This is a genomic window from Microbacterium sp. GCS4, assembly GCF_001262495.1.
Taxonomy (GTDB): Bacteria; Actinomycetota; Actinomycetes; order Actinomycetales; family Microbacteriaceae; genus Microbacterium.
In genome coordinates, this window is record NZ_LGYE01000001.1 from 1126898 (window position 1) to 1183172 (window position 56275).

Sequence of the window (56275 nt, forward strand, 5' to 3'; positions counted from 1 at the left end):
TGACGAGGTCCACCGTGATGCCGGGGTTCGCCTCTTCGAACTTGTCGATCAGTGCGCGGAACTCGCCGTCGGGGAGCTCGGGCTCCCACCACTGCGCGAACTCGATCGTGACGTCGCCGCCCTCGGCGCCGCCGTCTCCGCTGTCGCCGGATGCGCATCCCGCTACGGCCAGGACCGTCAGTGCTGCTGTCGCTGCGCCGGCGAGCTTCAGAGTGCGTCGCCCACGTCCCACTGTGATCATCACTTCTCCTCTTCGAGATCGTGCCGCATCACGCGCTTCAATGCTTGTTCATGCGGTTTTGAGCAATGTTATGCCGAGGTTTGCGGTCACGCAAGACATTTCTCCGGCCGTTACCTGGTCGATATCGCGCGATTTTCACTACTCGATGGAGATAGTCTTCGACAATGGATGCTGTTTTCTGCTGGACTATGCGGGTTTTACCTCGGTGTGTGCTAGAGATGTCTGCATGGACGCATCCGGATCCTCCACCAAGCGGCGCCTCCCCGCCGGCCGGAAGGCCGACCTCGCGGCGTACGTCGAGCAGACAGGCCAGGTCACGGTCGGCGACCTCGCCGAGCATTTCGCAGTCTCGATCGACACGATCCGGCGGGACCTCGACCAGCTCGACCGCGAGGGAGTGCTCGTCCGCACGCACGGCGGCGCTGTCAGCGCCACGAGCGGAGCGCTCAAAGACAAGGCGCTCGACGTGCGGATGCGCGTGCAGACCGAGGAGAAGGAGCGGATAGCGCGCGTCGCCGCCGGACTCGTCGACGACGGCTCCGTCATCATGCTCAACGCGGGGACGACGACGCTGGCCGTGGCCCGAGCCCTGCGCAACCACCACGACCTCACCATCGCGACCAACAACCTGCGCATCCCGGGAGAGCTCTCCCCGACGGTGTTCCGCGACCTGTACGTGTTCGGCGGTGCCGTGCGTTCCATCACCCAGGCGACCACGGGTCCGGTCGCGTTCACCATGACCGCCGGCGGTCCGGAGGTCGACATCCGGTGCGATCTCGCTCTCATCGCGGTCGGCGCCGTCGACGAGGCCGGGTACTCCACATCGAACCTCGGCGACGCGGCGATGATGTCCGAGATGATCGAACGGGCCGAGCGCACGGCGATCCTCGCCGACTCCACCAAGCTCGGCCGGCGCTTCTTCGCGCAGATCGCGCTGCTGGAGCGGGCCGACTACCTCATCACCGACGCTCCGCCCGAACCGCGCATCGCTGCGGCGCTCGCTCAGGCGGAGGTCGAGGTCCTCACGCCCTGATCCGGCCAGGCGGCGCGACCCGTCGCGAGGCTTGCCCTGCGGGGTCGCTGCCGCCCGCACGACGGAGGCCGTCGGGATCGATCCCGACGGCCTCCGCCTGCGTCATCCTGCTACCGGATCAGAACCATCCGGAGATCAGGTCCCAGAGCCAGTCGAGGAGATCCCCGATGAGGCCTCCGAGGCCGCCCGCCCGGTTGACGGTGACGGTCGCCGTCGCGGCATCGCCGTCGGCCTGCGCCACCGCGACCGTGTACTTCCCCGGCTTGGCGTTCTTCGGGACCGTCACCGAGGTGGAGAAGGTACCGTCGGCCTTGACCTGGACCGTTCCGACCTGCGCCGGCGCGCCCTTCTTCGGCTCGAGGGTGATCGTGAGGGTCTCCCCCGGCTCGAAGTCCGCGCCCGTGACGCGGAGCTTCTTACCGGCGGTCACCTTCTTGTCGACCGTGATGGTGCCCGCGAACTCCTCGGGCTCCTCCTCCGTGATCGTGAAGGGCACCTGCACCGTGGTCCCGGTCGAGGGCACCGTCACCGTGAGGGGCTGGTCGCCCGACACCCCGGACGGGACCGTGAACATCAGCGACGCGCGACCGGCCTCGTCGGTGGTGTCGACGATGGTCGGGTCGACAGCGCCCGCCGCGAGCTGCGTGCCGCCCAGCGAGAGCGTCACCTCGCCCGGTGCCGCCTCCCCGGCGCTGAACGCCAGCGAGGACAGCGCGACCGTGACCTGGTCGCCGGCCGAGTACCCGTCGGCGTCCGGCGCGCTGACCGTGACGCCCACCGCGCGCTGAGCGAGGTCGGGGGTCGCGGTCTTGTTCGCGTCGAACCAGTCCACCATCGACTGCAGGTCGATCTTGCCGGTGTCGCGCTTACCCGTGCCCTCACGGAAGGTGAAGAAGTTGTCTCCACCCGCGGCGAGGAACGAGTTCGCCGCGACCGTGTAGTTCGCGGATACGTCGATCGGCGTGCCGTTCAGCGTGATCGAGGTGATGCGCGATCCCTGCGCCGCCGCCGGGTCGTACGTGTACACGAGGCCCTCCGACAGACCGAGCTTGAGGAACGGACGCGCCGCCCCTGCGGGCTGCCACTGCTCCTCCAGCACGCCCTTCAGCTGCGCTCCCGTCAGGGTCAGCGTCACCAGCGTGTTGGCGAACGGCTGGACCGTCGCCGCCTCGCGATAGGTGACGTTGCCGGCGGGGTCGTTCGCGTTCGACGAGGCGTACGTGAGGTTGGCGCGGATGCCGCCCGGGTTCATGATCGCGATGTCCGCGCCCGTGGACCACTTCTGCACGTCCGCGACGAAGTTGCCGATCGTGGACTCGCCGCCCCGGTTCTCCGAGCCGTTGCTCTGGCGAGCACGGTTGAAGTCGGCGGTGATGTCGCCCACCTTGACGGCACCGAGCACGTCGGCCTCGGCCTTCGCCTTGGCGACGATGTCGGCGACCTCCGGCACGGCCGGGTACAGGGCCTGGCCGTTCGCGGTGAGGGGCTTGATCTCGTTGGTGATCGAGATCAGGTCCTTCGTCTTCGGGTCGACCTGGATGTTCATCAGGCCCAGGTTCTCGCCGTACTGGCCGGCCGAGATGACCGGACGTCCGTCGATCACGTGGTTGTAGGCCAGGTGCGTGTGCGCCGAGACGATCGCGTTCACGTCGTCGTCGACACCGTAGACGACCTCGCCCAAGGGCGAGTCGGGCGTGATGCTCGACAGCTCGACGCTCGCCGCGCCCTCGTGCACGAGGAGGATGATGACATCCGCCTCGCCGTTGGACGGATCGCCGTCCTTGAGGTCTGCGGCCACGGCGTTGACCGAGTCCGCGATGCTCCGCACCTCGAGATCGGCGATGCCCTCCGGCGACACCAGAGAGTCGAGGTCCTCCGTGACGGCGCCGATGAAGCCGACCTTGACGCCGTCGAGCTCCTTGACCCAGGCGGGAGCGAGAGCGGGCTCACCCGTCTCGGTGAGGAACACGTTCGACGAGATGTACTCCCAGTCCGCGCGGTCCTGCACACGGTCGCGCAGATCCTCCCAGCCCTGGTCGAACTCGTGGTTTCCGGCGGCGCTCACGTCGAGACCGGCCGCGTTCAACGCGTCGATCGTGGGGTTGTCGTCGTTGATGAACGAGGTGAACGTCGAGGCGCCGATCAGGTCGCCGACGCCGGCGAAGATCGTGTTCGGGTTCTCGGAGCGGAACTGCTGGACGGCTCCCGCCACGACCGCGGCACCTGCTGCGGCCCCGTCGGCCTCGATGCGGCCGTGGAAGTCGTTCATCGTGACGACGTCGATGCTCACCGGCGGGATCTCCGAGGAGACGCCGACGACGATCGGGTCGTGGTCGCTGGAGCGGAACGGCGTGCCCGCCTCCGTAGCGCCGAACGCGTAGCCGCGGTCGCTCCACTCGGGCGAGTTGATGCTCCAGACACCCGCACCCGTGATCGAGGCGGCGAGGGACGGCGACGCGAGCACGTGGTCGAGCGAGCCGAGCTCGCCGTCGAACGTGTACGTGTGCTGACCCGGCGCCTTCTCGGGGGCGACGTCACTCCAGCCCGCGCTCGTGAAGACGTCGATCGGGTCTTCCTTCGCGTAGGCGTTGAAGTCGCCGATCAGCAGGATGTCACTGCTGCCGGTCTCCTCCTCGATCGTCGCGGTGAGGCCCTTGAGCGAGTTCGCCTGGGCGACGCGATCGGCGTTGAAGAAGCCCTGGCCGTCGGCGGGCTCGGCGCCGCCGCCCTCGGGAGCCGACTTCGACTTGAAGTGGTTCGCGACGACCGTGACGGTGCGGCCGTCGATGTCGAACGCCTGCGCGATCGGCTCGCGGGCGTTGCCCCACACGCTCTCGTCGGTGATGGTCAGGCTGTCGCCGACCGTCGACACGTCATCCTTCTTGTAGATGATCGCGCTCGTGATGAAGTCGGTCGTCGCCGCGTCATCCAGCGCCTCCGGCGTGCGGACGTAGTCCCACACGTCGTCGCCTGCCGCCTCGTTGAGGCCGTCGACCAGGTCGGCGAGCGCGGAGTCGAGCGTGCCGCCGAGCTTGATCGAGTTCTCGATCTCCATGAGTGAGACGATCTCGGCGTCGAGTCCGTTGATCGCCGCGACGATCTTCGACTTCTGGATCGCGAACTGAGCGGCGTTCGCCGCGCCGCGGGCGTTGGAATTCTGGCTCTTCAGCGTCGTGAAGTAGTTGAAGACGTTGAACGACGCGACCTGGACGTCGCCGCCCACCTCGGGGGCGGTCTCGACGCGCGGGTTGGTCGCCTCGAAGCCCACCTTCGCGGCGTCCGGCGAGGTGCTGTCGATCGGCACGACCGGCTGCAGGCGCCAGTCGTCGAAGCCGTAGGAGAGCACGTAGCCGTTGTCGCGGAAGTCGACCGTGTCGCCGTTCCGGACCACGAGATCCTTCGTGAAGTACGGCTGGTCGTTCGGGTGCCCGTTGTTCGTGACCTGGATGGACCAGCCGTCGTCGAGCAGCAGGCGGTTCGCCCGGTTCGCGGCGGCGATCGCCGTCGCCTCGGCACCGGGACGCGCGGTCTCGGTGCTCTTGACGTTGAGGTCGTCTCCGGCGTTCAGCCACAGCGTGCCGAAGTTGTAGAGCTGGTGGCTGGACGCGACACGGTAGGTGCCGGAGGGGGCGACGAACATGCTCTCGTACTGCTCCCGGTCGGCTCCGACCACGGTGTCGGGCAGCGGGGTGACCGCCGGCACGCCGACGCCCGCCTGCACGACGGAGACGCCCGCGAGCGAGGCGGGGTTGATCTGCGTCTGACCGAAGTACTCGCTGACCGAGCCGGTCACCGAGACGAGGTCTCCGATCGCGAGGGTCGGGGCAAGCGCGTTGAGGAACACGAACACGCCATCGGAGGCGCCCGGGGTCGCGTCGGTCTCACCGCCGGAGCCCTGTGTCTGGATCACGATGCCCTTGTAGCCGCCGGTGCGGTAGTCCGCCGTGACGACGCCCTCGACGGTGACGGTCTGACCGTTGAGAGGTGAGACGTCGGTCGTGCCCTGGACCTCGGCGATCGAGACCTTCTGCGGGTCGGTGCCCGGCTCCTCCGGCTCCTCCGGCGTCGATCCCCCCGAGTTCTGCGGGGTGATGGTGGCCGAGAGGGTGAAGTCGACGCTGTTGTCGTCGGTGTCGACGCCGTTCGTACGGTTGAGCGACTTGACATCCGTGTTCCCGGACGGCGCGGTGGCCGCCTTGGTCTCGAACGTGTTGGAGGTGCCGTAGCCGAGCACGTCGATCACCCCGTCGACGCCGGTGACGGAGCCGGGCGTGAGGGTCACGGCCGCGGTGCCGTTCACGAGGGCGAGGGTGCCGGTGGTGCCGCTCGGGTTCAGGTTTCCGGTCGCGTCCGGCGTCGGCAGCGCGGCGCCGTTCGCACCGTTGCTGCCGCCCTGGACCAGGTAGTACCCGCCGGCGGGGATGCTGCCGCTCAGCGGCGCGACGCCGTTGGAGTTCCCCGTGCCGGTCGCCGAGCGGTACTGCAGCGACAGGCCGTCGAGGGCGATCGCGGCATCCGTCGGGTTGTACAGCTCGACGAACTTGTTCGTGAACGCGGCCCCTGCGCTGCCACCGGACAGGTACGCCTCGTTGATGACGACCCCCGTCCCGGTGACGTCGGCGGACGCGGGTGCGGCGATCAGGGCGCCGGCTCCCAGAGCGGCGACGCACGTGCCGGCGAGGACGCCGAGACGCCTCCGGCTTCTGCGGTCGGCCCCGGGAACCTCGCGGCTCGCGGCATCGAAAGCGGGCATATCTCTGTCTCCTCGGTTTCCTCTGGCGACGGCTCTCATGGAGCCACTACAGCGCGCATTCACAGCCGGCGCACATGATGCGAGCCTAAGGAGCGCCTCGGACATCATCAACGGAGTTTTCTCATTGGTCACCCAGCGCTAACCGAACGGCCCGAGTGCACCCCTGACGAAGGTGGAAGACCGGAGCGGTCCACGCTCAGATGCGCGGAAGCCCATGCGCGGATGCGCGACGAGGCTCAGTCGGATGCCGCGGCCGCGGCGTCCTCGAACTCCTCGACCTCGCGCTCCCAGGCGTCCTTCGCGAGTCGATACCAGAGGTAGAAGGCGAAGCCGGCGAAGATCGCCCACTCGACCGCGTAGAAGACGTTGAGCCAGTTGACGGGCGACTGCTCCTCCGGGGCCGGGGAGGAGATGTCGACGAGGCCTGCCGAGGCCGAAGTGGAAGCCAGGTACGGGCGGTACACGTCCAGGTCGGCGGTGTCGTGCCAGCGGCTCAGCAGAGCGGCGGGCGACATCCTGTCCATGCGCTGCGGGTCGTCCCTCGGCGGGACGCTCGGGCCCTCGTCCGAGATGACGCGACCCGTGACGTCGACCGTCGATCCGTCGGCCTGCGCCTCGAGTTCCGCGACGGCGGCATCCGCGACCGCTCGATCGGCCGTCCACCCGATCGCGACGGCGATGGACGTACGATCGGCCACCCGAAGCTGTCCGGTGACCCAGAAGCCCTCGACATCGTCGTTGAAGCGGCTGGAGACGACGAGGAAGTCCTCGGGGACCCACGACCCCGAGGTCTCGACACGCTGTCCGACGAGCGGCTCCGGGAGGTACTCCCCCGGTTCGACGACCTCGGCCAGGGGACGCACCTGCTCGGTCACACCCGCGGGAGGCGGATCGGTGTCGATGGCACGCTCGAGCTGCCACTGGCCGAGCCAGGCGAACACACCGGCGACGACCAGGCACAGCACGAGCATCCCGATCCAGCGACCGCGGAGCATGACCTCGCGCAGGGTCGGCGGGAACAGAGCGGGGGACGACACGGTGATGCGGGACTCAGGCCTCGTAGGGGGCGAGCACGACCTCGACCCGCTGGAACTCCTTGAGGTCGGAGTACCCGGTGGTGGCCATCGACTTGCGCAGCGCGCCGATCAGGTTCGCAGTGCCGTCGGCGACGGGCGCGGGGCCGTAGAGGATCTCCTCGAGCGTGCCGATCCCGCCGACCTCGACGCGGCGACCGCGCGGGAGCTTCGGGTGGTGCGCCTCGGGGCCCCAGTGGAATCCGCGTCCAGGCGCGTCGGTCGCACGCGCGAGCGCGACGCCGAGCATGACGGCATCGGCACCCATGGCCAGAGCCTTCACGATGTCGCCGGACGTGCCGACCCCGCCGTCCGCGATGACGTGCACGTAGCGCCCACCCGACTCGTCGAGGTAGTCGCGGCGCGCGGCCGCGACATCGGACACGGCCGTCGCCATCGGCGCGTGGATGCCGAGCGTCGCACGGGTCGTCGAGGCCGCTCCGCCGCCGAAGCCCACGAGCACTCCGGCCGCGCCGGTGCGCATCAGGTGCAGGGCCGCGGTGTAGGTGGCGGCGCCACCGACGATCACCGGCACGTCGAGGTCGTAGATGAACTTCTTCAGGTTGAGGGGCTCGTCGACGCTCGAGACGTGCTCGGCCGACACCGTGGTGCCGCGGATCACGAACAGGTCGACGCCGGCCGCGGCGACCGTGTCGTAGAACTCCTGCGTGCGCTGCGGGGTGAGCGACCCTGCGACCGTCACCCCGGCGTCGCGGATCTCGGCGAGACGACGGGTGATGAGCTCGGGCTTGATCGGCTCGGAGTACAGCTGCTGCATGCGCACGGTCGCTCCGTCGGCATCCAGACCCGCGATCTCCGCGAGCAGGGGCTCCGGGTCCTCATAGCGGGTCCAGAGCCCTTCGAGGTCGAGCACTCCGAGGCCGCCCAGCTGACCGAGCATGATCGCGGTCTGCGGGCTCACGACCGAGTCCATGGGTGCGCCGAGCACCGGGATGTCGAAGCCGAAGGCGTCGATCGTCCACGCGGTCGACACGTCCTCCGGGTTGCGGGTGCGCCGTGACGGCACCACCGCGATGTCGTCGAACGTGTATGCGCGACGTGCGCGCTTGCCTCGGCCGAGCTCGATCTCCATGGTCACCCCCCCAGCCTACCGGGAGCGCACGCGGCGGCCGACGGGCGGGCACGCCCGAGGGAGGGATCAGCGCGCACGCTGCACCCGCCTCTCGTCCCACACCGGCTCGTCGGACTCGTAGACCGCGCCGTCCGCTCCGAACACCAGGAACCTGTCGAAGCCGCGCGCGAACCAGCGGTCGTGCGTCACCGCGAGCACCGTGCCCTCGAACCGCGCCAACGCGTCTTCCAGGGCCTCCGCCGATTCGAGATCGAGGTTGTCGGTGGGCTCGTCGAGCAGCAGCAGCGTGGCTCCCGAGAGCTCGAGCAGCAGCACCTGGAACCGCGCCTGCTGTCCGCCCGAGAGCGACTCGAAGGCCTGCTGCGCCTGGCGCACGAGCCCGTAGCGGTCGAGGGCCGAGCTCGCGGCATCCCGCGGCATCCCGGCGCGGCGTTCGTCGCCGCGATGAAGGATCTCCAGCAGAGTGCGCCCCACGAACTCCGGATGCGCGTGCGTCTGCGCGAACAGGCCGGGAACGACCCGTGCGCCGAGCACCGCGGCCCCGGTGTGCGCGACAGGGTGCAGCTGCTCCCCCGTCGAGGTCACGTGTCCCAGGCTCGGGTCGGGGTCGGTGCCGCCGCGGGCGAGCAGCCGAAGGAAGTGCGACTTGCCCGAGCCGTTCGAGCCGAGCACGGCGACACGGTCCCCGTACCAGACCTCCGCATCGAACGGACGCATGAGCCCCGTGAGCTCCAGCCGTTCGGCGACGACCGCGCGCTTGCCCGTGCGCGCGCCGCGCAGCCTCATGTCGAAGTCCTGCGCGGGCGGACGCTCCTGCGGCGGCCCGGCGTCCTCGAAACGGCGCAGGCGAGTCTGGGCGGCCTGATAGCGCGAGGCGAAGCCGTCGTTCGCCGAGGCCTTGACCTTGAGGGTGGCGACGAGCACGAGCAGCTTCTCGTGCTGCTCATCCCAGCGCCGCCGCAACTCGTCGAGCCGGTCCATGCGGTCGCTCCGTGCCTGGTGGTACGTGGCGAAGCCGCCGCCGTGCACCCAGGCGGTGGAACCGGCCCCACCCGGTTCGAGCGTCACCAGGCGGTCGGCGGCCCTGGCCAGCAGTTCACGGTCGTGGGAGACGAGGAGCACGGTCTTCGGCGTCTGCCGCAGCTGCTCCTCGAGCCAGCGCTTGGTCGGCACGTCGAGGTAGTTGTCCGGCTCGTCGAGCAGGAGCACCTCGTCGGGCCCCCTCAGCAGGGCTTCGAGCGCGAGCCGCTTCTGCTCCCCGCCTGACAGCGAGGTGAGCTCGCGGTAGCGGGCGCGTTCGAAGGGCACGCCGAGCGCCGCGACCGTGCACTGATCCCACACCGTCTCGTGCTCGTACCCGCCGGCATCCGCGTACTCGGCGATCGCTGTGGCGTACGCCATCTGGGTGTCGTGCTCGTCTCGGTCGATCAGGGCGTTCTCCGCCGCATCGAGCGCCTCGGCCGCCTGACGGATCCGGGCGGGCGCCACGCGCACGAGCAGTTCGTGCACCGTCTGGCCGGCCTCTCCGTGGCCGACGAACTGATCCATGACTCCGAGCCCGCCGTCTATCGTCACGACCCCGGCATCCGCCGTCAGGTCGCCGCGGATGATGCGCAGCAGCGTGGTCTTGCCGGCTCCGTTGGGGCCGATGAGCGCGCTCGTGGACCCGGAGCCGACGCGGAACGTCGCCTCGTCGAGCAGCGGTCTGCCGTCGGGAAGGGTCAGCGAGACCCCTGTGACATCGATGTATCCCACCTGCGTGGCCGTCCTTCCGCCCGCATGGCGAGCCGACCAGGCTATCAGGACTCCGACGCAGCGACGTTCACCGTCCGGCCGAGACCGCCTGCAGAGCCTCGGTGCGCGGTGCGGTCGGCAGGAACATCCGGAACTCGGTGCCCACGCCCTCCTTGCTCGTGACGTCCATGGTGCCGCCGTGCGCGAGCACGATCGCCCGGGTGATCGTCAGCCCGAGGCCGACCCCGGGCACCGCGTTGCGGGTCGCGGTCGACGCGCGGAAGAAGCGGGTGAACAGCATCCCCTGCTCGTCCTCCGGGATGCCGAGGCCCGTGTCCCGCACCGAGAGCTCAATGCCGCCGTCGTGCGCACGCACCGCCGCCGTGACGCGCCCACCGGACGGTGTGAACTTGATCGCGTTCGAGAGTAGGTTGTCGAGCGCCTGACCGATCCGGCCCGGATCCGCGGCCATGCGCACGGGTGTCTCGGGCACCTCGGCCACGAGGTCGATGCCCTCGCGCTGCGCATGCGGCCCCGAGGAGGCGACCGCACTCCGCACGAGCTCGCCGAGTTCGACGTCCTGACGCTCGAGCGGGAACCGCCCCGATTCGACCTGGGCTGTGAAGAGGAGGTCTCCCACAAGCGTGAGCAACCGTTGCGCGTTGCGCTCGATGATGCCGACGAAGTCCTGCTGCTCCTCGGTCAGAGGCTGCGCGGGGTCGTTCTGCAGAAGATCGAGGAACCCGATGATCGCGCTGAGGGGCGTGCGCAGCTCGTGCGAGATCATGCCGACGAACTCGTCCTTCATGCGCGCCACTTCGACCGCCCTGGTCTCGTCGGTGAGCACGAGCAGGTAGCCGCGCGTCTCACCATCGGCGTCCTTCCGCGGGCTGACGGTCACGCGTGCGGGGACGACCGTGCCGCCCGCGGTCGTGACGTCGATGTCGCCCTCCACCGTGCGCTCGGCGTCGGCCCGGGCGAACAGCGCACGGATGCCGGAGGGCAGATCGGCGTCCGCGGACGCGCACGGCGCATCGCCGACCAGCTGCGAGAGCGCGGACACGGAGAAGAAGCGGTCGATCCTGATGTCGTCGAGTGCCTCTCGGACCGACAGCCCGAGCAGGCGCTCCGACCCGGGGTTCCATTCCGTGATGGTCCCCTCGCGATCCACGGCGATCACGGCCTGCACGGTGATGGAGGCCCACAGGCTCTGGAACGAGTCGAGGAGCAGACGGTACTCGCGTTCCTTGTCGGTGAGCTGCGCCACCATCGCCACGTTTTCCGCCAGGGCCGACGTGCGATCGGCGACCAGCCGCTCGGCCTGCTCCGCACGGACGCGCTGCTGACGCGACAGCTCGTTCACGACGGCCGCCAATGCGGAGAACACGAGGGGGCCGATGACGCCGCGCAGCAGCTCGACGGAGGTGTCCGGCGGCTCGGTGAGGTACGGCATGAGGAGGGCGATCGAGGTGAGCGCCCCGACGGCGAACACGTAGCGGATGCCGGGAGCCGCCGCGATCCACACCACAGGGAGCAGGACGAGCGACGTGAACACCGACGTGGCGCCGCCGGTGCCCGCACGGAAGAGCCCGAGGCCGATGATGTCGATCATCGGGATCATGAGCACGATCCACCCGTCGTACACGCGCCGCGCCGTCAGGAATCCCGCCTGCAACGTGGCGAACAGCACGAGCGACACGCCGGCGAGGGCGGCGTCGGCGTTCGTGAAGGGCAGATCGGCGATCACCCAGGTCGCAGTCACCGCGAGAGCCGCGGCGATCGCGGTCGGCGCCTGCTTGATCAGGGGGCTGGGGTCGGTGAAGATCGCGTACCAGCCGATCTCGGCCCGGCGCAGCGGCGTCCCGTTCATCGCGCGACGCCCCGGAGCAGGGTGCGCAGTTCGGCGCCCCTGGTCGGCTTGGGGAGCGCGGCGTCCGCATCCGGGTACTCGGCCGTGTCCAGGACGGAGCTGACGATCACGAAGCAGTCCGGGAATCGGCGCCGCACGAGACGCACGCATTCCTCGCCGCTGATGCCGGGAAGCAGCAGGTCGATCACCGCGACCGTCGGCGATATGTCCTCGAACGCCGCCACCGCGGTCTCGGTGTTCACGGCCGCGAACACCTCGAACCCCTCCCGTTCCAGGTGCCGGGTGAGCAGCGTGATCTGATCCGCGCTGTCCTCGACCACGAGGGCCAGCGGCCGGATGCTCATCGGAGCAGCATCTCTCGCACGACCACGATCACGATCACGACGGCGAGCGACAGCAGCGCCTGCGGGATCAGCCGCTTCTCGCGGCGGGCGTCGGCGACGATCTCGGCCTCTTCGGTGTTCTGCGGGGATGCATCGGTCATGAGTCGACCCGTCCGATCTTCTCGGTCTTGATCCAGGCGGCGTCCGCGCGGCGCCACTCCTTGATGTAGGAGTCCACGGTGATCGCGCACAGCAAAGAGCCGTAGCCGCACACGTACAGCAGGAGTCCCGCGAAGAAGCGTCCGCCCGGGAGCGGCTCCACCGCGCGCGCGAGCCAGATGCCGAGCATCGAGATCGGACCCCACAGGTAGAAGACCACGGCCCAGATCAGCAGGCTGTGATCCGTCACGGGGAGGCCGAGGGCACGCAGCGTGCTCTCGAACAGCCAGGGGAACAGGGCGAACGCCATGAGGATCAGCGCGCCGAGCCCGGGGAACATGATCGCCTCGCGCCAGGACTGCCGCCCGATCCTCGGATCCAGCTGCACCGAGTACAGCATGGAGAAGATGTAGATGCAGGCGGCGGCGATCCACATGAAGCGGAAGACGAACTCGGCGATGTCGCTGTGCAGCAGGAGGAGCGCGAGCAGCCCCACTGCGGCGAGGAGCATGAACGCCGGCAGCAGCAGGATCGTGAACCAGGCGAGGCCGAAAGCGAAGCTCCCGAGGTTGTGCTCCGTGCTCGGACGGAACCAGAGCCTCTTGTAGATCGAGGTGAGCTGCACGTTGCCGCGCGCCCAGCGCAGGCGCTGCTTCCACAGCGCGTCGATCGTGCGGGGCTCTTCGGCCAGCACCACCGCGTGCGGTTCGAACACCATGCGCCGTCCGTGGAGCTGGCCTTCGAACGTGGTCATGGTGTCCTCGGCGAGCGTGCCCGTGGGGATCCGCCCTCCGATCGCCTCCAGGTTCGCGCGGGAGTGCAGTTGCGCGCCGCCCGCGAGGCACGCGATGGCGCCGCCCACGTTCTGCGTGCGGCGCGCCGACAGCTGCCCGATCACGTACTCGATGGCGATGAAGCGGGTGAGGTAGTTGCGATCCCGACTGCCCTCGGCGATGTACGCCGTCACGGCCCCGACCTTGTCGTCGGCGAGGTGCCGGCTGAGCTTGCGCAGCGAGTCGCGCGCGAAGATCACGTCCGCGTCCATGATGAGCACGGACTCGGTCCACTCGTCCGCGAGCACGATGTCGAGACCGTGGTTGAGCGTGTGCGCCTTGCCCTGCCCGCCCTGCTCGCGTCGCAGGTGCACGACCCGGCCCGGATGCGCTGCGGCCTTCGAGGCGACCACGTCGGGGGTGTCGTCGGTGGAGGCGTCGTCGATCACGAAGACCCGCAGGCGGTCGGCGGGGTATTCGAGCTGCAGCAGCCTCTCGATCGCGGGCCCGATCACGCGCCCCTCGTTCCACGCCGGGATCAGCACCGCGATCCGCGGGTGGTACGGCGCGGCCTTGTCGTAGTGGTTGCGGAAGGCGTGCAGGGGCAGCGCGAGGAACTGCAGCCCCGTGTTGACCACGGGCAGCGTGCCGATCAGCACGCAGAGCAGCAGGACGATGACCACCACCGTCTCGAGCCAGGTGAGTTCGGGCATCAGGCGTCCTCGTTCAGCAGTGCGGCGACGCGCTCGTAGCGGCCGACCTCGGCCGCCTCGTGGCTGTCGGTGGAGGCGACGATCACCGCCCCCGCGGCGCGCAGCGCGTCGAGCAGGGGCCGACCGGGGCATCCCCACTTCTCGTTGACCTCGACATGGGTGTCGGTGGCGACGGCGGTGCGCGCCCAGGCGTCGATGCGCTCGGCTCCGAGGTCGTCTTCGGAGAGACCGATCTTGGGGAGGATCGAGAAGCAGTGCGCGAGCTGGTTGCCCGGATGCCGGTGCATGGCCGCGACCAGGGCGGAGACCAGCTGGTCGAGCACGTCGGATGACGCCCAGCCGGCGGCTATCCGCTCGCGGACGGCCGTCGGTCCCAGGGGACCGTCGTCGCCGGGGAACTGGTGGTCGGCGATCAGGATGCGGTCGATGCCCGACGGGAGGTCGGGGATGTCGAGGGTGCCCGCGGCGTCGAGGATCTTGGCCTCCACTCCGGTCAGCACGGTCAGCCCCTCCGGCACGCGCAGTGCGCGGACTGCGTCGAGGTATTCGGGCACCCACGTCGTGTCGCGTCGCACGTGGTCGACGAGGCGAAGCGTCTCGAGGCCCCGTCGCTCGGCGGCGGCGACGTTCTCCTCGAGCGTGGCGACGGCGTCGTCCGAGAACGTGGAGTGCACGTGGTGGTCGCCGCGCAGCGCGGGATGGCTCACAGCTCCTCCTGGTGGCCGGCGTGCGCGGAGACGAGCACCTCGTCGACCTCGACGATGATGTCCTCGAGGAACCGCACCGAGGCGATCTCTCGGAACGGGATCGCGGCGGGCAGTTCGGCGCCGAGGAAGAGGTCGGCGACGAGCGAGGGGATGTCGACGCCGGCGGCGATCGTGAGCGGGAGCGCTCCCGGGAAGCGCGGATTGACTTCCAGCAGCATTGCGCGCCCCGCGCGGTCGCGCCGGAGCTGCACGTTCGCGACGCCGACCAGGCCGATCGCCTCGGCGATGGCCGTCGCCGTCTCGATGAGCTCGGGGTCGTGCACCGTGCGACCGGCGATCGCGACGCCGGAATCGACCCGCGCACGCGTGCGAGGGACCGCCGCCACGACGTGGCCGGCGGCGTCGGCGATCACGTCGACGGAGTACTCCTCGCCCGGCAGGAACTCCTGGACGATCAGCCCTTCATCGGTCGGCAGCGCCTCCAGCGCCGCCCGGTCGGGAACCAGCCGGATGCCGCGACTGCCGGCGCCCTGACGGGGCTTGGCGAACACGGGAAAGCCCCAGTCGACGGCGAGCGCATCCGGCCCGGCGAGGAGCGTCCGCGGGCTGCGGCCGGTCGCGTCGCAGCGCTCGGCGAGCAGGAGCTTGTCGAGGGCGGTGGTCAGGGTGTCTTCCGACGGGGCCGCGAGCACGGCGGGGGCGAGCTCGTCGCGGCGTCCGGCGAGCGCGACGAGCTCGACGTCGACCGTCGAGATCACGAGGTCGAGCGCATCCTCGGCCACCATGCGCGCGATCGCCGGCACGAAGTCGGCGTCGCGCCCCGGAGGCACCAGGCGTCGCTGCGCCGGCGGGACGAGGTAGATGCCGCTCGCCCAGCCGTCCATGTCGGCGGCGAAGACCGTGAGCTCGGGTCGGCGCAGGAGCGAGCGGATCACCGCGACTCCCGCCGGACCACCCGCACCGGTCACGAGGACGCGTGCAGTCATCAGCGCTCCAACTTCGTGAGTTCCTGGGCGCCGACGAACTCGGCGGTCTCCCGCACGACCTCGAGGGGCTCGACCGCGGCCCCTCCCCCGAACCGCGACCAGTAGCGCGCGGTGGCGGTCACGAAATCGGGGTCGAGGTAGTCGCGCGTCGCGGTCTGCGAGGCGAAGCAGGCCAACAGCTGGAGCTTCTCGCCGAGGTAGTCGTCGATGCGCACGAAGCGCGTCGGGCGGAAGTCGATGGTCGCGGACGGGCTCTGATAGCAGGCCACCGTGCCGACGCGGCGGGTCGCGACCAGGGTGGCCTCGTTCGCGGCGCGGTGATCCTGATGGCGGTCGTGGTCGGAGTGTGTGTACACGACCGTGGGTTGGACCTCGGCGACGACCTCCTCGATCAGGCGCACGGTCGCGCCTCCCCCGGAGATCTCGGTGTCGACGAGGTCCTTGAGGAACAGACGCGCACCGAGCCGCTCGGCGGACGCGAGAGATTCGTGCTGTCGGCTGTCGGCGTCGCCGCCGCGGGCGCCGCGGGACAGAGTGAGGATCGTGATCGCATCGCCCGCACGCGCATGGGCCGCGAGGATGCCGCCGACGCCGATCTCGACGTCATCGGGGTGGGCGCCGATCGCGAGCACGGTCTGCTTCGGGCGCCCCGATTCGCGGCGCGCCCGCCCCTCGGCGGCGAGGCGCGTCACTGCCTCGATGAGGCGCGCATTGTCGAGCGGCTTGGTGAGGAACTCGTCGGCCTGAGCGCGGAGCGCCGACACCGCGTACTCGACCGACACGTGGGCCGTCATGACGATCACCGGCACCAGCGGATCGCGGCGACGCAGCTCGGCGAGAAGCTCCAGCCCGTCGAGGCCGGGCATCTCGATGTCGGTCACGACGACGTCGGCAGCGAAAGACTCGAGTCGCTCGACGGCGGATCGTCCGTCACCCGCGGTCACGACCTCGCAGCCCGCGCGTCGTTGGAGCACGGTCTTCACGAGCAGGGCGACATCGGGATCGTCGTCGACGACGAGGACGCGGGGCGCGGCGTCGGTCATGGCAGCAGCTCTCGATGGGGATATCCCGTGCCGATGGGGGCGGCGCCGAACTCCGGAGGTCCTCCCTCCCCGGAGCTCGAGGGATGTCGAGCGGGTCTTGCTAAATACTGGCATACCAGCGGCGGAGACGTGTGTGGAGATCCTCCAGATCTTCACACGCGGATCAGGAGCCCGCGCGCGCCGCCTTCTTCTCCTGCTGGTACACCCGGATCGCCTCGTAGCGCTCGGCCGACCGCGCACGACGTTTGTGCGCCTCGTCCTCCCGGTTCTTCCGCGGTGCCGCGGTGACCAGACCGTCGATCAGCGCCCTCGTCGCGCGGGCGATCTCCTCGACCGCGAGGTCGAACGTCTCCTGGTTCGCACGGGAGGGCGAGGTCGTGCCCGCGATCTTCCGCACGAACTGCAGCGCGGCGTCGTGGCATTCCTCGTCCGTCGCGGCGGGCTCGAGGTTGTTCAGAGGCACGATGTTGCGGCACATACCCGGCACGCTACGCCGCACCCGCGACATGCGGAAGGGGACGGATGCCGCGGCATCCGTCCCCTCCGTCCGATCTCAGCGCTTGTAGTTCGGCGCCTCGACCACGATCTGCACGTCGTGCGGGTGCGATTCCTTGAGCCCCGCCGCCGTGATGCGTACGAAGCGACCCCGCGTCTTGAGCTCCTCGATCGTGCGCGCGCCGACGTAGAACATCGACTGACGCAGGCCGCCTACGAGCTGGTAAGCGACAGCCGAGACGGGCCCGCGGTACGGGACCTGACCCTCGATGCCCTCCGGGATCAGCTTGTCGTCGCTCGGCACATCCGCCTGGAAGTAGCGGTCCTTCGAGTAGGACGTCTGCTTGCCGCGCGTCTGCATCGCGCCGAGCGAGCCCATGCCCCGGTACTGCTTGAACTGCTTGCCCGACTGGAACACGATCTCGCCCGGCGACTCGTCCGTGCCGGCGAGCAGCGAGCCGAGCATGACAGCATCCGCGCCTGCGACGAGGGCCTTGGCGATGTCGCCCGAGTACTGCAGCCCGCCGTCTGCGATGACCGGGATGCCGGCCGGACGCGCCGCGAGCGACGCCTCGTAGACAGCCGTGACCTGGGGCACGCCGACGCCCGCGACCACGCGGGTCGTGCAGATCGAGCCGGGGCCCACGCCGACCTTGACGGCGTCCACGCCCGCGTCGACGAGGGCCTGAGCGCCCTCGCGCGTGGCGACGTTGCCGCCGATCACGTCGATGTGCGCGAAACTCTCATCGGCCTTGAGGCGCTTCACGAGGTCGATCACGCCCTGCGACTGGCCGTTGGCCGTGTCGACCACGAGCACGTCGACGCCCGCGTCGCGCAGCGCCTCGGCACGCTCCCACGCGTCGCCGAAGAAGCCGATGGCCGCGCCCACGCGCAGACGCCCCTGGTCGTCCTTGGTGGCGAGAGGGTACTTTTCGCTCTTGTCGAAGTCCTTGATCGTGATCAGGCCCGCCAGCTTGCCCTCGTCGTCGATGAGCGGCAGCTTCTCGACGCGGTGCTTCGCGAACAGCGAGATGACCTCGCCCGCTGCGACACCGACCCGGGCGGTGACGAGACCCTCACTGGTCATCACGTCCTTCACGAACGTCGTCTGCCGCTCGAACCCCGAGACGAACCGCATGTCGCGGTTCGTGACGATGCCGACGAGACGGCCGTCCGGGTCGACCACGGGGAGACCGGAGATGCGGTACTTGGCGCAGAGCGCGTCGACCTCCTCGACCGTGGCGTCCGGCGTGGTCGTGATGGGGTCGGTGATCATGCCCGACTCGCTGCGCTTGACGCGGTCGACGTGCGCGGCCTGGTCGGCGATCGAGAGGTTGCGGTGCAGGATGCCGATGCCGCCCTCACGCGCCATCGCGATCGCCATGCGCGACTCGGTCACGGTGTCCATGGCGCTCGAGAGCAGAGGAGTCGCGACCGAGATCCGGCGAGTGATCCGCGACGAGGTGTCGGCCTCGCTCGGGATGACGTCGGTGTGCCCCGGGAGGAGCAGCACGTCGTCGTACGTGAGTCCGACGAAACCGAAGGGGTCGTGCTGATCCATGGATTCTCCTCCTGCGGGCGCGTTGTGGGTGCGTGTACCAATTCTAAGCGGCGCAGGGCTGAGGAAATTCCCGGTGCGACGCGGATCGGCGACTCCCCTGCGGCGTGGAGTCCTCGAGTCGGGTGTGCGACTTCGTGATCAGATCGTGCTCGCCGTGAGCAGATCGTGCCTTGGTCGAAACAGAGCCGACACATTACGCTCATACCGTCGTACATCAAGGCCGATGAACACCCTGTCTTGGTCTGTGTACTGGACTGGGAGGTTCTGTGAGTCCGACGATCTCGGCGAAACGAAGCGGAACGCGATGGGGCATCACCCTTCTCGCGACGCTGCTCGCCCTTGCATTCCTGTGGCTGCAGCCACCCGCATCCGCCTCCGCCGAGGAGACCGACGACGGCCAGGAGATCACCGACTACTACTTCGGCGGCGTGATCACCTTCGAGGATCAGCCCGTCGAGGGCGTGGTCATGTCCATCGAGGGCAAGGGCTTCGACGCCGAGACCGAGACGGACGCCGAAGGCAAGTGGCGACTGTACGTCCCCGAGAAGGAGAAGTACACGCTCACCGTCGACGAGGACACCCTGCCCGACGGGGTGATCGTCGATGCGGCACAGCTCCCCGAGGGCACGCAGCCGATCTCCGGGACGACGGCGTCGTTCGAGGTCGAGTTCGGCCTCACCGGCACGAAGATCATGAACCTGTTCCTCGGCGAGGGCGAGCGGGTGACGTCGTCCTTCATCGACCAGCTCATGTCGCGACTCGTCGGTGGACTCAACTTCGGTCTACTGCTCGCTCTCGCGTCGATGGGAGCCGCGCTCATCTACGGCACCACGCGCCTGTCGAACTTCGCGCACGCCGAGATGGTGACGTGGGGCGGTCTCGTCGCCCTCGTCACCACGAGCTTCTGGCACCTGCCCCTCTGGCTCGGCATCGCCGCCGCCGTGATCGGCGGCGGGCTGTTCGGCTGGGCGATGGATGCGGGCCTGTGGCGCCCGCTTCGACGACGAGGGCTGGGCGTCGTCCAGCTGATGATCGTCAGCATCGGACTCTCGCTCGCGCTGCGCTACCTGTTCCAGTACTTCATCGGCGGCGGCACGAGGCAGCTCCCCGGTGCGAGCCCCACGCCGATCCAGTTCGGTCCGATCTCGCTGTCCTACATCGACATGATCGCGATGGGCGTCAGCATCGTCGTGATCCTCGGCGTCGCCTGGTTCCTGACCCGCACCCGTGTCGGCAAGGCCACCAGAGCCATCTCCGACAACCCGCAGCTCGCGGCGGCCTCCGGCATCGACGTCGACAAGGTCATCCGCATCGTGTGGATCCTGGCCGGCGTGCTCGCCGCGATCTCCGGCATCCTGTGGGCGTACTTCCGCCCCGGGGTGAAGTGGGACATGGGCATGCAGATGCTGCTGCTGATCTTCGCGGCCATCACGCTCGGCGGTCTCGGCACCGCGTTCGGCGCCCTGGTCGGCTCGATCATCGTCGGGATGGCGGTCGAGCTCTCGACCCTGTGGATCCCCTCCGACCTCAAGTACGCGAGCGCACTGGTCATCCTCATCGTCATCCTCCTGGTGAGGCCGCAGGGTCTGCTCGGACGCAAGGAAAGGTTGGGCTGACGATGGACTTCGGAAGCATCTTCTCCAACACCGCGGTCTACCTCTTCAGCCCGGTCACGATCGCATACGCGCTCGCGGCGACCGGCCTCGCGGTGCACTTCGGCTATGCGGGCCTGCTGAACTTCGGCATGGCGGCGTTCATGGCGGTCGGCGGCTACGGCTACGCGATCTCCGTGCTCTCGTTCGGACTCCCCTGGTGGGTCGGCATGCTCATCGGGCTCTGCGGCGGAGCGCTGTTCGCGGTGCTGCTCGGCATCCCGACCCTCCGGCTGCGAGCCGACTACCTCGCGATCGCGACCATCGCGGCCGGTGAGATCGTGCGGCTGCTCTTCACGACGCAGGTGTTCGACGAGTTCACGAACTCGGCCGACGGCCTTGCGCAGTACAACGGCGGCTTCCGCGACGCGAATCCGTTCCCGCCCGGCACCTACGGCTTCGGCCCGTGGACGTACACCGCGAACGACCTGTGGAACCGGGTGTTCGGCGTGATCGTGCTCGCCCTCGCCGTGTTCGTCGTCTGGGCGCTCATGCGCAGCCCGTGGGGACGCGTCCTCAAGGGCATCCGCGAGGACGAGGACGCCGTGCGTTCGCTCGGCAAGAACGTCTTCGCGTACAAGATGCAGGCGCTCGTGGTCGGCGGCATCATCGGGGCGGCGGGCGGCATAGTGTTCGTCCTCCCCTCCGCCGTGGTCCCCGGCAGCTACACGACCTCGTTGACGTTCTTCCTGTGGACCGTGCTGCTGCTCGGCGGTGCGGCCACGGTGTTCGGACCGACGCTCGGCGCGATCCTCTTCTGGGTCGTGTTCGCGTTCCTCGCGAACCTGCTCCCGGCGTTGGCGAAAGCCGATCTCCTGCCCATGTCCGACAGCCAGGCCTCGACGCTCGTCTTCATCTTCGTCGGCATCGCGCTCATGCTGCTCGTGATCTTCCGCCCGCAGGGCATCCTCGGAGACAAGAGGGAGATGACCTTTGTCAAGTGAACTGACCCCCGAAGAAGGCTCCGCCGCGGCGCCGTCGACCGGGAGCATCCGCCGCCCGAAGACCACGGGACTCACGAAGGGCCCTGCGGCCCCCGGCGTCGCCAAGGTCGATCCGATCCTCGTCGTGGATGCCGTGCAGCGGCGCTTCGGCGGCCTCACTGCCGTGGACGTGGATCACGTGGAGATCCCCCGCGGTGCCATCACGGCGCTGATCGGCCCGAACGGCGCCGGCAAGACGACGCTGTTCAACCTGCTGTGCGGTTTCGACAAGCCCAACAGCGGCACCTGGTCGTTCGACGGCAAGAACCTGTCCGGCGTGCCGTCGTTCAAGGTGGCGCGCATGGGCCAGGTGCGCACGTTCCAGCTCACGAAGTCGCTGTCGCTGCTCACGGTGCTGGAGAACATGAAGCTCGGCGCGCCCAATCAGCGCGGCGAGGGCTTCTGGTCGAGCCTCTTCCCGTTCCTGTGGCGGAAGCAGGATCAGGAGATCGAGGTCAAGGCGCGCGAGCTGCTCACGCGGTTCAAGCTCGACGCCAAGGAGAAGGACTTCGCCGCAGCGCTCTCGGGCGGCCAGCGCAAGCTCCTCGAGATGGCGAGGGCGCTCATGAGCGATCCGACGCTGGTCATGCTCGACGAGCCCATGGCGGGGGTGAACCCCGCGCTGACACAATCGCTGCTCGACCACATCCTCGACCTGAAGGAGCAGGGCATGACCGTCCTGTTCGTCGAGCACGATATGCACATGGTGCGTCACATCGCCGACTGGGTCGTCGTGATGGCCGAGGGCAAGGTCGTCGCCGAGGGTCCGCCTGAGGAAGTCATGGAGGATCCGGCCGTCGTGGATGCGTACCTCGGTGCGCATCAGGACGTCGACCTCGGCGCGGTCACGGGACGCATCCCCGTGCTCGCCGACACGGCGGCCGTCAAGCTGCGGGAGCAGATCGAGGCGGAGGCCGACGCCGAGCTGACCGCCGAGGAGAACGAGGAGGGACGCTCATGAGCGACACGACATCCGGAAACGCCGCAGCGACGGCGCACGACGACGTCGTGGTCGAGTTGACGGACGTGCACGCGGGGTACCTGCCCGGCGTGAACATCCTCAACGGCGCGAACCTCGTGGCCCGTCAGGGAGAGCTGATCGGCATCATCGGCCCGAACGGCGCCGGCAAGTCCACGTTGCTCAAGTCGATCTTCGGGCTCGTGAACGTCCGCAGCGGCGAGATCACGCTCAACGGCGAGAGCATCGTCAACCTGAAGGCCGACAAGCTCGTGAAGCGCGGAGTCGCCTTCGTGCCACAGACGAACAACGTGTTCCCCTCCCTCTCGATCGAGGAGAACCTGCAGATGGGGCTGTACCAGAACCCCAAGGCGTACACCGAGCGGCTGGAGTTCGTGACGAGCATCTTCGCCGAGCTCGGCAAGCGACTCAAGCAGCGCGCGGGATCGCTGTCGGGAGGCGAACGCCAGATGGTGGCGATGTCGCGGGCCCTGATGATGGACCCGTCTGTGCTGCTGCTCGATGAGCCCTCCGCGGGGCTGTCCCCCGTGCGTCAAGATGACGCGTTCATCCGCGTCTCCGACATCAACAAGGCGGGCGTGACGACGATCATGGTCGAGCAGAACGCGCGTCGGTGCCTGCAGATCTGCGATCGCGGCTACGTCCTCGACCAGGGCAAGGACGCGTACGAGGGCACCGGACGCGACCTGCTGAACGACCCCAAGGTGATCGGCCTCTACCTCGGCACGCTGGGAACCGACGCCGGCTGAGCGGCAGGCATGAGAGAGGGGCGCGTGCCGCGGCATCCGCCCCTCTGTCGTGCGCGAGGGCCGTGGCGCGTTTCGTCTCGTCGCCGCGCTCCTCGCTCACCGAGCGCAGCTCCCCCCGGTCGTTGAGCGAGCGCAGCCCCTCCGGCCGTTGAGCGAGCGCAGCCCCTCCGCCCGTTGAGCGAGCGCAGCCCCTCCGGCCGTTGAGCGAGCGCAGCCCTCTCCGGTCGTTGAGCGAGCGCAGCGAGACGAAACGCGCCACCAGGCACCGGTCGCATGGCGAAGGCCCCGGATGCTGCATCCGGGGCCTTCGTGCGATCAGTCAGCGTGTGCTGAGGTGATCAGTTGGTGCGCTCGATGGTGTTCTCGGCGTTGTACTTGTAGATGCCGATCGTGGCGCCCTGGGGGTCGCCCGCCTCGTCGAACGTGACCTCGCCGGAGTAGCCGTCGTAGTCGGCCGTGCCGCCGTCGTTGATGATCTTGGCGCAGTCCGCGAACGTGGTGCACTTCTCACCGTCGCCCGAGCCGCCGGAGATCTCCTGCATCTTTGCCGCGATGTCCTTGCCGTCGGTGGAACCCGCCGCCAGCGACGCCAGCGCCACGAGCACGACGGCGTCGTAGGCCTCGGCCGCGTACGTGAAGTCCTTGACCTCGGGGTTGCCCTCACCGGTCCAGTACGTCTGGAGACGGTCGGTGAAGTCGTCCTCGAGCGCGGGGCCGGCCTTCGTGCCCTGTGCGCCCTCGAGCGACACGGGGATGTCGGAGCCGTAGTCGGACAGGTTGCCGTCGACCATGTAGAACTTGTCGGCCGAGATGCCGGCGTTCACCAGCAGCGGCGCGATCGTCTTGAACTGGTCGAACGACACGATCGCGACGGCGTCGGGGTTCTGGGCCTTGATCGACTCGACCTGCGCGTCGAACTGCGCGTCGCCGACGTTGAACGAGACCGACTCGACGACCTGGCCGCCGGTACCCTCGAACGTCGTGGTGATGGCGTCGTTCAGGCCGGTGCCGTAGGCGTCGTTCTGGTAGATGATGCCGAGCGTCTTGGCGCCGTCCTCGGCGATCAGGTTGCCGAGCACCTCGCCCTGCAGCAGGTCGCTGGGGGCGGTGCGGAAGTACAGGCCGTCGTCGTCCCACGCGGTGAAGTCGGGCGAGGTGTTCGAGGCGGAGATCTGCAGGATGCCGGCGCTGACGTTGCCGTCGAGGATCAGCTTCGAGACGCCGGATGCCGCAGCGCCGACGATCGCGGAGACGCCCGCACCCTGGAGCTTGGTGATCGAGGTCTCGTACGCCTTGGTGTCGGTGTCGCCCTCGTCCTCGGCGGTGAGGTCGATCGTGATGCCGGCATCGGCTTCGTTGATCTCCTGGACCGCGAGGCCCACACCGGACTCCATGGGCGGGCCGAGGAAGGCCAGCGAGCCGGTCTGGGGCAGCAGCGAGCCGAGCTTGAGGGTGAGGTCCGTCGCGGGCTTGTCCCCGCCGCCCGAACCCTCGTCGGAGGGCGTGCTGCTGCAGCCCGAGACGACCAGCGCCGAGGCGCTGACGAGCGCGATCCCGGCGATGATCTTGGCGCTGCGCGAGCGCGTGAATACGGTCATGATGCTCCCTTGCGTGACTGGCCGCGGAAAGCACCCGCGGTCGGATGCTCTACACATTAGGTCCAGAAGGTCTCGATCAGGAGTCGTCTACATTTCGGTGCGTTAACGATCCGAACGAGGCGCTCTCACCACGGAAGTGCAGATCAGAGAGCGGTGACGACCGCGCGACGACCGCGGCGCGCGGTCAGCAGCAGATCGGTCACGAAGACCGCGATCGCGACCCAGACGACGAGGAAGCCGATCCAGCGCTCGAGGGGCATCGGCTCGCCGAGCACGACGGCGCCGATCACGAACTGCATGACCGGGGTGATGAACTGGATCATCCCGATGACGGTGAGGTCGATACGGCGCGCACCGGCGGCGAACAGCAGCAGGGGCACGGCGGTGGCCACTCCCGCGAACGCCAGCAGCGCGACATGCCACGGACCGTTGGCGCCCATCGTGAGGCCTTCCGGAGTGGTCGCCACGAGCACGAGTTGCACGATCGCGATGGGCACCAGCCAGAACGACTCGAGCGTGAGCCCGCTCACGGCATCGACCGCGGGGCCGATCTTCTTCTTGATGAGTCCGTAGAGGCCGAAGGAGGCGGTGAGCGAGAGCGCGATCCACGGGAAAGAGCCGTACAGCACGACGATCACGACCACCGCGACGGCGGCGATCCCGATCGCGGCCCACTGGAGGCGGCGGATGCGCTCCTTCAACACGAACACGCCGAGGAGGACGGTGGTGATCGGGTTGATGAAGTACCCGAGGCTGGTCTCCAGCACGTGCCCGGTCAGCGTCCCGATGAGGAACACCTGCCAGTTCACGTAGATCAGCAGGCCGGCGAGCGCCGTCCAGCCCAGCAGACGCGGCTGGCGGACGATGACTCCGAGCGTCGCCCACCCACGCATCACGGTGAGCAGGATCACGCAGAACACGAGGGACAGCAGCACGCGCCACGCGACGACCTCCCAGGGCCCGGTGGGGGTCAGCAGCAGGAAGTACAGGGGCAGCACGCCCCAGAGCAGATACGCGCCGCCGGCGTATGCGACCCCCGCGGTCTGGGCGGTGCGGGTGGGGGAGCTCGTCAGGGTCACCGCACAACCCTAGTGCGACGGACGGGAGCGCCCGGACCGCGTGCGGATCGTGGGCCGAGAATGGCAGGAATCGGATGCCGTGTGGCAGGACGCGGAAAGGGCCCGGATGCGTGATGCATCCGGGCCCTTCCGAGGACGTGGTCTCAGCGGACGACGACCGCGAGGACGTCGCGAGCGGAGAGGACGAGGAACTCGTCCGCGCCGAACTTCACCTCGGTGCCGCCGTACTTGCTGTAGAGCACGCGGTCGCCGACGGCGACGTCGAGCGGGACGCGGTTGCCGTTGTCATCGATGCGACCGGGGCCGACCGCCACGACCTCGCCCTCCTGGGGCTTCTCCTTGGCGGTGTCGGGGATGACCAGGCCACTCGCGGTGGTCTGCTCGGCCTCGACCTGCTTGATGACGATGCGGTCCTCGAGCGGCTTGATGGAAACCGACACGGTCTACCTCTTCTTTCTTGACGCTGACACGAAAGACTCGTTCGCACTCTCAACCCGAGAGTGCTAACAGCAGTCTACGGCGTCGGCTGGCACTCATGCAATGCGAGTGCCAGCCGACCGAACGAGCACGTCGGAACCCCGCACCTACACTGAGGTGGTGGAGATGACCGAGCTGCGCGCCCTGCTCACCCCCGAGGGACTCGATCTGCTGGATGCGCTCGGTCCCGTGGACGGTGTCGCCGACGTCGCGCGCTCCGTGTCCCGGCTCCGCGCGGCCGGCCACTCTCCCGATCTCGTCTCGGCCGTCGTCGGCCAGGCACGCCTCCGCTCCAAGGCGGCGGCCAAGTTCGGCGACTTCGCTGCACGGATGCTGTTCACGCGGTCAGGGCTCGAGCAGGCCACCCGCCTCGGCGTGGCCGCACGGCACGCGCAGCGCATGCGTCGTGCGGGGATCACGCGGATCGCCGACCTCGGATGCGGGATCGGCGGCGACGCCCTCGCCTTCGCCGGTGCGGGGCTCGATGTGCAGGGTGTGGATGCCGACGAGGTCACGGCGGCGATCGCGGCGTACAACCTCGCTCCGTTCGGAGACGCCGCACAGGTGCAGCATGGGATCGCCCAGGACCATGTGCCCGTCCCGGCCGACGATCAGGCGATATGGCTGGACCCCGCGCGGCGGACCTCCGGTCACGGCGAGACGCGACGCGTCTCCTCCGACGACTACTCCCCGCCGCTCGACTGGGCGTTCGACGTGGCCTCCCGTCAGCCGACCGGCATCAAGCTCGGTCCGGGTCACGATCGCGACGCCCTTCCCGCCGAGGCCGAGGCGCAGTGGGTGAGCGCCGACGGCAGCGTGGTCGAACTCGTGCTGTGGACCGGTCCGCTGGCGCGCGAGGGCGTGCGCCGCGCGGCCCTCGTGATCCGCGGGGACCGCTCGCACGAGCTCACTGCGGGGACGGATGCCGAGGACGAACCCGCCCGGGATCTCGGAGCCTTCCTCCACGAGCCGGACGGCGCGGTGATCCGCGCGCGCCTGATCGGCGACGTGGCCCGCAGCCTCCAGGCGGGCATGCTCGACGAGCGCATCGCCTACCTGACCTCGGACGCCGCTCTCACGAGCCCGTTCGTGCAGTCGTTCCGGGTGCGCGAGACCATGCCCGCGAACCCGAAGGCGATCAGCGCCGTGCTGAAGGCCCACGACATCGGCGCTCTCGAGATCAAGAAGCGCGGCATGGACATCGATCCTGCGGCGTTCCGCAAGAAGCTCACGCTGCGCGGCGATGCCTCGGCGACGCTCTTCCTCACGCGCATCGGTGACCAGCGACGCGCGATCCTCGCCGACCGGGTGACCGCGGCCGACTGAGCTCAGCCGCCCGACTCCGACGTCGGAACCTCGACGAGGATCGGATCCTGATGCTCGCCGCCGAGTTCGATGTACGAGATGCCGATATCGGCGGGGTCGCCCTGCTCGATCGTCAGGTACGGACTGCCCCACCCGGTGAACCGGATTCTCAGCGTCCACAGCACGGTAGTGCCGTCGTCCGCCGTCTCGAGGCTGAATGCGCGAAGGCCGCCGTTCCGGTCGTCGGACACCTGGCATGCCGTGGCCTCGCTCGCCGCATCCACGACCATGCACTGCACGAAACCGCCGCTCTGCGTGCCGTCCGCAGGCCGCTCCGCCAGCCAGACCGGCTCGTCGTGGAAGTATCCGACGATCGACAGCCCGGGCAGGTACCCGTCGGCGACCAGCGCCTCGGCACGCTCGCGCTCCGCGCCGTCGAACTGACCGAGCATCGTGTCGTTGATCTCCCAGCGGTAGATCCATGCCAGCGGCTCGCCGGAGGTCGTGAAACCGACGGTGGCCGAGATCGACGTGCCGTACTCCTCAGCGGGGTCGTCAGGATCGGAGACCGGGACCGAAAGAGACACGTTCAGCGGCTCGCCGCCCTCGGCGTCGGCGCGAGCGCACTGGTCCTGGGAGGCCTCGCCGACGTCGAGCACGACGCAGGCGAGCTCGCCGTCTCGACGGGTCGCGTACCAGACGACCGTGTCATCGTCTTCGGCGATGAGACGCACGCTTCCGTCGTCGTAGTCGTCGCCGGCCTGCAGCTCGACGCGCCGCTCCTGCTGCCCCGGGCTGAGCGCGGTGGCGTCCGAGCCGCGACCGAAGAGGGCCCACCCGCCGGCGACGCCGACCAGGAGAAGAGCGAGGGATGCCGCGATCACGACCCGGAGATGCGTCCGCACGACGCGTCTCCACGAGGCTGCTGGGTCCGCCGACGGCTCCGAGGACGGACCCACGCCCGACAGCTCCGAGGACTGACCCACGCCCGACGGCTCCCGGGGCGTGTCGACGACTCGAGGAACGGGTGTCTCCGTCGAGGGCTCGTCCTGCGCCACCCGCCCGTCTCTCGCGTCGGGCTCGACGGTCTCGTCGAGGTCCGCGCGGCCGAACGGCATGCTCCTGGCGGACTCGAGGTCGGCCAGGCGTCGGGCCTCCTGATCGGCCAGCCGACCGTCGCGCCCGTAGGCCTTGGCCTGCAGCGCGCGGAGCTCGGCGGCGTCATCAGGAGTCATCGGCCGGCTCCTTCTCGCGTGATCGTCAGATACTCCTGCGCATAGGCGGAGGTGTACTCGTACCGCGTCATCGTGCCGTCGTCTCCGACGCGCTCGAGCACGAGCGACTCGTCATCGCCCGTCGTGAACCACGGATCCTGACAGACCATCTCGAGCTCAGGCTGCGATCCGTCGTACACGAGACACCTCCGCTGAGTCTCCTTGTCGAGACCCACCCACAGCGGCACCCCGTCGTCGTAGCCGACGACAGCCACGGAACGACCGTCGAATCCCGCCTCTGCGAGCGACGCGGCCACGGCGGCCTGCTCGCGGCTGGCGAACATGTTCGATGTCTGCGACGACGCTATGTATCCGTACGAGACCACGGCCGGGTCGCCGTCACGCGTGAGGTAAAGCTGTGCGCCGACCTCGTACTCCAGGTCGTCCTCACCGTCTGCGACCACGATCGAGCTGCGGAGACCGCCCGCGAGCGCCTGCTCCCGCGACGTGCACGAGGGAACCGTGGACGCCCCGTCGCCCAACACCATGCACACGATGGAGCCCTCGTCCTTCGTGGCGTACCAGACGATCACGTCGCGCTCGGTCGTGACCGCCCGAACCGAACCCTGGTCGAAGGTCCCCGACGCGACCAGCTGACTCTGCCATTCCTGCTGCTCGGCCGACAGCTGCACGGTCGCGGCACGTCCGTCGCCGAACATCGCCCAGCCGAGCAGCACGCCGAGCGAGACGCAGACGACGACGATTCCCACGAGCAGGCCGAAGCGACTCAGCACACCTCGAGCGGACGCCGGCCGCGCAGCGTCCTCCGAGGCGATGCCGCTCGTCGTGCGGGAGTCCGCCGCGTGATCCGCGAGCGGAAGCCGCAAGTCGGCGACGAGGACCGGATCGGGAGCGGATGCTGCGGGCGACGGCGCAGCCGCCGCCCCATCGAGCTCGCGCAGACGCTGCGCCTCGGCATCCGTGAGCCGCCCATGGCGCCCGTAGGCCTTGGCCTGCAGTGCGCGGAGCTCCCGGACGTCCTCGGCAGTCGGCATCGCTCAGCCGAGCCTCTCGAACTGCATCCCGGCCCACACCAGCCAGGCGAGGCTGTAGACCGTCGCGCACAGGCCCAGCACAAGGGCCCAGCGGGCGATGCTGCGGCTCTCGACGGGTCGGCGCAACGACATGATCGCCGCGATCACCGCCACCACGGCGATGGGGATCGCCCATCCGACGAAGAACGACGCGGCGAGCGCCACGATCGCCGCCATCAGCGCCCACGGCGCGAGCCGGGTCTCGTCGACCGTGACGGGTGCGGTCGAGGGCGCCCATCCCGCCTCACCCGGGGTCGCGTCCGCGTCGGGGCCGCTCACGACCACCGGTTCGACGCTCACCGGCCCCGTGGGGAGCCTGGTGTACCCGTCGCGCCGGGCTCCGGGAAGGCGCGCGGAACCGGCGGGTCGCTCCACTTCGCCGCTCGGCCGATCGATGCTGGTGTGCGATCGGCTGGGTCCACGCGCGGCATCCGCATCCGATTCGGGGCCGTTGTCGGGGCGCGCGCCGTCGCTCATCACGCCACCGCCGCACTCTCGCCGACCTGGATCTCGGTCACGGGCAGGGTCGAGTCCGCGCCGAAAGCGAGGGTCGACGGCCGCCTGCCCGAGGAGATCAGCTCTGCGGCCAGCGCCGCGATCATGGCGCCGTTGTCGGTGCACAGCGACAGCGGTGGAATCCGCACGGTGACTCCGGCGGCCTCCGCCCGAGCGAGCGCGACCTCCCGCAGCCGGCGGTTCGCGATCACGCCGCCGCCGAGCAGCAGCCGAGGCACACCCAGATCGGCGCACGCGGCGAGCGCCTTCGTCACGAGCACATCGACGACCGCCTCGCGGAAGCTCGCCGCGACGTCCGCGACCGGCACCTCGACGCCGTCGGCCTCGCAGCGCTCGACCCATCGCGCGACCGCTGTCTTGAGCCCGGAGAACGAGAAGTCGTACCGGTGCTTCGCCATGTCGGAGGCACGGGACAGGCCGCGTGGGAAGCGGATCGCCTCGGGATCGCCGTCGAGCGCCGCCCGGTCGATCTCCGGTCCCCCCGGGTACGGCAGCGACAGCAGACGAGCGACCTTGTCGAAGGCCTCTCCCGCCGCGTCGTCCATGGTCTCGCCGAGCATCTCGACGTCCGTCGTGAGGTCGCGCACGTGCAAGAGAGAGGTGTGTCCGCCCGACACCAGCAGGGCGACGGTCGGGTACTCGAGCGGCTCGGAGTCCGGCGTGAGGATGTCGGCGGCGATGTGCCCCACGAGGTGGTTGACGGCGTACAGGGGCTTGTCGAGCGCGACGGCCAATCCCTTGGCGGCGCCCACGCCCACCATGAGCGCGCCAGCGAGGCCGGGCCCGCTCGTCACGGCCACCGCGTCGAGGTCGTCGAGGCGCACACCGGCCTCGGTCAGCGCCGCGTCGATCGACGGCTGCAGCGCTTCGAGGTGCGCACGCGCAGCGACCTCCGGAACCACGCCCCCGTAGCGGGCGTGCTCATCCATGCTCGACGCGATCGTGTTCGACAGCAGCGTCCGGCCGCGCACGATTCCGATGCCCGTCTCGTCGCAGCTCGTCTCGATGCCCAGCACCAGAGGCTCGGTCATGCGGTCGCCTCCTTCGCGGCATCCGTGGTCGCACCGCGCCGATGCTGCAGCACGAGCCGCATCACGATCGCATCCACGTCGTCGGGCTGGTAGTACCGGGGGCGTCGTCCGATCTCCTCGAATCCCTCCGAGCGGTAGAGACCCTCCGCGCCGGGGTTGTCCGCACGGACCTCGAGGAACACCTCGCGTGCGCCGCGCTCGGCCGCTGTCTCGAGCAACGCCCGCAGCAGAGCCCGTCCGCGGCCGGCGCCTCGGTGCTCCGCGTCGAACGCGATGGTCTGGATGTCGGCGTCACCTGAGCCTTCGAGCGCACGCACCCCGCCGTAGCCGACCACGCTCCCCTCGTGCTCGTCCACGAGATAGCGACCATGCGGGCTGCCCAGCTCGAGCGCCATGGCCTGCGCACTCCACGCGTCGGTCGGGAACGAGCGACGCTCTATCGTCATGATGGCATCGAGGTCGTCCGGGGTCGCCGCGCGCAGAGTCACAGTCCGACCTTCTTCGGCGCACCGGGAACCGACACGTCGGGGTGCCGCAGGTACAGGGGCTCCTCACCGGCGAGCGTGCGTCCGGCCGCGATGGCACGGGCGCCGACGCGAGCGAGGTCGGCAGCCGAGAGCGTGGACACCTCGATCCCCGTCGTGCCCGAGAGCGCGTCGTCGAGGCCGGCACGCGGCACCAGCACGGTCTCCGCGACGACACGCGGGATGCCCATCTCGTCGACGCCATCGAACACGGTCACGGCGACCTCACGTCGGCGCGCGTCCGTGACGATCGCGAAGCGACCGTCGACGCCGTCCTCGTCGATCGCGGTGAGGGCCGCGGCGAGGTGGCTCGGCACAGGGACGACCGGGATGCGGCGCCCCAGGGCGAAGGTGCGAGCCGCGGCGATGCCGATCCGCAGGCCCGTGAACGGACCGGGGCCCATGCCCGCGACGACGTGCGTCACGGTGTCGCCGTCCGCTCCGTCGACCACGTCGCGCAACAGGTCGCCGATCACCTCGGCATGACCCATCGGATCGTCGGTCGAGGCCTCGGCGCGGAGGGCTCCATCGTCCGCGACGATCGCGACGGCAGTGCCCAGGGAGGTATCGACGGCGAGGATCACCCCTCCAGGGTAGTCGGCGCCGGATCGACGGGCGCTGCGCGCCGCCCACGCTCGATCGTCACATGGCGGGGAGCATCGGCATCCAGCTCGGACGGATCGATCTCGTGATCGACTCCGACCGGACGCTCGAGCTCGACGTCCCACCAGGACTCGGTGAGCTCCTCGGCCATGCCCCTTCCCCACTCGATCACGACGACCGAACGGTCCAGGTCGAGGTCGAGGTCCTCCAGCTCCGCGCCGGAACCCAGCCGGTAGGCATCGACGTGCACGAGCGGTGCACGCCCCACCAGCGAGGGGTGGGTGCGGGCGATCACGAACGTCGGGCTCTGCACGGGTCCCCGAACGCCCAGGCCTTCGGCGAGGCCCCGCGTGAAGGTGGTCTTCCCGGCACCCAGCGGGCCGGTGAGGATCAGCAGATCGCCGGCGGCGAGCTGCTCGCCGATGCGGAACCCCAGCTGCTCCATCGCATCCGACGTGGCGATCTCGTGCCGCCCGAGGAACGCCGGATCGACCGTCATGCCGACCGCCGAGCGACCCGCGCGCCGATGCGCGTGACGATCTCGTAGTTGATGGTCGATGCCGCGTTCGCCCACTCCGCCGCCGAGGGGACGCCGAGCGTCGGGTCGCCGAACAGGATCACCTCGTCGCCGATCGACACCGCGGCGTCGCCGACATCCACCACGAACTGGTCCATCGCGATGCGTCCGACGTTCGTGTAGCGACGACCGTTGATCGAGACGGGGAGGCGACCGGAGCCATGGCGCGGCACACCGTCGGCGTATCCGAGCGGAACGAGGACCAGCGTCGTGTCGTGCGGAGCCCTGTGATCGTAGCCGTACGAGACGCCCGAGCCCGCGGGCACTCGCCTGACGGCGGCGACGGCACCGCGCAGGGTCATCGCCGGGCGGAGCCCCAGCTCGGCGGAAGAACGGTCCTCGAACGGCGAGAGCCCGTAGATGCCGACGCCAATGCGGACGGCATCGAGACGCATCTCCGGCAGGTCGATGGCTGCGGCGGTCGCCGCGATGTGACGGAGCTCGGGGCGGATGCCGAAGGACGCCGCCGCCGTGACGGCATCCTCGAATCGGGCGAGAGCGTCACGGTCGTCCTGCGGCGACGTGTTCGAGAGGTGGCTGAAGAGCCCGATGATGCGCAGCCGGCCGATGCGCTCGAGCCGTGCCGCCTCCGCGAGCACGCGGCGCCAGTCCGCCGGCGCGATGCCGTTGCGCGACAGCCCCGTCTCGAACTTGAGGTGGACGCCCACCGGGCGGTCGACGGATGCCGCGGCGGCCGCGGCCTCGAGCTGGTCGAACGACGAGATGCCGAGCTCGATCCCGTGCTCGGCCGCCTGCTCGAAGCGCTCCCCCGGCGCATGAAGCCACGCCATGATCGGCGCCGTGATCCCCTGGCGCCGCAGATCCAGCGCCTCGGGGATCTCCGCCACGCCGAGACGCGTCGCCCCACCGGCGAGGGCGGCGACGGCGGAGGCGGCCGCCCCGTGGCCGTAGGCGTTGGCCTTGACCACCGCGATGACCTCGACGCCCGTGAGCCGGCGGAAGTGCCGGACGTTGTCGCTGATCGCGTCGAGGTCGATGCGCGCTTCGCGGAACGGGACGGTCACAGGGGGTCTCCTTCCGCGACGACGAACGCGGCCGCGAAGCCGGCGTCGTGGGTGAGGGTCAGGTGCAGGCGGCTGATCCCGCGCTCGGCGACGACCTCGGCGGTCGTGCCCGACAGGACGAAGTGCGGGCGTCCGGAGGGCTCCGAGGCGATCTCGATCTCTGTCCAGTGCACGCCGTCCGATCCGCCGAGGGTCTTGATGAGCGCCTCCTTGGCCGCGAAGCGCGCTGCCAGAGAGGGGAGCCGCAGCGCGCGCTCCGCGGGGGCGAACAGGCGTTCGCGCAGTCGCGGCGTGCGCTCGAGGGTCCGCTCGAACCGCGGGATGTCGACGAGGTCGATGCCGGTCCCGATGATCACCTGTTCAGCCTAGTCGCGCCGCCCGGCATCCCTCCCGGATCCCGCGTACCACGACCTCTACTCGACGGTGACGGACTTCGCGAGGTTGCGCGGCTGGTCGACGTCGAGGCCCTTGGCCGTGGCGAGGGCCATGGCGAAGATCTGCAGCGGGACCACGCCCAGCAACGGCTCGAACATCGCGCCCGCCAGGGGGATGCGGATGACCTCGTCGGCGAACGGGAGCACCGCGGCGTCTCCTTCTTCGGCCACGACGATCACCCGCGCTCCGCGCGCGCGGATCTCCTGGATGTTGGAGACGACCTTCGAGTGCACGAGCGCCGAGTGGCGCGGCGAGGGCACCAGCACGAAGACCGGCTGCCCGGGCTCGATCAACGCGATCGGTCCGTGCTTCAGCTCGCCCGCTGCGAAGCCCTCCGCATGGATGTAGGAGATCTCCTTGAGCTTGAGCGCACCCTCGAGTGCGATCGGGTAGCCCACGTGACGGCCCAGGAAGAGGACGGAGCGGGTGTCGGCCATCCAACTGGCCAATTGCGAGACATGCTCCTGCTCGGTCTCGAGCACCTTGGCCACCTTGTCGGGCAGGCTGGTGAGCTCCTCGACATCGGTCGCCGCATCCTGCACGGTGCCGCGCACTCGCCCCATGTGCAGGCCGAGGAGCAGGAGCGCGGTGATCTGGGCGGAGAACGCCTTGGTCGACGCGACGGCGACCTCGGGGCCGGCGTGCGTGTAGACCACGGCGTCGGACTCGCGCGGGATCGTCGCGCCCTGCGTGTTGCAGATCGACAGCGTGCGTGCGCCGCGCTCGCGCGCGTACTTGACGGCCATGAGAGTGTCCATGGTCTCGCCCGACTGGCTGATGGACACGACCAGGGTGTCGTCGCCGATCACCGGGTCGCGGTAGCGGAACTCATGCGCGAGCTCGACGTCAACGGGCACGCGCGCCCACTGCTCGATCGCGTACTTGCCGACGAGCGCCGCATAAGACGCCGTGCCGCACGCGGTGATGATGACGCGGTTGATACCGGTGAAGAGCTCATCGAGACCGTCGAGTTCGGGGATGATCACCTGATCGCCCTGGATGCGGCCGCGGATCGTGTTCGCGACCGCTTCGGGCTGCTCGGCGACCTCCTTGGCCATGAAGCTCGGCCATCCGCCCTTCTCCGCCGCCGCGGCATCCCAGGAGATGTCGAAGGGCTCGGCCTCGACCGGGGTGCCGGCGAAGTCGGTGACGGTGACCGCGTCCGGCGTGATCGAGACGATCTGGTCCTGCCCGATCGCGAGCGCCTTGCGGGTGTGCTCGACGAATGCGGCGACATCGGAGCCGAGGAAGTTCTCGCCCTCCCCGAGCCCGATCACGAGCGGGGAGTTGCGGCGCGCGCCGACCACGAGGCCCGGGTGGTCCTGATGCATCGCGAGCAGCGTGAAAGCGCCCTCGAGGCGGTTCACGACACTGCGGAACGCGAGCTGGAGGTCTCCGCCGTTGCTGCGGTACTCGCGGCCGAGCAGGGCGGCGGCGACCTCGGTGTCGGTCTCGCTGCGGAAGGCGACGCCTGAGGCAGCCAGCTCGTCGCGGAGCGAGGCGAAGTTCTCGATGATGCCGTTGTGGATCAGCGCGAGGCGATCGTCGTCGGCGAGATGCGGGTGCGCGTTGACATCGGTGGGGCCGCCGTGGGTCGCCCAGCGAGTGTGACCGATGCCCGTGTTGCCGTCGGCGAGTGCCGCATCGGCGAGCGAGTCGCGCAGGGCCGACAGCTTCCCGGCCTTCTTGCGCATCCCGAGCGAGCCTTCTCCGTCGATGACGGCGACGCCCGCGGAGTCGTAGCCGCGGTACTCGAGACGGGCGAGTCCGGCGAGCAGGATGTCCTGGCTGGGCCGCGGGCCCACGTATCCGACGATTCCACACATAGGACCAAGAGTAAGCGTCGCATTTTGCGAAGGTTCCGAACGAAATCCTCGCCTCGCCGGGGACGGGGGCTGGATGCTCAGAGCTTGCGCAGCAGGACGCTTTCGACGTTGTGGTCGGCGCCCTTGTTCAGCACGAGTCGGGCGCGGTGCTTGGTGGGCATGACATTCTCGACGAGGTTCGGCATGTTGATCTCGTTCCAGTACCCCAGAGCAGTCGTGATCGCCTCGTCGTCCGTGAGGTGCGCGAAGACGTTGAAGTACGACGACGGGTTCGAGAACGCCCCCTGCCGGAGTGCCAGGAAGCGGTCGACGTACCACTTCTCGATGTGCGAGGTGTCGGCGTCCACGAAGATCGAGAAGTCGAACAGGTCGCTCACCGCGACGTCGTTCGGCGCCGGCGGCGGCTGCAGCACGTTGAGACCTTCGACGATCACGACGTCGGGTCGACGCACCACGACGTGCGCGTCGGGCACGATGTCGTAGCGCATGTGCGAGTAGAACGGGGCGCGCACCTCGGCCGCACCGCTCTTGACCTCGGTGAGGAACTCGATCAGTGCGCGACGGTCGTAGGACTCGGGGAATCCCTTGCGCTCCATGAGACCGCGACGTTCGAGCTCGGCGTTCGGATACAGGAAGCCGTCGGTCGTCACGAGTTCGACCCGTGGGGTGCCGGGCCAGCGCGCCATGAGCTCACGCAGGAGCCGCGCGATCGTCGACTTCCCCACGGCCACGGAGCCGGCGACGCCGACCACGAACGGCGTCGTCGAGTCGTCCTCCTGAAGGAAGTCGCTCGTGGCCGCGCCGAGGCGCTTGGTCGCCGTCGCGTACAGGCTCAGGAGACGGCTCAGCGGCAGATACACCTCTCGCACCTCGGTGAGGTCGAGTCGATCGCCGATGCCGCGCAGCTCGACGACCTCCGTCTCGGTGAGCGGCTGGTCGAGTCCCGCGGCGAGTCTCGCCCACTCGGCGCGCCCGATCTCCCGATACGGAGACAGCGGGGGCGCGGGGTCGACGGTGGTCACCGCACCATCGTATCGGCGCTGCCGATAGTCTCGTTCCGTGCGCCTGGGAGTCCTCGACATCGGTTCCAACACCGTCCACATGCTCGCCGCGGATGTGCGTGCGGGAGGACGCCCGCTCGCGACGACGAGCGACCGCACCGTGCTGCGCCTCATGCGCTATCTCACGGACGACGGGTCCATCTCGGAGGACGGCGTCTGCGCACTCGAGGCCGCGGTCAGCCGTGCACGCCAGGTCGCAGAGGCGGAACACGTCGACGAGCTGCTCGCGACCGCGACGAGCGCCGTGCGCGACGCGCGCAACGGCGCCGAGGTCATCGCCCGCATCGAGGCGGCACTCGGCCAGCCGCTGCAAGTCCTCGACGGAGAGACCGAGGCCGAACTGACGTTCCTCGCGGTGCGCCGGTGGTTCGGCTGGTCGGCGGGGCAGATCCTGCTGCTGGACATCGGGGGCGGCTCGCTGGAGATCGCGGCGGGCGGTGAGGAGCTGCCCGATGCCGCCGCATCCGTCCCTCTCGGCGCAGGACGCATGACCGTGCAGTTCCTGCCGCACGATCCGCCGGGTGAGGACGACGTGGAACGCCTCCGCACGCATGCTCAGCAGACGATCGGCACCGTCCTGCCACGCTTCGAGGCGCTGCCGCGCCCCGATCACGTCGTCGGATCCTCCAAGGCGATCCGCTCGCTCGCGCGACTCGTGGGCTACCCGGTTCCGGGCTGGTCGGGATCGGAGCGGATGCTGCTGCCCCGCGCCGCTCTCGGCTCGTGGATCCCGCGACTCGCCCGCCTTCCCGCGTCCGCCCGGCAGGAGCTGCCCGGCATCACGGCCGACCGCACGTTCCAGATCGTCGCCGCCGCGGTGTCGCTGCATGCGGCGATGAGCGCGCTGAAGGTCGACGAGCTCGAGGTGTCACCCTGGGCGCTGCGTGAGGGTGTGCTGCTGCGGTACATCGAGCAGCTGGGCCAGCGGGGCTGACCCGGCCGCTCGACGCACCGTCAGAGCATCGCGACGCGACGCGTCAGAGCGCGAGGCGCTCGCGCACGACGTCGGAGAGACGCTCGGCGTAGGACTGCGCCGAGGCGGCATCCGCTGCTTCGACCATCACTCGGACGAGCGGTTCTGTGCCGGACTTCCGCAGAAGCACCCGGCCGGTGTCGCCGAGTTCGGCCTCGACGGAGCGCACCGCCGCCTGCACGTCCTCGTCGCCGTCCACCGCGTCCTTGTCGACGCCGCGCACATTGATCAGCACCTGCGGGTAGACCGTCATGACCGCCGCGAGCTCCGCGATCGACTTCTGCTGTCGCGCCATCTCCGCGACCAGGTGGAGTCCGGTGAGGAGGCCGTCGCCGGTCGTGGCGAACTCGCTCATGATGACGTGCCCGGACTGCTCGCCGCCCAGGGCGTAACCGCCCTGATTCATGTCCTCGAGCACGTAGCGGTCGCCGACAGCGGTCTGACGCACCGTGATGCCGTGCTCACGCATGGCGACGTGCAGGCCGAGGTTGCTCATGACGGTCGCGACGAGCGTGTCGTCGGTGAGACGTCCGCGCTCCTTCATCGATACCGCCAGGATCGCCATGATCTGATCGCCGTCGATCACGTTGCCGCGCGCATCGACTGCGAGGCAGCGGTCGGCGTCGCCGTCGTGCGCGATGCCGATGTCGGCGCCGAGGCGCACCACGGCCTCTGCGAGGTTGTCGAGGTGCGTGGAGCCGACGCCGTCGTTGATGTTCCAGCCGTCGGGGTCGGCGCCGATCACCGTCACCTCGGCCCCTGCGTCGCGGAAGGTCTCGGGGGACACGCCGGACGCCGCACCGTGGGCGCAGTCGAGCACGACCTTGATGCCGTTGAGGCGATTCGGCAGCGACCCGAGCAGGTGCACGACGTAGCGGTCCTCGGCATCCGAGAACCGGATGATGCGACCGACGCCTGCGCCGGTCGGGCGCAGCTTCTCGCCCGCCATCGCGGCCTCGATGCGCTCCTCGACGATGTCGGGGAGCTTGACGCCGCCCCGGGCGAAGATCTTGATGCCGTTGTCGGGCGCCGCGTTGTGCGATGCGGAGATCATGACGCCGAAGTCGGCGTCACGGTCGGCCACGAGGAACGCGAGAGCCGGGGTCGGGATGACACCCGCCTCGAGCACGTCGACTCCCGAGGACGCGAGGCCCGCGGCGACAGCGGCCTCGAGGAAGTGCCCCGAGACCCGGGGGTCTCGGGCGACTACCGCGGTGAGGCGCTTGCCTTCGGCGATGCGGGCCTCCGCGGTACGGCCCTGGCCCAGGACGACAGCAGTCGCCTGGGCCAGGGTGAGCGCCAGGTCGGCGGTGAGGATGCCGTTGGCAAGCCCTCGCACGCCGTCCGTGCCAAAGATCGGCATCGGACCGGTGGACCTTAACGCTTGGAGTACTGAGGCGCCTTGCGGGCCTTCTTGAGTCCGGCCTTCTTGCGCTCCTTGACGCGAGCGTCGCGCGACAGGAAGCCGGCCTTCTTCAGGGTCGGACGGTTGTTCTCCGCGTCGATGCCGTTGAGGGCACGAGCGATGCCGAGACGCAGCGCGCCGGCCTGACCCGAGGGGCCACCGCCGGAGATGCGCGCGATGACGTCGTAGCCGCCGGCGAGGTTGAGCACCGTGAACGGGTCGTTGATCAGCTGCTGGTGCAGCTTGTTCGGGAAGTAGTCCTCGATCGAACGGCCGTTGACCGTGATCGTGCCCGAGCCGGGAACGAGGCGCACGCGGGCGATGGCCTGCTTGCGACGGCCGACAGCGGCGCCCGGAACGCTGAGCACGGGGCGGGGAGCCGCCTCGACAGCGTCGGTCTCGGGGGTCGAGGTCGAGAAGTTCTGGAGGTTTTCGGTGGAGTCCTGGATGTCAGCCACGAGTATGTCCTTAGTCTGTACGGCGCTTACTGGGCGACCTGGTCGAGGGTGTACGGCTGGGGCTGCTGCGCGGCGTGGGGGTGCTCGCCACCCGTGTACACCTTGAGCTTCGACAGCTGCTGACGGCCGAGGCTGTTCTTGGGGAGCATGCCACGGATGGCCTTCTCCACAGCGCGGACCGGGTTCTTCTCGAGGAGCTCGGCGTAGTTGACGGCCTTGAGACCACCCGGGTAGCCCGAGTGACGGTAGGCCATCTTCTTCTGGAGCTTCTGCCCGGTGAGCGCGACCTTGTCGGCGTTCACGATGATGACGAAGTCACCCGAGTCGATGTGGTTGGCGAAGGTCGGCTTGTGCTTGCCGCGCAGGAGCGCTGCGGCGTGCGAGGCCAGACGGCCGAGGACGACGTCGGTGGCGTCGATGACGACCCAGTCGCGCTGGACTTCGCCAGCCTTGGGAGTGAAAGTGCGCGTCACGATAGTGCTGCTTTCTTGTTCGAACGGAGAGGTTCGTGAATCCCACTCCGGGGTGGTTCCCTGTGGCCTGCGGAACAGGACTTCGGGGAACACGCCAGTGGAGGGCTCACGTTCGCGGCACCCGGCAGTCGAGTACCAAAGAATCAGTTTACGTCATCCCGCGCGATCCCCCAAACCGGATGCCGGCGAACGTGCCGCGCCGCTGATCAGTCGAGCCGCGCGGTCACCAGGATCGGCCGGTGATCGCTCGACCTCTGCGGCAGCGTCGTGACCCGCTCTATCTCGAAACCGGCGGAGGTCGCGAAGTCGTAGTGCCCGCGGAAGACCCGATACCGCGTGTAGGTGTGATCGTCGCTCAGGGTGAGCGCGTAGCCGTGCTCTCGCACCGCATGCCCGAGGTTCTCCTTGAAGACCGGATAGTTGTAGTCGCCGACCATGAGCTGCGGCAGCCCCTCCCCCAACGTCGCGAGTTCGGTGAGCGCGGCGCGGATCTGGTGGCGACGCAGCGAGTTCAGAGCCGTCAGCGGTGCGGCGTGGAACGACGCGGCGATGAACTCGCGTCCCGCATCGATGTCGCGCAGCCGTGCCCCGAGGACCCGTTCGTGGGCGGGTTTGGCGATCCGATCGTGCAGAGACTTCTTGAGCTCGATCGTGCGGATCGCCTGCAGGTGGAACTCGCTCTCGCGATAGAACATCGCAAGTCCCAGTCGGTTGCCCTGCGTCGCGTCGGCGAGAGCGAGATCCCCGATCCTCTCGGGGAGATCCAGCACGTCGCACTCCTGAAGGCACAACAGGTCGGGATCGTGCTCGGCGACGAGTGCCGCGAGCTCCCCCGCGGCACGGTGCTTCTGCAGGTTGTACGAGATGACCTTCATAGCGATCCCACGCTACCCCCCGGTGCTGTGATGAGGCTCCGGATCAGCCGTCATACCCCCAGCGCACCCCGAGGACGCCCGGTCCGAAGCCGTGTCGCGCGACGTGGACCGTGCCTCCGCGTACGGCCCGCATCGTGGAGACGTACTCCTCCTCGGTCTCGAGATACTCCTCGCACCAGGTCGGCACCGCCTCCGGCGGGAATCGCACCCAGATCACCGTCTCCCGTGCCGCGCGCGAGGTCGCGTGCCAGGCGTACTGCCGCACGGGATACCCGGGCGGGAACGACTCGGAGAACTCGAACAGCGTCGTGGCGCCGGTCACGATGGGATGGTCGAGCGCGATCACGACGCCCGACAGCAGGCGTCCCGGATGCAGGTACTCGCGCACGATCCGGCCGCCGACGACATCCGAGATCACGGACATGACGTCGGTCTCCGCCGGCGCGACGTCGATGAGCGGCAGCTCGGAGATCGTGCCCCGCGTCGCCTGGACGAGCGACCGCATCACGATGCGCTCGACCGCTCCATCCGTCCCGACAGTGACCGTGAGGTGCGTCGACAGGTCTCGGAGGGAATCCTGGGGTGCCGCGTGCAGGGCGGCGAGGGTCTCCTCGGTCTCGCGATGCTCTCGTTCCTCGTCGAACGGCAGTCGCGGCGGGGCGACGGGTCCCAGTCGCGGCGACGGTCCGAGCAGACTCGTGAGGTGGCCGCGGTCGAGGCCGAGCCTGTCCTCGATGCCCTCCACGACGCTCAGCGACTGAGGCCCCTCCGGCTGGCGATCACCCGAGCGCCAGTAGCTGAGAGTGGCGGTCGACACCGGGTTCCCGTCGTCCACGAGAAGGCTGCGCAAGCGCGCGAGGGTGATGCCCCGCTCGGCGATCGCCGCGCGGAACGCCACCGCGAACGCACCGCTCGGCTCGTCCATCCGGTCCATCACAGTTCCCTCGTCGTCGTGTGAAGAAGCCCCGAGTAGGTTCAGTGTACGGTTCCGCGGTGCATACCCCTCGTTCCGCGAGCCGTCGCCGTGCCGGTGCGGATCGCAGACGCCACCGGCACGCCTCCCTCTGCCGCGGTCGTCCGCTAGGGGTAGCGGACGGCCGCGGTGGGCTCGCCTGTCGTCAGTCGGCCGAGGAGTCCCTTCGAGCCCGGGTCTGCGCGGCGCGTGTCGACAGGAGGTCGTCCGCGGGATAGCCGACCTCGGTGAGGGTCAGACCGCGCGCGGCGAGCACCTTGAACTCGCTCGTGCGGGTGAGGGCATCGCGCAGCACCACGAGGTCGTCGACGCCGAGGCGGCCCTCCCCCACGGCCGCGCACGCTCCGACCAGGGCGCGCACCATGCTGTGGCAGAAGGCATCGGCTTTGACCTCGGCCACGAGCACGCCCTCCGCATCCCGGCTCCATCGATAGTCGAGCAGAGTGCGGATGGTCGTCGCCTCCTCGCGCGGCTTGCAGTACGCGGCGAAGTCGTGCAGGCCGATGAGCGTCCGTGCCGCGGCGTCCATGGCCTCGGCGTCTAGGATGCCGCGATGGGTCGTCGTGTCGAGCCGGCGCAGCGGATCGTAACCCGATGTCGCGTCGGCGAGGCGGTAGCGATAACGGCGCCACACGGCCGAGAAGCGAGCGTCGAATCCCTCGGGCGCGATCGTCGTGCGCGTGACGGTGACGTCCGGGTAGGCGCCGAGCACACCGCGCATGCGCCCTGCGATCGACCCTGCGGGATCCTGGGCGGCGCGTCCGTGGCGGGATTCGATACGCCCCCATTGCCCGTCGTCCAGATCGACGTGCGCCACCTGCCCCTCGGCGTGCACCCCCGCATCCGTGCGTCCGGCGACGACGAACTGCACCTCGGAGCCGACGATGCGTGCGAGCGCCGACTCGAGCGTGCCCTGCACCGTGCGGAGGGAGGGCTGCCTCGCCCACCCGCGGAAGTGGGTGCCGTCGTAGGCGATGTCGAGCCGGATGCGCACGACTCCAGCCTACGGGTGCGGTCAGACGCCGCCGTCGATCGAGCGGATCGCACCGGCGGGGTCGTCGGGCACCATGACCCCGGTGTCGCGATTGAGGCTCTCACCGCGGAAGAATCTCTTCGACCGCGGGAAGAGATACCAGAGGAACATGAGCACCAGACCGAACGCGAGCGAGCCGATGCCGATCACGAACGTGCCGCCGATGCCGAACAGCACTGTGTATCCGTAGTCGACATCCCACATGTCGATCGCCGACTGCACGAACGCGTAGGTGAGCATGAGACCGCCGAGCAGCGGGAACAGGCCCTTGAAGAAGAAGTCCCGAGCCGATCGGGTCAGATCCTTCCGGAAGTACCAGACGCAGGCGAATCCGGTGATCGCGTAGTAGAACGCGATCGCGAGCCCGAGCGAGAGGATCGAGTCCTGCAGGATGTTGTCGCTGATGAGCGTCATGCCGACGTAGTAGGCCGAGGCGACGACTCCCATGACGATCGTCGAGAACGAGGGCGTCTTGTACGTGGGGTGCACGTCCTTGAACTTCGCGGGCAGAGCCCGGTACACGCCCATCGCGAGCGTTCCGCGCGCGGTCGGCAGGATCGTCGTCTGGGTCGAGGAGATCGCCGAGATGATGACCGACACGACCAGCACCCAACCGAACGGGCCGAGCAGTCCGTCCTTGATGGCGAGGAAGAAGTCGTCGGCGTTGGCCTCGTTGCCGAGCCCGGTGCCGCTCTCACCGAGGCCGGCATACATCATCGCGGCGATCGTGACCGCGACGTACGTGAACAGCAGGATGACGGTCGTGAGCAGGGCCGCGCGTCCCGGAATGCGCTTGGGGTCCTTGGTCTCCTCGTTGAGGGCGAGGCACGTGTCCCAGCCCCAGTAGATGAACAGCGCGAGCAGGATCGCCTCGATGAACCCGGAGTAGTCGGTGAAGGCAAAGGGGTTCAACCATGCGATGTCGAACGGCGTCGGGTTCGGAGCCGTGCCGCCGAAGAACTGCCAGAGCGCCGCGACGACGAAGATCGCGAGGGCCAGGTACTGGATGCCGAGCAGGATGTTCTGGATGCGCTCGCCGATCTCGACGCCGCGCCAGCTGACCCAGGTCATCGCGGCGATGAAGAACACGGCGACGAGGATGATGCGCCAGTCGTTGTTCTCGAGGTCGAAGCCGATCAGCGACCAGAAGTAGACCGAGGCGATCTGCGCGAGGTTGGCGAGCACGACCATACCCGCGACCGCGACGCCCCAGCCGCCCATCCAGCCGACCCACGGTCCGAAGGCCTTGGTACCCCAGGTGAAGGTCGTGCCGCAGTCGGGCACGGCGTTGTTCAGCTCGCGGTAGGCGAAGGCGATCAGGAGCATCGGGATGAACGCGATGATGAAAGCGATCGGCGCCTGAGCGCCCACGGCGAGCACGACGAAGCCGAGGGTCGCCACGAGCGAGTACACCGGGGCGGTGGAGGCGAGACCGATCACGGTCGATCCCCACAGTCCCAGTGAGCCGCTCGCGAGGCCCTTGCCGTCAGGTCGTTCCAGGTGGATGGGCGTCGTTGCTGCCATGCTCAGAAGATACGACTTCCACGCATCTCGCGTCAATCGTTTTCTTCGACCGATGGATTTCGCAATCCAGAAGGGGTGTCATCGACGGATTCCGTCGGATCACTCGCGACCCAGCATCCCGTCCGCATGATCCGCGACCCACTCCACCAGCGGCAGCATCCGCTCCATCAGATCGCGGCCGAGGGGGGTGAGGCTGTACTCGACGTGCGGCGGCACCGTCGGGAAGGACTCCCGATGCACGAGTCCGTCGTCGGCGAGCGTGCGGAGGGTCGAGGCGAGCATCTTCTCGCTGATGCCCCCGACCTCGCGTCGAAGCTCCCCCCAGCGTCGTGTGCCGTCGGAGAGGCTCGACAGGACGAGCACGCCCCACTTGCTCATGACGTGATCGAGGATCACGCGCGTGCCGCAGCCGGGTTCGAAGACCTGCGGCGTGGATTCCTTTATCTGCGCAAAACTCACCGTCACGTATGTACCTTACTTTAAAGTGGGTACCGCCGGTTCGGAATGTTCGAACACCGACACGTGGTTGTGCGGGATGTCACCAACGAAAGGACACCCCATGACCATCCTCGTCACCGGCGCGACCGGCCAGCTCGGACGCCTCGTCATCCAGAGTCTCCTCGAGCGCGGCGTCGACGCGCAGTCGATCGTGGCGGGCGCTCGCGATGTCGCGAAGGCAGAGGACCTCGGCGTCCGCGTGGCCCGCCTGGACTACACCGACCCCGCTTCCATCGCCTCAGCTCTCGAGGGCATCGACACCGTGCTCTTGATCTCCGGCTCCGAGGTCGGGCAGCGCACCGCGCAGCACACGGCCGTGATCGACGCGGCGAAGACCGCAGGCGTCACGAAGTTCGTCTACACGAGCGCCCCGAAGGCGACGACGAGCGATCTCGTGCTCGCCCCCGAGCACAAGGCGACCGAGGAGGCCATCGCCGCGTCGGGCCTGCCCGCCGTGATCCTCCGCAACAACTGGTACACCGAGAACTACGCCGCCGACGTCGCACGGGCGGCCGAGACCGGCGTGCTGGCCGCCGGTGCGGGCGGCGGCCGCGTCGCCTCGGCCAGCCGCAAGGACTTCGCGGAGGCCGCGGCCGTCGTGCTCACGGAGGACGGCCACATCGGCCGCACGTACGAGCTGGGCGGCGACGTCGCTTGGACCTACGAGGATCTCGCCGCGGCGATCGCCGAGATCTCGGGGCGTGAGGTCGAGTACCGCCGTCTCGCGGTCGACGAGCAGCTCGCCGCCCTCCAGGCAGCGGGCCTCGACGAGGGCACCGCCGGATTCGTCGCAGCCCTGGACGCCGGGATCGCGGCCGGTGCGCTCGCCGAGACGGACGGCACTCTCGCGCGCCTCATCGGTCGTCCGACCACGCCGCTCCTCGACGGGCTGCGCGCCGTCGCCTGATCCGGAGAACGGATGCCGACGGGCATCGGCCCCGAACGGGGGTCGGTGCCCGTCGGCCGCCACATCGCCGGAGACCGGCGCCCGCTCAGGGCGCGGTCGCCTCGCGCGGGTGCACGTAGGCGATGGTGAGGACGATGGTCGCGGCCTCCACGGCCTCGGCGGCGAGCGCCTCGGTGATCGCCGTGCGCACCGCGTCGAGGACGTCGATCGCGCGCACGGAGTACTCGACCCCCAGCGACGCCTCGACCCGCACTCCGTCCCCGGCGAGGGTCACGGCGACGAGCGACTCGTCCGCGCCGACCACACCGAGAGCGATGGCCCCTTCCCCGACGAGATTCGAGACCAGAGATCCTGCACGATAGACGTTCCGGACTCCTGGCGTCGCGAGCACCACCGCCTCGATCCGTGCGGCGATCCCTTCGGGCACCGTCATGCTCATGGCGTCTCCTCCGTCCGACGACTGACTCTCTGCACGTCCCTGACTCGCACGTCGATCCCGGCGACGACGAGGTCGGTGTGCCGATGCAGCCGATCGGCTACCTCCGCGCGCAGGCCTTCGACGGCATCCGGGATGGAGGTGCCGTAGAACACGTTGACGTCGATCCTGATCCGCACCGGCGCACCGGGGACCATGACGTCGCCATCGAGAGCCGCGTGCCCGACGAGGATCCCGGCGACGGCGTTCTCCGCCGATCGGATGAGCCCGCGCACGGCGCCCTCGGTGATCCCGAGGTCGACGGAGTCGTCAGGTTCGCCGAACGGGATGCGACGCCCGGCGCGGGCATCCAGCGCGATCCCGCTGAGGATGCGGTCGACCCAGCTGTCGTCGACCTCGGGCATCGCCGCAGCGTCGGCGTCGATGAGCTCGCCGCCGAGGCCGTGCAGGCGCTCGAGGGCGTCCAGCGCGAGCTGGCATCCCGCCGACCCTTCGATCGACGGGTCGATCGGGAGGCGTCCCGCCTCGAGATAGTCGGTCAGCTCGTCGATGGTGTGGCCGTCGAGATCGCTCGGCTCGAAGCCCAGCCGACCCGTGTCGGGGGTGCCGTTCTCGGTCATCGCCACGCCTCCATCCGTACGATCATGAACTTCCTCGCTCTTGCGAGCAGCCCCCTTGCGGTCGACACCGAGATGTCGAGCTCCTCGGCGATCTCGTCATACGAGTAGCCGCCCATCTCGCGGAGCACCCAGCACTCGCGCTGGGCAGCGGGAAGCTCCTGAAGCGCGGCACCGAGTGCTGCGATTCCCGCTCGGGCCTCGGCCACTCGCGCCGGCGAGTCCCTGGTCGGGGCGGCCTGCTCCATCTCATCGACGTCGACGGTCGGGCGCAGAGCACGGATCCGGTCGATGGCCTTGCGACTCACGATCCGCATCAGCCAGCTCTTGACCCTCGCGGGATCGTCGAGCTCCGAGAACCGCTGCCACGCGGTGACGAACGTCTCCTGCACGATGTCGTCGACATCGGCGGAGGCGTTCAGCATCCGCTGCGTGTAGGCGCGCATCATCGGCGTGTACCGCCGGACCAGCACCGCGAAGGCGCCGACGTCGCCGTCCATCGCCCGTCCGGCGACGATCCGATCGTCCGCCTGCTCGAGAGCCGAGCGAAATCTCTCCCCGACCACCTGGCGATTCCCCTTTCCCGCTGTCCTGAGAGATTCGGAGCGATGCCGTCATCGGATGGGGTATGCAGTCCGATCCAGACGGTCGTCATCGGCTCCGATCCGGCCATGTCGTCGTCGCCGATCAGCCGACCCGCGCCTCCGACACGACCTCGACCTCGGTCTCGGCATCGTCGGCGGGGATGTGGACGTCGTTGATCGTCACGTTGACCTCGACCGCGGCCTTGCCGACGTATTCGCTCATGGCGAGGGAGATCGCGGTGCGGACGTCCTCGGCGACCTTCTGCAGGGAGGCGGGGTATTCGGCCACGATCGTGACGTCGACGGCCACCTGGGTCTCGCCGACCTCGACGCGGACGCCCTGGGTCAGGTCGGTGGAGTTGAGGGCGTCGCGGATCGCCCCGACCGCGCGTGCGGCTCCGCCGCCCAGCGCGTGCACGCCCGGGACCTCGCGGGCGGCGATGCCGGCGATCTTGGCGACGACGCCGTCTTCGATGATGGTCGCGCCGGTCGACGCGGGGCCAGTCCCCGTGGAGACCTGGACCTCGGGCCGGGTTCCGGTGTTCGCGTTCGCCATGATGTGCTCCTTCGTCTGTGGGGACTCCGTGTGGAGTGGTCGCCGGATGGGCGACACACCCCTAAGACGGATGCTACGAACGATTCGTCACAGATTCGTCGAGAAGTTCTCTCACAGTGCACTCCAAGGTGCAGAGTGCAAACTTGCACTTCATGAGCGACAGTGCAGATTCACTGCGGGAGCAGCGTAAGCGGGAGACCTCCCGCGCCCTCACCGACACCGCCCGACGGCTGACGTCCGAGCAGGGGTTCGCGGGCTTCACGATCGAGGAGCTGTGCTCCGAGGTCGGAGTGTCCCGCCGCACCTTCTTCAATTACTTCGAGAGCAAGGAGAACGCCGTCTTCGGATTCGCCGCCACCGAGCCACGGCAGGAAGAGCTCGAGCACGTGTTCGAGACCGGAACCGGCGACCTCCTCGACGATTTCGTCGCGCTCACGATCGCCCGATTCGAGCTCTTCAATCCGATCGACGACGCCCGCGCCCTCCTCGCCGTGATCGAGCAGGAGCCCAAGCTCATCAAAGCGGCGTTCGAACAGCTCGCGAAGAACGAACGACGTGACCGCGACCTCATCCTGCGACGCCTCGGCGACGACGCGGACAGCGAGATCCGCGCGGAGGTCCTCGTGTACACGGTCGGCGCCCTCATGCGTCTGAGCATGGACCAGCTCCTGAATCACCACTCCGCCGACGCCTTCGGCGCCCTCGTGCTGCACCGCCTCAAGGCCACCCGCGCCCTGTTCACCCCCACCCAGAAAGCCGACTGAATGTCCGCCACCGCCACGAAGGATGCGCCCTTCCTCCTCACGAAGCGCCGCATCTGGATCATCTTCAGCGCCCTCATCGCGGGGATGCTGCTCTCGAGCCTCGACCAGACCATCGTGTCGACCGCCATGCCGACCATCGTCGGGCAGCTCGGCGGCGTCGACCACCAGGTGTGGATCACCACGGCCTATCTCCTCGCCACCACGATCGTCATGCCGATCTACGGCAAGTTCGGCGACGTGCTCGGCCGCCGGAACCTGTTCCTCGTCGCGATCGCACTGTTCACGCTCGCCTCGGTCGGCTGCGCGTTCGCGACCGACTTCTGGACCTTCGTGGTGTTCCGCGCGCTCCAGGGCCTCGGCGGCGGCGGACTCATGATCCTGTCGCAGGCGATCATCGCCGACATCGTGCCCGCCAAGGAACGTGGCAAGTACATGGGTCCGCTCGGTGCCGTGTTCGGCCTCTCGGCGGTGGCAGGCCCGCTGCTCGGCGGCTTCTTCGTCGACCACATGACGTGGCAGTGGGCGTTCTACATCAACATCCCGGTGGGGATCGCCGCGTTCATCATCGCGCTCGTCGCGCTGAAGCTGCCGAGCAAGAAGGCGGAGAAGCCGATCGACGTGTTCGGCGTGATCTTCCTCTCGATCGCCACCACCTGCCTGATCTTCTTCACCGACTTCGGCGGCGACGCCGAGTTCGGGTGGGACTCGCTCGCCACCTGGGCCTGGGGCGCCGGACTCGTGGTCGCCGCCACGGCCTTCGTGATCACGGAGGCGCGGGTGCAGGACCCGATCATCCCGCTCAGCCTGTTCCGCAACCCGATCTTCATCAACGCCACGGCGATCGGCCTCGTGCTCGGCATCGGGATGTTCGCCGCGATCGGCTTCGTCCCCACATTCCTGCAGATGTCCTCCGGCACATCGGCCGCGGCATCCGGCCTCCTGATGATCCCGATGATGGTGGGACTCATGGGCACATCGATCTTCTCGGGGATCGCGATCTCCAAGACCGGGAAGTACAAGGTCTACCCGATCCTCGGCACCATCATCACCGGACTCTCGATGGTCGCGTTCACGACCCTCTCGGCCGCCACACCGATCTGGCTGATCTGCGTGTTCCTGTTCTTCTTCGGTGCGGGCCTGGGCCTCATCATGCAGGTCGTGGTCCTGGTCGTGCAGAACGCCGTGCCGGCGGGCGAGATCGGCACCGCGACCAGCACCAACAACTACTTCCGGGAGGTCGGCGCCTCGCTCGGCACCGCGGTGTTCGGCACGATCTTCACGACCCGCCTGACCGAGAACCTGCTGGGGGTGTTCAGGGGCGCCGGCGCCTCACCCGGCGACGCCTCACAGGCCGCGTCGACGATCGATCCGGCCACGCTCGGCACCCTGCCGGACGAGGTTCGCGACGGCATCGTCACCGCCTATGCGGATGCTCTCGCTCCGGTGTTCTGGTATCTCGTCCCGTTCATCGCGGTCGCGCTGCTGCTGTCGCTGTTCCTGAAGCAGATCCCGCTCTCCGATACCGCCGGACTCGTCGCCCGCGGCGAGGCGATCAGCGGCGAGGAGGCCGAGCAACTCGAGGCGGAGCTGCGGGGCGGTTCGGTCACGGGATCGGAGAGTGGACCGGGCGCCGATCCCACCGGATCGAACTCCGCGACGCGCACCGAGTACCGCTGACACGCGGCGGGCGGGTCCGTCCTCCCAGGGCCGGACCCGCTCGACATGCCCCATTCAGGGCAGATCGGAGAGATCCACGTCCTCCTCGTCACCCTCGTCGTCCGTGGTCTGCTCGGGACCCGGGGTGGCCTCATCGGGATCCGGAGCGGGGTCGTTCGTCACGAAGTCCGCGTCGACTCCCGTCGCGTCGATTCCGGCGTCGCCGTCGGGCATCTGCGGGTCTGACATGATCGCTCCCATCGTCGGTGTACAGGAGGACCATCGTCGGACGGCCGCCGCCGACCGACGATCCCCTTGACAGTCCGGTCAGAGGATGCCGGTGAGCACTCCCCCGTCGGCGCGGAGAGTCGCGCCGTTGGTCGCCGAGGCCCGCGGGCTCGCGAGATAAGCCACGAGATTCGCGATCTCCGACGGCTCGAGGAACCGCTCGATGAGGGTCGTCGCGTTCTGGCCGATGATCGCGTCGCGCATCGCCCCGGCGGACATCGACTGCGCCGCGGCGACCGCCGCGACGCTCGCGGCGACACCCTCCGAGTAAGTCGGGCCGCCGAGCACGGTGTTCACGGTCACGGCGGTGCCGCGCGTGAGCTTCGCGAGCCCGTTGCCCAGCGCCATCATCGCCGCCTTGGTCGTGCCGTAGTGGATCATGTCGCGCGGCACGTTGACGCCTGACTCGCTGCTGACGAACACCACTCGTCCCCAGCCGCGCTCGATCATGCCCGGCAGAGCATGACGGGAGAGTCGGACGCCGCTCAGGACGTTGACCTCGAAGTAGCGCATCCACTCCTCGTCGCCGATCTGCGCGAACTCGGCCAGGCCGAACAGCCCGACGTTGTTCACGAGGATGTCGGTGTCGCCGAGAGCATCGACGAGGCGGTCGACCTCATCAGCGCGGGCGAAGTCCGCAGCGATCCCCGACACCTCGGCACCCGCGTGCGCCTGCCGCAGCCGCGACACCGCGTCGTCGACCCGCGCCGGGTCTCGCCCGTTGAGCGTCACGCTGGCGCCTTCTGCCGCGAGCGCCGACGCCACGGCGTACCCGATCCCCTGGGTCGATCCGCTGACGAAGGCCGTCCTCCCCTGGAGTCCGAGGTCCATGTCCACTCCCGTCTTCGACGTATCGCACGTCGACATCACTTGCTTGAGCAAGCGACGCTACGCTCAATGACTTGCTCGCGCAAGTCATTTAGGCTGGAGCCATGCCCGCCATGGACCACGCCCTCACGCCGGACGAGCTCGAGATCTGGGCGTCCGTCGCCTCGCTCCTCGAACGCCTTCCCGCCGCTCTCGACGCGCAGCTTCAGCGCGACAGCGGCCTCACGCACTTCGAGCAGGGCATCCTGCAGGCCCTCGACCTCGCTCCCGAGCGCACCCTGCGCCTGAGCGTCATCGCCGCCTACGCCAGCTGCACACTGTCGCGACTCTCGCGCGCGATCACCCGCCTGGAGACCCGCGGGTGGGTGCGTCGCGAGATCGACCCCGACGACGGGCGCTTCACCCTCGGCATCCTCACCCCCGCCGGCCACGATCAGGTCGCCGCCTCCACCCCGGGCCATCAGGCGCTCGTGCGCGAGCTGGTCTTCGACACCCTCACGGCCGCGCAGGCGCGACAACTCGGCGTGATCAGCCGACGCATCGCCACGTCGGTGGGGCCCGGCGAGCCCTGGAGTCCGCCGCGCCCCTGATCTCGTGCGCCGCCGTCACTCGTGCTCCGACCTCACTCGTGCTCCGACCTCACTCGTGCTCCGGCAGCAGCGGCGTCGACCATCCGGGATCGCGCCCCAGAAGCGTCCCGCGTGACACGGACGCCGCGCCGAATCTCTGCCGCACGGCGTCCAGCACGGTGTCGAGGCGCTCTCCGCCCTCCTCGTCGTCGAAGTCGAGCTCGGTCGGCGCGTCCGCGGCGCTGCTCAACTGCGACAGGGAGACGCCGATCAGGGTGATGCCCCGATCCGCGATCTCGACGAGCGCTGCCGTGAGCAGACCCCTGGCCACGGCGAGGAGCACCGAGGTCCGGGCGGTCGGCGTACGCAGCGACCGCGATCTCGTCGCCTTCGCGAAGTCGCCGAACCGCAACCGCAGCACGACCGTGCGGCAGACCCGGTCGCGGTCGCGGAGCCGTCGGGAGAGTCCGTCGAGGATCTGCGTGAGGATGATGTCGAGCTCCTCCGGCGTGCGCGGCCTCATGCCGAGGGCGCGCTGCGACCCGATCGAGCTGCGGCGGCGAGCGGTGTCGACCGGGCGCGGGTCGCGCAGCCGAGCCAGGGCGTGCAGATGCGCTCCGGCCGCACGTCCGAGCAGACGCTCGGCTGTGGCCGCTTCGAGGTCGGCCAGTTCACCCACCGTGCGGATGCCGAGGCCATGCAGCTTCTCCGCCGTCTTGGCCCCGACGCCCCATAGGCGCTCGACCGGCAGCGGCAGCAGGAACGCCTGCTCGTGGGAGGGCTCGACCACGAGCAGGCCGTCGGGCTTGCTCACGGCGCTGGCGACCTTGGCGAGGAACTTCGTGCGCGCGACGCCCACCGAGATCGCGAGTCCGACTTCGACTCGCACACGCTCTCGCAGTCGTGCCGCGATCTGCTCGGGCGGCCCGGCGATGCGCCGCAGACCACCGACCTCGAGGAACGCCTCGTCGATCGAGATGCCCTCGACGAGCGGTGTCGTGTCGCGGAAGATCGCGAACACGTCCTTGCTCGCCTGGGAGTACACCTCCATTCGCGGCGGCACGACCACGGCATCCGGACAGAGGTCTCGCGCCTGCCGTCCGCCCATCGCGGTGCGGACACCACGGGCCTTCGCCTCATAGCTCGCCGCGAGAACGACTCCCCCGCCGACGATGACCGGACGACCGCGCAGCTCCGGGGAATCGCGCTGCTCGACCGAGGCGTAGAACGCGTCGAGATCGGCATGCAGCACGGTGGCCTCCTCGCGCATGACGCCTCCCGTTCGAGATCCGATCGCGACGAATCGTCGCACGGACCACCGACACAGGAGTGGCCGCCCCGAGACGACCGGAGCGGCCACGCGTGTCTTCGTGCGGGGAGGCGTTACTGCTGCTGCGCGCGACGGCGGATCATCAGGATCCCTCCGGCGACGAGCGCAGCAAGAGCCGCCCACAGCGCCGCGCCGAACAGCACGCCGCCCGTCTGGGCGAGTTCGCCGGTCGAGGCACCACCCTGCGCCGCGGTCACGGTGACAGCGGAGCGCAGCTGCGTGCCGTCGGGCAGGATGACGACCAGCGTGTGCGCCCCCGCCGGGATCGCCGCGGGGATCGTCACGGTCGTCGCGAACTCGCCGGCGGCGGACGTCGTCACCGAGCCCAACGCGACGGGTGTGGAGTGCAGCTCGATCCGCAGCGCGGTACCGGCGGCGAAACCGCTGCCACTGACCTTCAGCGTGCCGCCCGCGACGACGCTCTGCGCGCCGATCGCGACGGTCGGCTCCTCGGCTCCGGGCTCCTCACCCGCGGCCGCCACGGTCACCGGCGCGCTGGTGGCCTCGGCCGGGGCGTATCCGTCGAGCGAGCCGCGCACGCGCACCGAGAGTCGCTGCGCCTCGGTGTTCGCCGGGATCGTGAACGTCGAGGAGGTCGCACCTTCGACCGGCTCACCGTCGATGAGCCATTGGAACGCGAATGCCGTGCCTTCGGTCCATGCGCCCGGGTTCGCCGTGACGGTCGCTCCGACCTCGGCCGTACCCGTGACCGAAGGCGTGCCGACGACGAGATCACCGGGCTCGGCCGCCGCCTGGCACGCCTCCCCGCAGACGACGAATTCGGCCTGGAGGCCCTTGTGGTCGCTGGTCCAGAGCGTCTGCGGCGTGAAGATCTCCTCATCCGACACGGGAAGAGCACGGGCTCCGCGGACGATATCGCCCTTCGGTCCGACGATCCGCGTGCTCTCGAGGGCGAGCCGGTCGTCCGGAGCGAAGAAGATGTAGTCGATGCGGTCGCGCTCGTCGGCCTCGGGCGCCCACGCGAGCTGCGAGACGCTGACGTTCGGGGTGTCGGCCGGCCAGGTGAACCCCGGGTGGGTCACGGGGTCGGGGTACTTCGCACGGTAGGCGTCGACGAGACCCGCGTCACGGAGGATGGCCGTGGTCTGCCACGGGGCCACGACGCCGTTGTGGTCGTAGAGGTCGGCGGTCTCGGGAGTCCAGTCCAGCGCGGACGGCTCGTTCATGTCGGCGCCCATCATGGTGAGGCGGCCCGCGGCGCGCTCGACGGCCATGTCCGCGGCCAGTGCGGATGCGGAGGCGGGCCGACCCGAGGCGTCGTTGGCGGCGAGGATCTGCTCCACGTCGGTCACCGGGGCGCTCAGCTTGTTCCATCCCCGCCACTCGGCCGGAAATCCGGGGGCGAGCACGTCGCCCGCGTAGCCGCGCGGAAGGTACGTGGCGTAATACCGGTACTCGAGGTGGCCGCCGTAGGCCGCGATCTGGGTGTCGCCGACCTGAACGATCGCCTTCATCCAGCCGCCCTGTGTCCCAGCGACCGTGACGACGCCCGCATCCACGATCGGGTAGCGCGAGATGACCGCGGCGCTGCCTCCCGTCGAGTGGACGTCGAAGCCGAGATCCCGGGCGAGCGCGGCGGCGCCGTTCTGCGCCTCCTCCACGAAGATCAGGTCGGCCCCGATCTCGTCGAGCATGACGGCATCCGTGCTCTTGCCCCACAGGTTGAGCTGCATGACCGAGAGACTGATGGGCTTCGTGGGGTCGACCTCGGAGCCTTCGTACGGCTGACCGGCGATCGTGAAGGTGGCGGGTTCGCTCACGCGCGTGTATCCGTCGTTGTAGAGGTATTCGACCCGGTAGGAGCCGGCCGGGAGATCGTTGCCGCCGCGGTCCTTGGTGGGGAGCTGGATCGTGCCCGATGTTCCCGGTGCGTAGGCCCAGGCCATGCCGCACGCGTCGCAGGGCTCGGGCTTCGAGGCGGGGTAGATCGCCACCCAGTTCTTGGTGCTCGGGCGATCGGTGGCGAAGTCGACCGTGAGCGCGTCACCGACGCCGACCTCGGCGCTCGCGAGCGTGATCTGGGAGGGGACCGCCGCGGATGCCGGTGCGGCGAGCAACAGCGGGGATGCGATGAGCGCTCCCACGGCGACGACCGCCGTGAGCAGGGCGCTGCGCCGGCGTCGGCGCGTCCCGGGGGCGGGGGACGAAGACATGTCTGCGTGTTCCTTCCTGAGGATGACGACGCGACCTCGGGATCGCGCCGATCGAGAGCTCGGATGACC

Annotated in this window: 55 protein-coding genes (1 of these 55 only partly in view); 11 read left to right on the forward strand and 44 right to left on the reverse strand. The window is 69.2% G+C overall.

The window, feature by feature from the left end; genetic code table 11:
* Nucleotides 1-241, reverse strand: the 5' portion of a protein-coding gene (locus AKH00_RS05475) for an ABC transporter substrate-binding protein (RefSeq protein WP_050721635.1). Its footprint begins 1055 nt before the window's first position; only the first 241 of its 1296 coding nucleotides appear in the window; the start codon lies at nucleotides 239-241; the stop codon falls past the left edge of the window.
* 226 nt (nucleotides 242-467) lie between these two features.
* Between AKH00_RS05475 and AKH00_RS05480 the strand changes: the two genes are divergently transcribed.
* On the forward strand, nucleotides 468-1274 hold the full coding sequence (locus AKH00_RS05480) for a DeoR/GlpR family DNA-binding transcription regulator (protein WP_050721636.1): 807 nt from the start codon (nucleotides 468-470) through the stop codon (nucleotides 1272-1274).
* Between the two features lie 118 nt (nucleotides 1275-1392).
* Here the strand turns inward: AKH00_RS05480 and AKH00_RS05485 are convergent, their stop codons facing one another.
* From AKH00_RS05485 to guaB, 13 genes are all read right to left on the reverse strand, one after another.
* Entirely contained in the window at nucleotides 1393-6027 is a 4635-nt protein-coding gene (locus AKH00_RS05485; RefSeq protein WP_050721637.1) for an ExeM/NucH family extracellular endonuclease, read from the reverse strand.
* Between the two features lie 236 nt (nucleotides 6028-6263).
* Nucleotides 6264-7022, reverse strand: coding sequence for an SURF1 family protein (locus tag AKH00_RS05490; RefSeq protein ID WP_082297477.1), 759 nt, complete (start codon nucleotides 7020-7022; stop codon nucleotides 6264-6266).
* A gap of 55 nt (nucleotides 7023-7077) precedes the next feature.
* Nucleotides 7078-8193, reverse strand: a complete 1116-nt coding sequence (locus AKH00_RS05495) for a GuaB3 family IMP dehydrogenase-related protein (RefSeq protein ID WP_050721639.1) — start codon at nucleotides 8191-8193, stop codon at nucleotides 7078-7080.
* Nucleotides 8194-8259: 66 nt separating this feature from the next.
* Nucleotides 8260-9948 (reverse strand): ABC-F family ATP-binding cassette domain-containing protein, encoded by a 1689-nt coding sequence (locus AKH00_RS05500; protein ID WP_050721640.1) that lies wholly within the window; start codon nucleotides 9946-9948, stop codon nucleotides 8260-8262.
* A 67-nt stretch (nucleotides 9949-10015) separates the two neighbouring features.
* Nucleotides 10016-11797: a sensor histidine kinase gene (locus AKH00_RS05505; protein WP_050721641.1), complete on the reverse strand. Its 1782-nt coding sequence runs from the start codon at nucleotides 11795-11797 to the stop codon at nucleotides 10016-10018.
* Nucleotides 11794-12141 carry a response regulator transcription factor gene (locus AKH00_RS05510; RefSeq protein ID WP_050721642.1) on the reverse strand — a complete coding sequence of 116 codons (348 nt, stop codon included), beginning with the start codon at nucleotides 12139-12141 and terminating at the stop codon, nucleotides 11794-11796. Before AKH00_RS05510 ends, AKH00_RS05505 begins: the two co-directional genes overlap by 4 nt.
* Nucleotides 12138-12281 carry a hypothetical protein gene (locus AKH00_RS18110; protein ID WP_200903803.1) on the reverse strand — a complete coding sequence of 48 codons (144 nt, stop codon included), beginning with the start codon at nucleotides 12279-12281 and terminating at the stop codon, nucleotides 12138-12140. The genes AKH00_RS05510 and AKH00_RS18110 overlap by 4 nt, the downstream gene beginning before the upstream one ends.
* Nucleotides 12278-13765 carry a glycosyltransferase family 2 protein gene (locus AKH00_RS05515; protein WP_050721643.1) on the reverse strand — a complete coding sequence of 496 codons (1488 nt, stop codon included), beginning with the start codon at nucleotides 13763-13765 and terminating at the stop codon, nucleotides 12278-12280. Before AKH00_RS05515 ends, AKH00_RS18110 begins: the two co-directional genes overlap by 4 nt.
* Complete coding sequence (locus AKH00_RS05520) at nucleotides 13765-14472, reverse strand: PHP domain-containing protein (RefSeq protein ID WP_050721644.1); 708 nt, start codon at nucleotides 14470-14472, stop codon at nucleotides 13765-13767. Before AKH00_RS05520 ends, AKH00_RS05515 begins: the two co-directional genes overlap by 1 nt.
* A complete protein-coding gene (locus tag AKH00_RS05525) occupies nucleotides 14469-15458 on the reverse strand; it encodes an ATP-grasp domain-containing protein (RefSeq protein WP_050721645.1) in 990 nt (329 codons plus the stop codon). Before AKH00_RS05525 ends, AKH00_RS05520 begins: the two co-directional genes overlap by 4 nt.
* Entirely contained in the window at nucleotides 15458-16501 is a 1044-nt protein-coding gene (locus AKH00_RS05530; RefSeq protein ID WP_050721646.1) for a response regulator, read from the reverse strand. The genes AKH00_RS05525 and AKH00_RS05530 overlap by 1 nt, the downstream gene beginning before the upstream one ends.
* Before the next feature lie 163 nt (nucleotides 16502-16664).
* Entirely contained in the window at nucleotides 16665-16979 is a 315-nt protein-coding gene (locus AKH00_RS05535) for a DUF2277 domain-containing protein (protein WP_050721647.1), read from the reverse strand.
* Nucleotides 16980-17054: 75 nt separating this feature from the next.
* Nucleotides 17055-18557, reverse strand: coding sequence for an IMP dehydrogenase (gene guaB / locus AKH00_RS05540; RefSeq protein WP_050721648.1), 1503 nt, complete (start codon nucleotides 18555-18557; stop codon nucleotides 17055-17057).
* Nucleotides 18558-18823: 266 nt separating this feature from the next.
* On the opposite strand from guaB, the gene AKH00_RS05545 reads away from it, so the two are divergent.
* The 4 genes from AKH00_RS05545 to AKH00_RS05560 are packed head-to-tail and all read left to right on the forward strand — an operon-like array spanning nucleotide 18824 to nucleotide 22920.
* Entirely contained in the window at nucleotides 18824-20173 is a 1350-nt protein-coding gene (locus tag AKH00_RS05545) for a branched-chain amino acid ABC transporter permease (RefSeq protein ID WP_082297417.1), read from the forward strand.
* A 2-nt stretch (nucleotides 20174-20175) separates the two neighbouring features.
* Nucleotides 20176-21153: a branched-chain amino acid ABC transporter permease gene (locus tag AKH00_RS05550; RefSeq protein ID WP_050721649.1), complete on the forward strand. Its 978-nt coding sequence runs from the start codon at nucleotides 20176-20178 to the stop codon at nucleotides 21151-21153.
* Nucleotides 21154-21199: 46 nt separating this feature from the next.
* Complete coding sequence (locus tag AKH00_RS05555; protein ID WP_050722069.1) at nucleotides 21200-22153, forward strand: ABC transporter ATP-binding protein; 954 nt, start codon at nucleotides 21200-21202, stop codon at nucleotides 22151-22153.
* Nucleotides 22150-22920, forward strand: coding sequence for an ABC transporter ATP-binding protein (locus AKH00_RS05560; RefSeq protein ID WP_050721650.1), 771 nt, complete (start codon nucleotides 22150-22152; stop codon nucleotides 22918-22920). Before AKH00_RS05555 ends, AKH00_RS05560 begins: the two co-directional genes overlap by 4 nt.
* Nucleotides 22921-23258: 338 nt before the next feature.
* Here AKH00_RS05560 and AKH00_RS05565 read toward each other — a convergent pair whose 3' ends face one another.
* The 3 genes from AKH00_RS05565 to groES form a co-directional block, all read right to left on the reverse strand.
* Nucleotides 23259-24518, reverse strand: coding sequence for an ABC transporter substrate-binding protein (locus AKH00_RS05565; protein WP_050721651.1), 1260 nt, complete (start codon nucleotides 24516-24518; stop codon nucleotides 23259-23261).
* Between the two features lie 143 nt (nucleotides 24519-24661).
* Nucleotides 24662-25591: an EamA family transporter RarD gene (rarD, locus tag AKH00_RS05570; RefSeq protein WP_050722070.1), complete on the reverse strand. Its 930-nt coding sequence runs from the start codon at nucleotides 25589-25591 to the stop codon at nucleotides 24662-24664.
* A 149-nt stretch (nucleotides 25592-25740) separates the two neighbouring features.
* Nucleotides 25741-26037 (reverse strand): co-chaperone GroES, encoded by a 297-nt coding sequence (gene groES / locus AKH00_RS05575; protein ID WP_017203655.1) that lies wholly within the window; start codon nucleotides 26035-26037, stop codon nucleotides 25741-25743.
* A 157-nt stretch (nucleotides 26038-26194) separates the two neighbouring features.
* Between groES and AKH00_RS05580 the strand changes: the two genes are divergently transcribed.
* Nucleotides 26195-27400, forward strand: a complete 1206-nt coding sequence (locus AKH00_RS05580; RefSeq protein ID WP_050722071.1) for a class I SAM-dependent methyltransferase — start codon at nucleotides 26195-26197, stop codon at nucleotides 27398-27400.
* A 2-nt stretch (nucleotides 27401-27402) separates the two neighbouring features.
* Here the strand turns inward: AKH00_RS05580 and AKH00_RS05585 are convergent, their stop codons facing one another.
* The 11 genes from AKH00_RS05585 to coaA form a co-directional block, all read right to left on the reverse strand.
* Nucleotides 27403-28614, reverse strand: coding sequence for a hypothetical protein (locus AKH00_RS05585; protein WP_050721652.1), 1212 nt, complete (start codon nucleotides 28612-28614; stop codon nucleotides 27403-27405).
* Complete coding sequence (locus AKH00_RS05590; protein ID WP_050721653.1) at nucleotides 28611-29648, reverse strand: hypothetical protein; 1038 nt, start codon at nucleotides 29646-29648, stop codon at nucleotides 28611-28613. The genes AKH00_RS05585 and AKH00_RS05590 overlap by 4 nt, the downstream gene beginning before the upstream one ends.
* Nucleotides 29649-29651: 3 nt before the next feature.
* Nucleotides 29652-30164, reverse strand: coding sequence for a hypothetical protein (locus AKH00_RS05595; RefSeq protein WP_235556695.1), 513 nt, complete (start codon nucleotides 30162-30164; stop codon nucleotides 29652-29654).
* On the reverse strand, nucleotides 30164-31234 hold the full coding sequence (gene tsaD / locus AKH00_RS05600; protein WP_050721654.1) for a tRNA (adenosine(37)-N6)-threonylcarbamoyltransferase complex transferase subunit TsaD: 1071 nt from the start codon (nucleotides 31232-31234) through the stop codon (nucleotides 30164-30166). Before tsaD ends, AKH00_RS05595 begins: the two co-directional genes overlap by 1 nt.
* Entirely contained in the window at nucleotides 31231-31722 is a 492-nt protein-coding gene (gene rimI / locus AKH00_RS05605) for a ribosomal protein S18-alanine N-acetyltransferase (protein ID WP_050721655.1), read from the reverse strand. Before rimI ends, tsaD begins: the two co-directional genes overlap by 4 nt.
* Nucleotides 31719-32342, reverse strand: coding sequence for a tRNA (adenosine(37)-N6)-threonylcarbamoyltransferase complex dimerization subunit type 1 TsaB (gene tsaB, locus AKH00_RS05610; RefSeq protein WP_050721656.1), 624 nt, complete (start codon nucleotides 32340-32342; stop codon nucleotides 31719-31721). Before tsaB ends, rimI begins: the two co-directional genes overlap by 4 nt.
* The gene (gene tsaE, locus AKH00_RS05615) at nucleotides 32339-32860 is read right to left on the reverse strand and encodes a tRNA (adenosine(37)-N6)-threonylcarbamoyltransferase complex ATPase subunit type 1 TsaE (protein WP_050721657.1); all 522 of its coding nucleotides are present in this window, start codon (nucleotides 32858-32860) and stop codon (nucleotides 32339-32341) included. Before tsaE ends, tsaB begins: the two co-directional genes overlap by 4 nt.
* The gene (alr, locus tag AKH00_RS05620; RefSeq protein ID WP_050721658.1) at nucleotides 32857-33963 is read right to left on the reverse strand and encodes an alanine racemase; all 1107 of its coding nucleotides are present in this window, start codon (nucleotides 33961-33963) and stop codon (nucleotides 32857-32859) included. Before alr ends, tsaE begins: the two co-directional genes overlap by 4 nt.
* Nucleotides 33960-34319 carry a holo-ACP synthase gene (locus tag AKH00_RS05625; RefSeq protein ID WP_050721659.1) on the reverse strand — a complete coding sequence of 120 codons (360 nt, stop codon included), beginning with the start codon at nucleotides 34317-34319 and terminating at the stop codon, nucleotides 33960-33962. Before AKH00_RS05625 ends, alr begins: the two co-directional genes overlap by 4 nt.
* Nucleotides 34320-34376: 57 nt before the next feature.
* Entirely contained in the window at nucleotides 34377-36224 is a 1848-nt protein-coding gene (gene glmS, locus AKH00_RS05630; protein ID WP_050721660.1) for a glutamine--fructose-6-phosphate transaminase (isomerizing), read from the reverse strand.
* Nucleotides 36225-36301: 77 nt separating this feature from the next.
* Complete coding sequence (coaA, locus tag AKH00_RS05635; protein WP_235556696.1) at nucleotides 36302-37306, reverse strand: type I pantothenate kinase; 1005 nt, start codon at nucleotides 37304-37306, stop codon at nucleotides 36302-36304.
* Between coaA and AKH00_RS05640 the strand changes: the two genes are divergently transcribed.
* On the forward strand, nucleotides 37284-38219 hold the full coding sequence (locus tag AKH00_RS05640; RefSeq protein WP_050721662.1) for a Ppx/GppA phosphatase family protein: 936 nt from the start codon (nucleotides 37284-37286) through the stop codon (nucleotides 38217-38219). The two genes, coaA and AKH00_RS05640, sit on opposite strands and share 23 nt — an antisense overlap.
* Before the next feature lie 43 nt (nucleotides 38220-38262).
* Here the strand turns inward: AKH00_RS05640 and glmM are convergent, their stop codons facing one another.
* The 8 genes from glmM to AKH00_RS05680 all read right to left on the reverse strand — a co-directional run bounded on the left by glmM (nucleotide 38263) and on the right by AKH00_RS05680 (nucleotide 45464).
* A complete protein-coding gene (gene glmM, locus AKH00_RS05645; RefSeq protein ID WP_050721663.1) occupies nucleotides 38263-39621 on the reverse strand; it encodes a phosphoglucosamine mutase in 1359 nt (452 codons plus the stop codon).
* A 14-nt stretch (nucleotides 39622-39635) separates the two neighbouring features.
* Complete coding sequence (rpsI, locus tag AKH00_RS05650; RefSeq protein WP_050721664.1) at nucleotides 39636-40121, reverse strand: 30S ribosomal protein S9; 486 nt, start codon at nucleotides 40119-40121, stop codon at nucleotides 39636-39638.
* Between the two features lie 26 nt (nucleotides 40122-40147).
* Entirely contained in the window at nucleotides 40148-40594 is a 447-nt protein-coding gene (rplM, locus tag AKH00_RS05655; protein ID WP_050721665.1) for a 50S ribosomal protein L13, read from the reverse strand.
* A gap of 206 nt (nucleotides 40595-40800) precedes the next feature.
* Nucleotides 40801-41469, reverse strand: coding sequence for an endonuclease/exonuclease/phosphatase family protein (locus AKH00_RS05660; RefSeq protein ID WP_050721666.1), 669 nt, complete (start codon nucleotides 41467-41469; stop codon nucleotides 40801-40803).
* 43 nt (nucleotides 41470-41512) lie between these two features.
* Complete coding sequence (locus AKH00_RS05665; RefSeq protein WP_050721667.1) at nucleotides 41513-42403, reverse strand: hypothetical protein; 891 nt, start codon at nucleotides 42401-42403, stop codon at nucleotides 41513-41515.
* 184 nt (nucleotides 42404-42587) lie between these two features.
* Nucleotides 42588-43436 (reverse strand): tRNA pseudouridine(38-40) synthase TruA, encoded by an 849-nt coding sequence (gene truA, locus AKH00_RS05670; RefSeq protein ID WP_050721668.1) that lies wholly within the window; start codon nucleotides 43434-43436, stop codon nucleotides 42588-42590.
* A 21-nt stretch (nucleotides 43437-43457) separates the two neighbouring features.
* Nucleotides 43458-44999, reverse strand: coding sequence for an APC family permease (locus AKH00_RS05675; RefSeq protein WP_050721669.1), 1542 nt, complete (start codon nucleotides 44997-44999; stop codon nucleotides 43458-43460).
* 99 nt (nucleotides 45000-45098) lie between these two features.
* Nucleotides 45099-45464 (reverse strand): winged helix-turn-helix transcriptional regulator, encoded by a 366-nt coding sequence (locus AKH00_RS05680; protein WP_050721670.1) that lies wholly within the window; start codon nucleotides 45462-45464, stop codon nucleotides 45099-45101.
* 94 nt (nucleotides 45465-45558) lie between these two features.
* Between AKH00_RS05680 and AKH00_RS05685 the strand changes: the two genes are divergently transcribed.
* The gene (locus AKH00_RS05685; protein ID WP_050721671.1) at nucleotides 45559-46404 is read left to right on the forward strand and encodes an SDR family oxidoreductase; all 846 of its coding nucleotides are present in this window, start codon (nucleotides 45559-45561) and stop codon (nucleotides 46402-46404) included.
* A gap of 85 nt (nucleotides 46405-46489) precedes the next feature.
* Here AKH00_RS05685 and AKH00_RS05690 read toward each other — a convergent pair whose 3' ends face one another.
* From AKH00_RS05690 to AKH00_RS05705, 4 genes are all read right to left on the reverse strand, one after another.
* On the reverse strand, nucleotides 46490-46843 hold the full coding sequence (locus tag AKH00_RS05690) for a hypothetical protein (protein WP_152926102.1): 354 nt from the start codon (nucleotides 46841-46843) through the stop codon (nucleotides 46490-46492).
* Nucleotides 46840-47460 carry an Asp23/Gls24 family envelope stress response protein gene (locus AKH00_RS05695; protein ID WP_050722073.1) on the reverse strand — a complete coding sequence of 207 codons (621 nt, stop codon included), beginning with the start codon at nucleotides 47458-47460 and terminating at the stop codon, nucleotides 46840-46842. Before AKH00_RS05695 ends, AKH00_RS05690 begins: the two co-directional genes overlap by 4 nt.
* Complete coding sequence (locus tag AKH00_RS05700; protein WP_050721673.1) at nucleotides 47457-48023, reverse strand: RNA polymerase sigma factor; 567 nt, start codon at nucleotides 48021-48023, stop codon at nucleotides 47457-47459. Before AKH00_RS05700 ends, AKH00_RS05695 begins: the two co-directional genes overlap by 4 nt.
* Before the next feature lie 121 nt (nucleotides 48024-48144).
* Entirely contained in the window at nucleotides 48145-48597 is a 453-nt protein-coding gene (locus AKH00_RS05705; protein ID WP_050721674.1) for an Asp23/Gls24 family envelope stress response protein, read from the reverse strand.
* Between the two features lie 152 nt (nucleotides 48598-48749).
* Here AKH00_RS05705 and AKH00_RS05710 point away from each other — a divergent pair, with 152 nt between their 5' ends.
* Complete coding sequence (locus tag AKH00_RS05710; RefSeq protein ID WP_050722074.1) at nucleotides 48750-49361, forward strand: TetR/AcrR family transcriptional regulator; 612 nt, start codon at nucleotides 48750-48752, stop codon at nucleotides 49359-49361.
* A complete protein-coding gene (locus tag AKH00_RS05715; RefSeq protein ID WP_050721675.1) occupies nucleotides 49362-51038 on the forward strand; it encodes an MDR family MFS transporter in 1677 nt (558 codons plus the stop codon).
* Nucleotides 51039-51092: 54 nt separating this feature from the next.
* Here the strand turns inward: AKH00_RS05715 and AKH00_RS17970 are convergent, their stop codons facing one another.
* Nucleotides 51093-51266, reverse strand: coding sequence for a hypothetical protein (locus AKH00_RS17970; protein WP_161804380.1), 174 nt, complete (start codon nucleotides 51264-51266; stop codon nucleotides 51093-51095).
* A 78-nt stretch (nucleotides 51267-51344) separates the two neighbouring features.
* A complete protein-coding gene (locus tag AKH00_RS05725) occupies nucleotides 51345-52136 on the reverse strand; it encodes an SDR family NAD(P)-dependent oxidoreductase (RefSeq protein WP_050721677.1) in 792 nt (263 codons plus the stop codon).
* Nucleotides 52137-52237: 101 nt separating this feature from the next.
* Here AKH00_RS05725 and AKH00_RS05730 point away from each other — a divergent pair, with 101 nt between their 5' ends.
* Entirely contained in the window at nucleotides 52238-52723 is a 486-nt protein-coding gene (locus AKH00_RS05730) for a MarR family winged helix-turn-helix transcriptional regulator (RefSeq protein ID WP_050721678.1), read from the forward strand.
* Between the two features lie 49 nt (nucleotides 52724-52772).
* Here AKH00_RS05730 and dinB read toward each other — a convergent pair whose 3' ends face one another.
* Entirely contained in the window at nucleotides 52773-53972 is a 1200-nt protein-coding gene (dinB, locus tag AKH00_RS05735; protein ID WP_050721679.1) for a DNA polymerase IV, read from the reverse strand.
* 113 nt (nucleotides 53973-54085) lie between these two features.
* The gene (locus AKH00_RS18235) at nucleotides 54086-56206 is read right to left on the reverse strand and encodes an endonuclease/exonuclease/phosphatase family protein (RefSeq protein WP_050721680.1); all 2121 of its coding nucleotides are present in this window, start codon (nucleotides 56204-56206) and stop codon (nucleotides 54086-54088) included.
* Nucleotides 56207-56275 lie beyond the last annotated feature (69 nt).

What these genes read in the sequence shown, in the direction of transcription:
- AKH00_RS05480 (WP_050721636.1), top strand. Translation starts at nt 468, where the DNA reads ATGGACGCATCCGGATCCTCCACCAAGCGGCGCCTCCCCGCCGGCCGG.
- AKH00_RS05485 (WP_050721637.1), bottom strand. Translation starts at nt 6,027, where the DNA reads ATGCCCGCTTTCGATGCCGCGAGCCGCGAGGTTCCCGGGGCCGACCGC.
- AKH00_RS05490 (WP_082297477.1), bottom strand. Translation starts at nt 7,022, where the DNA reads ATGCTCCGCGGTCGCTGGATCGGGATGCTCGTGCTGTGCCTGGTCGTC.
- AKH00_RS05495 (WP_050721639.1), bottom strand. Translation starts at nt 8,193, where the DNA reads ATGGAGATCGAGCTCGGCCGAGGCAAGCGCGCACGTCGCGCATACACG.
- AKH00_RS05505 (WP_050721641.1), bottom strand. Translation starts at nt 11,797, where the DNA reads ATGAACGGGACGCCGCTGCGCCGGGCCGAGATCGGCTGGTACGCGATC.
- AKH00_RS05510 (WP_050721642.1), bottom strand. Translation starts at nt 12,141, where the DNA reads ATGAGCATCCGGCCGCTGGCCCTCGTGGTCGAGGACAGCGCGGATCAG.
- AKH00_RS18110 (WP_200903803.1), bottom strand. Translation starts at nt 12,281, where the DNA reads ATGACCGATGCATCCCCGCAGAACACCGAAGAGGCCGAGATCGTCGCC.
- AKH00_RS05515 (WP_050721643.1), bottom strand. Translation starts at nt 13,765, where the DNA reads ATGCCCGAACTCACCTGGCTCGAGACGGTGGTGGTCATCGTCCTGCTG.
- AKH00_RS05525 (WP_050721645.1), bottom strand. Translation starts at nt 15,458, where the DNA reads ATGACTGCACGCGTCCTCGTGACCGGTGCGGGTGGTCCGGCGGGAGTC.
- AKH00_RS05530 (WP_050721646.1), bottom strand. Translation starts at nt 16,501, where the DNA reads ATGACCGACGCCGCGCCCCGCGTCCTCGTCGTCGACGACGATCCCGAT.
- AKH00_RS05535 (WP_050721647.1), bottom strand. Translation starts at nt 16,979, where the DNA reads ATGTGCCGCAACATCGTGCCTCTGAACAACCTCGAGCCCGCCGCGACG.
- guaB (WP_050721648.1), bottom strand. Translation starts at nt 18,557, where the DNA reads ATGGATCAGCACGACCCCTTCGGTTTCGTCGGACTCACGTACGACGAC.
- AKH00_RS05550 (WP_050721649.1), top strand. Translation starts at nt 20,176, where the DNA reads ATGGACTTCGGAAGCATCTTCTCCAACACCGCGGTCTACCTCTTCAGC.
- AKH00_RS05560 (WP_050721650.1), top strand. Translation starts at nt 22,150, where the DNA reads ATGAGCGACACGACATCCGGAAACGCCGCAGCGACGGCGCACGACGAC.
- AKH00_RS05565 (WP_050721651.1), bottom strand. Translation starts at nt 24,518, where the DNA reads ATGACCGTATTCACGCGCTCGCGCAGCGCCAAGATCATCGCCGGGATC.
- AKH00_RS05585 (WP_050721652.1), bottom strand. Translation starts at nt 28,614, where the DNA reads ATGACTCCTGATGACGCCGCCGAGCTCCGCGCGCTGCAGGCCAAGGCC.
- AKH00_RS05590 (WP_050721653.1), bottom strand. Translation starts at nt 29,648, where the DNA reads ATGCCGACTGCCGAGGACGTCCGGGAGCTCCGCGCACTGCAGGCCAAG.
- AKH00_RS05595 (WP_235556695.1), bottom strand. Translation starts at nt 30,164, where the DNA reads ATGAGCGACGGCGCGCGCCCCGACAACGGCCCCGAATCGGATGCGGAT.
- tsaD (WP_050721654.1), bottom strand. Translation starts at nt 31,234, where the DNA reads ATGACCGAGCCTCTGGTGCTGGGCATCGAGACGAGCTGCGACGAGACG.
- tsaE (WP_050721657.1), bottom strand. Translation starts at nt 32,860, where the DNA reads ATGACGGTCGATCCGGCGTTCCTCGGGCGGCACGAGATCGCCACGTCG.
- glmS (WP_050721660.1), bottom strand. Translation starts at nt 36,224, where the DNA reads ATGTGTGGAATCGTCGGATACGTGGGCCCGCGGCCCAGCCAGGACATC.
- coaA (WP_235556696.1), bottom strand. Translation starts at nt 37,306, where the DNA reads ATGTCGAGGACTCCCAGGCGCACGGAACGAGACTATCGGCAGCGCCGA.
- glmM (WP_050721663.1), bottom strand. Translation starts at nt 39,621, where the DNA reads ATGCCGATCTTTGGCACGGACGGCGTGCGAGGGCTTGCCAACGGCATC.
- AKH00_RS05660 (WP_050721666.1), bottom strand. Translation starts at nt 41,469, where the DNA reads ATGAAGGTCATCTCGTACAACCTGCAGAAGCACCGTGCCGCGGGGGAG.
- AKH00_RS05665 (WP_050721667.1), bottom strand. Translation starts at nt 42,403, where the DNA reads ATGGACCGGATGGACGAGCCGAGCGGTGCGTTCGCGGTGGCGTTCCGC.
- AKH00_RS05675 (WP_050721669.1), bottom strand. Translation starts at nt 44,999, where the DNA reads ATGGCAGCAACGACGCCCATCCACCTGGAACGACCTGACGGCAAGGGC.
- AKH00_RS05685 (WP_050721671.1), top strand. Translation starts at nt 45,559, where the DNA reads ATGACCATCCTCGTCACCGGCGCGACCGGCCAGCTCGGACGCCTCGTC.
- AKH00_RS05690 (WP_152926102.1), bottom strand. Translation starts at nt 46,843, where the DNA reads ATGAGCATGACGGTGCCCGAAGGGATCGCCGCACGGATCGAGGCGGTG.
- AKH00_RS05695 (WP_050722073.1), bottom strand. Translation starts at nt 47,460, where the DNA reads ATGACCGAGAACGGCACCCCCGACACGGGTCGGCTGGGCTTCGAGCCG.
- AKH00_RS05705 (WP_050721674.1), bottom strand. Translation starts at nt 48,597, where the DNA reads ATGGCGAACGCGAACACCGGAACCCGGCCCGAGGTCCAGGTCTCCACG.
- AKH00_RS05710 (WP_050722074.1), top strand. Translation starts at nt 48,750, where the DNA reads ATGAGCGACAGTGCAGATTCACTGCGGGAGCAGCGTAAGCGGGAGACC.
- AKH00_RS05715 (WP_050721675.1), top strand. Translation starts at nt 49,362, where the DNA reads ATGTCCGCCACCGCCACGAAGGATGCGCCCTTCCTCCTCACGAAGCGC.
- AKH00_RS17970 (WP_161804380.1), bottom strand. Translation starts at nt 51,266, where the DNA reads ATGTCAGACCCGCAGATGCCCGACGGCGACGCCGGAATCGACGCGACG.
- AKH00_RS05725 (WP_050721677.1), bottom strand. Translation starts at nt 52,136, where the DNA reads ATGGACCTCGGACTCCAGGGGAGGACGGCCTTCGTCAGCGGATCGACC.
- AKH00_RS05730 (WP_050721678.1), top strand. Translation starts at nt 52,238, where the DNA reads ATGCCCGCCATGGACCACGCCCTCACGCCGGACGAGCTCGAGATCTGG.
- dinB (WP_050721679.1), bottom strand. Translation starts at nt 53,972, where the DNA reads ATGCGCGAGGAGGCCACCGTGCTGCATGCCGATCTCGACGCGTTCTAC.
- AKH00_RS18235 (WP_050721680.1), bottom strand. Translation starts at nt 56,206, where the DNA reads ATGTCTTCGTCCCCCGCCCCCGGGACGCGCCGACGCCGGCGCAGCGCC.